Here is a 55,753-nt window from a genome sequence, read left to right on the forward strand (position 1 = left end):
CGCTGGAAACAGTTTTTCAAACTGCGGATAAAGGTTTTCCAAAAGAACTTTTACGTCTTCTTTTGATTTGAATACATTCCCAAAGCTGATTGGAATAACCGTATCGTTCTTGTCCATAATCGCTGCTACTGCGTTTTGATGCATTAATAAATTTTGGCGATTAGGATGATAAATTTTCATCGGTACTTCAGCTGCTACCATCGCCGCGTCTTTGTAGCGAATCAAAAACGTTTCAGCTTTTGTTCCTTCTACTTCTACCGATCCAAAATCTGCGTCTTTATCCGTTTGAATGGCGCTAAAAATATAAATACCTGTTTCGTTTGTTTCACTCATGTTTTCAAGCTCCTTTACTTTTCTTCAGTGTCTATATTCTTACATTCTTCTAAAATGATTTTTTCGGCTTTGCTTTTTGCATTTTTTTCATCCAAACATTTGGTAAGCGGATGATGCAAAATATCCATACATAACGTTTGAAAATCTTCGTCATTTCCATCGATAGCAATGTCTTGCTGCGTGGAAAGGGTAGCGATCATAAGCGAAGCCCGCAGGCTGAGTCCGCTGCTGTTTTCGTCTCCAGAGCGGCTTCGCACGTTTGTGACGAGCGTTACAATTGTGCGCGCTTCGTCTTCTTCTACGTCCGTTTTTTCCGTTAAAATCGCTGTCTCTCTGTCGATGTCTTTATAATCAATAAACATGGTAATTAACCTGTCAAGAAGCGCATCTTGCGTATCATATACGCCGGCATACTCAGCTGGGTTGCTTGTGAAGATGACGCGAAAATCAGGGTGCACGCGCACAAAAGGATCGGTCATTTTTACTCCATACAGCGGCAGCACGCCTTCTTCTAATATTGATAAAAAGATATTATTCGTTGCAGGCTTAGACCGAGTAAATTCGTCGTAAATCAGCGTATAGCCATTTTTTACAGCTTCAAGCAATCGCCCATCCTGCCAGTTTTCACTCACTTGTTCATCTTTTTTATAAACAGAACGAACATACTGATCAATCACTTTTTTGCTCGTGTATCCCGTAAAATCGCCAATTAAATCTTTGTTGTTGAGCTCGTGATTCCCGTGCATCAGCATTACAGGACGCTTTCTCTTTTTAGCAAGCGCTCGCGCTAAAGAGGTTTTGCCTCCGCCGGCAGGACCTGTAAAATGAATGGAATAGCCGGATTTTAAATAGCTCAGCGCTCTTGAAAGAACCTCTTTTGTCTCGTCATCTTGTATAAAAGCTCCACTGCCTTTTTTCCTTTTGTCTGTTAAGACGGTCATTTTTACGTTCCTCCTGCCATCTTATCGTTTATGCTTCAATGCCAATGGCGCTTCTATATCTGACGTCGAGTCGTTTGAATGAAATGACTTCTTTTTCTTTATTTAAAAAGCACTCGTACGTTCCGAGCATTTCATCTTTGGCGTATTTTTTCATATATTCTCGTTCTTCAATGACTTCAACAATAACTCTCCAGCCTTCATCTTCAGTAGCTTCCACCGAGGTAATTTTATGAGGAGGAGCTACGTGTTCACCGAAAAAGTCGTTCACGGCTTGCATAATTTTTTTAATTTCCATTTTTAGTAGCCTCCAATAGTTAGATCTAAAAGCTGGAACCACCCTCAAAAAAGGAAGGTTCCATACCACTTCATATTAAATACTAAAACGCGGCTGTCCTTCACTTGAATTTGAACGTTCAGGAAGACCGTTTTCTTCTACGTCGTCACGAAGAAGCCCTACTGCTTCTGCGTAGCGTAACCACGTATCAACACTGGCAATAACCACTCGCGCTTCAATCGTTAAAATTTCAATTCCTACAACAGAAACCCTTGCAAAAGCATCAATAACAATTCCTTTATCTAAAATACGGTCAATGACTTCTGCTAAACTTGAACTATTAGTACTTTTTTGAATAGACATATCTCATTTCTCCTTTCGCTCATGATCCCATTGTTTTTAAATCAGTAGATGATTTAATATCATTGGAACTTTTAATCTTAGTAGAGCTTTTAATATCCGTTGCTTTTTTAATCTGATTTACACCTTTTATTTTCCGCTTATTTTTTGACTTTTCTTTATCGTCTGAAGAAGAAACTTTTTCTTGAAAGTTTTCTCCAGCTTCTTTCACATCGCTAAGCTTATCTTTTACTGATAGTAAGACGTCTTGAAGCTTATCTTTTGCTTCTTCTCCTTTGCCGTGTACCTTTTGTGAGTTTTTCTCTTTTGTTTCCTGCAGTTTTTCTGACGCTTTATTTGCTTTTTCCTGCAGTTTCCCTTCGGTTTTTTCGACAAACTTTTCTTTTGCTTTTTCTTTAACCTTTTCTTCTACTTTTTCCTTAACAGGTTCAGGCGTGTGCTCAACTATTTTTTTTCCCGCTTTTAGTGCTGCTTTCCCCACATCTTTTTTATCCATGAAATTCCCCTTCAGGACGGATGTCTTACTTCTTCGCGTCCATGAGTTTGTTTAGCATCTCTTCAATGCGCTGCAGCTGGTCGTTCATATTTTTATTTTCTTCTTTTAACTCTTCGTACTGTGACGTTTCCATTTCTGCGCTTTTGCTGGCTTCTTCCTGCGAATCTCCCTGTTCATTTGACGTATCTTCTTTTTTCTTTTTAGGAGCCAGCAGCTTGCTTAAATTGTCTTTTTCAAGATAGCCTGTAGCTGTCTCTCTTAACGCTCCCATTGCTTGCTGCGTTAAAATATCCTGTGCGTTTCGCCTTAACTCTTGCCCTGTTGCACGTATAATTTCTGATTGTCCTAAGCGGCTGAGTACTTTTTTACTCGTTTGCGGACTTGAAAGAAGGCCAATTCCCGCTCCTACTACGCCTCCTAAAATGGCAAGATTTAAAGAGTTTTGTGTTTTTTCTTCTTGCTGCTGATTTTGTTGTTTTTCATTTTGATCAGTTGTTGTCATGTTCCATCCTCTTTTCTCTTATTATTATTTATTTAATGAATCTTCTAATGATTAAAAGACTTAAAAGCTAAGCCCTGCTCCTCGCTCCTCTGTTCGGCCAGGCAGCCCTTCTTCTTCTACTTTGTCGGTTAATAACCCGACGGCTTCTGCGTAGCGAAGCCACGTATCAACACTGGCAATAACGACTCGTGCTTCAATCGTTAAAATTTCAATTCCTACGAGTGATACTCGAGCAAAAGCATCGATGACAATTCCTTTGTCGAGAATTCGATCAATCACTTCTGCTAAACTTGAACTATCTGTACTTTTTTGAATACTCATTTTTAGCAGCTCCTTTCGAAATTTAACTAAATGAATGATGCTACTAAACAACCTGCTTAACTTTTTTAGTAAACATACTTTTGAAATATACTTTTTAACCATCTTTCAAACATGAATAATTTGCTAAAAATTAATTCCTAAAAAATAATTAGAAAATTATTCTACTTCGTATAATAGTTTACAGTTAATTTATGGATGTGTTTTACGCGAAAATCCCGTTGTTAAAGCTTTTACTGAAATTAAAATTCCAAAATAAAACAATAAATACATTATTGTTACAATAATATTACATTATAATTTAAGGCATATTATTTTCAGGATACCCTGAAATAATTTGATGTTTTTAACTATTATGGAATATTATTGTGAGTTAAGTTCACTTAAATAAAACGAGCGCATAAAAAAAGCTGTCGCACTGCGACAGCTTTCTCTTACATATCATACGTTCTATAAAATCATTCCTGTTAAAGGCGCTTTCGGGTTTCCATCATGATCGGAGTCTTCTTTATCTACTAAAACAAGCAAGCTGCCTTCTTTGACTGAATCATTATATTGTTCGGCCTGCTGTTTTGGAATTCCCATACCGACTAAAATACCAGACAGACCTCCTACGCTCGCACCAGCTGCCGCACCTGTTAATGTAGCTACAATCGGACCAGCCGCTACAATTGGGCCTATTCCCGGGATTGCAAGAGCGCCGGCACCTGCTAATATTCCGGTCAAGCTCCCTAGCGTACCTCCGGTAAGTGCTCCAGTTGCTGCCCCTTCTGCTTTTGTATTCGTTTCTTTGTGAACTTTTTTGGTCTTTTTATGTTTGCCGATGATAGATATTTCTTCTGATGTATACCCTTCTTTTTTCAAACTCTCTACAGCTTGAATTGCTTCTTGTTCCGTTTCGTATACCCCCACAACATTCTTTGCTTTTGCTTCCATACTATCTCCTCCTCATTAATGTTGTGTGTACCCGGGAGTATGGCTTTGAAACGTTTTAAAGAGTAAGTATTTCTAAATAAATAACGCCAAATCACTTGTCATTTAGTGACTTTCTTCTCTTCTTACCGAACAGCTTTGCATAACAAAACCCTAAGAAAATAGGCGTTCTTAGGGTTTTGACTTAAGCAGCTGCCGGATTCTTTTTCACAAACTTCATGAACAATAAGCGAACTAGAGGTCCCATGATGAGAAGCTGAAGCGGGTAGGCTACGATAAAGTTTTTCATCACGATCAATGCATAGCTTGAAAGAAGCGGCTCTCCGTCTAAACCTTTCGTAAGTGACATCGTAATTAATCCGTATACAGACATGGAAAGCACCATTCCAATAACCATACATGACGATAAAATCAACACGACTTTTAACTGTTTAGACTTATCAAACGGCAGTGAAAATGCTACTTTTTTTGCTACGGGACCTACTAAGAAAGTTTCGATAATCATGGCAACTACAAATGTGATAACCAAGTTCAAAATACCTTCTACGAGTGTGATATGCCCGATGACATCATTTATGAACATGTTATACATCGTCATCACAAGCACCATCCCTCCGCACATCATCATTCCAAAATACATACTTTCTTTTTTAGTTGTTGGCACATTCCTCATCCTTTTCATCTTTTTTACTTGGCTTAGTATAGCTTTTTATCTTCCTTCTTCGTAAGTGAACATTTTGTGAACATTCATCTAAAAAAATGCCCTGTGACCATAAAACAGTCACAGGGCATTTTTTTAGACTTAAGCGGCTCGTGCTCTTTTTTTGAGGAGGGCTGAGTATGGCAAATTACTCTAGTCTACATCGTTAATAAATGTTTGGAGATTTAACAAAAAACCCCCGCTTTATGGACTAAAGCGGGGGTTCACTTTATAGAGATTCCGTGTGCGACCCGGGCGGAATTGGCGTTTGGGTTCGAAATACTTTTTCCCATTTTGAGACGACGATACAGGCAATGGCGTGGCCTGGAACATTGACTCCTGTTCTGGCCATATCCATGATGCGGTCCACTCCTGCAATAATTGCGACTCCTTCAGCCGGAAGACCTACTGCGTTGGCTGTAGCTAAAAGCACAACAAGTGAACCTGACGGGACAGCCGCAATTCCTTTACTTGTCATCACCAGTATAAGCATCATAAATAATTGCTGAGTTAATGGCATATCGATGTTAAAAGCCTGTGCTAAAAAGACGCATGAAACGGATAAATATAGCGTGGAGCCATCACAGTTTAACGACAGGCCCGACGGAATAACGAACGACACCACTCGTTTAGGGCATCCGTACTTTTCCATCCGCTCCATCAGCTGTGGCAGCACCGTTTCTGTACTTGTTGTTGAAAAGGCAATAAGAAACAAGTCCCAAATCATTTTGAATACTTCAAAATAGTTGAATTTGAACAAAAACCCAACAAGCGGAAATAAAACAAATAAAATAATAAAAAGACCCAAAAAGACGGTTCCAATTAGCTTCAGCATTGGAAGCAGAAGTACAATGCCGTATTGCCCTACAGATGCGGCCATTAGCGCTAGTACACCAATAGGCGCTGTGACCATAACAATTTGCGTTAGCTTAAACATAATTTTAGCGGTGGATTCAAAAAATTTCATTGCCGGTTCGGATGCTTTACCAACTCCTGAAGCGGCAACACCGAATAAAATAGCAAAGAAAATCACAGCCAGCAAATCATTTTTTGCCATCACATCGACGATATTCGTTGGAATGATGTTTAAAATCATTTGTTTAAAGTCCACGACTTTGTCGGTGTACTGAGACAACTCACCGATATCTTTTTTAACAAGATGAGAAAGATCAAGACCTACTCCGGGCTTTAGCAAATTAACTAACAGAAGTCCCAGTGCTAACACGAGAGTAGTAATCACTTCAAACCATATAATCGTCTTTAAGCCTAGACTCCCCATTTGTTTCATACTGCCGCTTCCCGCAGCACCTATGACGATGGTTGAAAAGACAATCGGCACCACAATCATTTTAATGAGGCGGATAAACCCGTCCCCTACCGGTCTTAAAGCCATCCCGAAGTCCGGAAAGAAGTGCCCGATAACAGCTCCAATTACTAATGCAATTAAAATTTGAAACGCTAAAAACTTTTTCACATTTCTCCCTCCCTTTTGTCTTCATGAAACGGATATCCATTCCATTAATATCCAAATCCTCAGACACTTTAAGTAAGTTCGGGACATTTGACTAAATTCCTTCTAAAATAGACAAAATGGTCTATATATTTCACCTTACCCGTTAAAATGCATAAAAAAAGTCAGGATGAAAGTCTTCTTCATCCTGACTTTTTTTATTGTTATGCTTTTTTCACAAACTGAGATTTTAAGCTCATTGCTCCAAATCCATCAATTTTGCAGTCGATGTTATGATCGCCTTCTACTAAACGAATACTTTTTACTTTTGTTCCGATTTTTACAACCGATGAGCTTCCTTTTACTTTTAAGTCTTTGATGACAGTAACTGAATCTCCGTCTTTTAAAGCATTACCGTTTGCATCTTTTACAGTAAGCTGTTCTTCCGTGCCTTCTGCTTTTTCATCTTGACCCCATTCATGCGCACACTCCGGGCAGATGAACAGGTTTCCATCTTCATATGTATACTGTGATTGACAGCTTGGGCAATTAGGTACATTCATTTTCTTTTCCTCCAGCAGCAGCTCGTAGCCAATGGTACGATTACGAGATTACGTTTTTTCTCTGTTTTATACTGTCACATTTTTATACGTTTAACAAGCTTTTCTATTTCCTTGCTGCTGATGTTTTCTTTTCCAAATAAGTGAGCCGATAAACAGAACAAAACCCGCTCCAAAGACAAGAAGCTGATCTAAATAAAAGTCCCCTGTTTTTACATACCGTATAATAAATAACCCTCCAAACATGAGCATCAGCATACATGAAAACCGAATGAGGTATGAATTGATTTCCATTTTTCATTCCTCCTTTTTGTAAGACTTTTTGTTACGAAAAAAACACGAACCATATGCCGAATGTAACCGCATATAACGGTAAAATGACGGCTAGTTTTCGCTTCCACCCTCTAAAAAAAGAAGAATTACGAGGCGCAAACCAAAGCTCTAACGTGCCGTATAACAAAAGTGCTCCCGCTGCTAGTATCGCAATCACAGTCTCTCCTAACTCCATACATACTCCTCACTTTCATTCTACGCACTTGAAGCTAAGCGCAGCGTATATAGTAAGTCTCATCATTATAAAAGAGCTTATAATCGTGATGCATACGAACTTTGAATACTTTTTCAACCATACATTTATTACCATTATATCATAATAAAAGCATTTTTGAGACTTTTTATACATGTAAATTATTGTATAATGAAAAGTAGACATAGAGAAAAAAAAGGGGGGATTTTTTGAAGAGAACTCAGCTTATTTTTGTTATTACCCTGCTTATTGAAGCTGGATTAACCTATGCGTGCTCATCATTTTTGTCTATTCGTTTTATGGAGCTTATGTTTTTTAGCGGACTTTTGTTTTCAGCTTTGACTTTTTGGTTTTCAAGCAGCGGAAGCAACAGCGCTCATTCTCACTATAACACTCACTCCATGAGGTTAATGTCTGGAGCCAATATTGAACATAATTCGTTTCGTTTGCGTTGGACGGCTTATTTTCTTGCTTCTTTAAGCTTTACGGGAGTGGGCCTGATTTTTTTTATTCTGCTGCTGACGGACGTTATTCCTCCAGTAAGCTAAAAAACCTGCTCTTTACAGAGAGCAGGAACTTACGAGAACAGCTTGAGAAGCAGGCATTTTCGCCTTACTTTATTCGCAACAGCTTGAGTCACATGATCTTTTAAAGGCCGAGTCAATATTCGTTTCAGCGGATGTTTTAGCATCCGTTTGCTCACAGGAACTTTAAAAATAATGCTGAGAACTACTGTTGCAAAAACCGAGAGCAGCAAGACGACAAAAGGCTTTTTTTGAAACCATCTCGAGAAGATAAGCATCATTACATAAATAAGTGCTGACCACCCTAAATGCCAGCCGTGCCTAAAGGTAATGGCTTTGCATCTGAGTCCAATCCATTCTACAAATGAAGCTGTACATACCCATTTTGTAATATACTTTACCTGTTTAAGAAGTGTAGGCGGATAAGTAGCTAAGAACGACAAAACCATGAGAGGCGTAATAAACATAAGGTGTAAAATACGCAGTACTTTTAATGAAAGATGAGAAGATTTAAAATCCCAAAGCAACTTATCGTTACATAAAAAGTAATAAAGAATATTAAAAAAGCTCACGTATAAAACCCCAGCATAAAGCTCGTGAATTTTTTTCCACGTTTTCTTTTGGATGTTTTGAAAAATCAGCCATAGAAGGATAGAAATATGCACCTTTGTTCACCTCTCTAACGTCGTTTTTAGAACCAATGTTATTTTATTTTCATTTCGTCCTGCTTCTTTTCAATTTTTCGAATCCATCCAATCAGCATTCGGTTAAGGTACGATTTTAACGTTACGCTAATAAAGGTGTGGTACCACATCCAGCCTGTTTTCCATTCGATGAGCTTCGTTCGTTTTTCAGCCCATAATTCAATAAAAAACATGGGAATCGTAAAAAGCACAATTTTATATAAAATCTTTAACCCTTTATCGTGATATGTAGCCTGATTAATCATAACGGATATGCTAGGATACAGTAAAAAGTCGAACAACACATTAATTCTAAACTGTTTTTTCAGTAAGCGAGTTGGATATCGAAGAAGGCCATGAGAGACAATAAATTTATCAATAATCCCATTTGTTAATGCATTAAATGCATAAGCCAGCAGCCAGTCTTTGATCAGTGGTTTTCTAAATAAAAAAGGGAGCATTCCCAGCCCTATAATCAGCATTGTACGTAAAAAATTCACTTCAAATTTTTTATTACTCATAACCTTTTCGCTCCTTTCACCAAGTGTTGTTAGTATACCTTCGTGTCGATTGGCAGCTTAAGACGGTTGTTCTAATCACGTTCTCTTTACGTACATGTTTGTTTTAGTTTTCAGTTCTTTGGAAAGATTTATACATATGGTTGAGACATGAAAAAAGCCTAGCTCTACTCAGTACGGGCTTTTTTCTTGATCTATTTTGTTCTTACCATCCAGCCACAAATCCGTCCGTTCGAGATTCACTTCCTCCGCATAATACGCTGCTTTCAGGATCTCTCCAAATAATCTGTCCGCGCCCAAATGCCATAGAATCCACGGCTATTTCAATTTTATGTCCTTTTCGTTCAAGCGCTTGTGCTACATACGAAGGGAAATTTGGCTCAACAAGCACGGTTTTATCTTTTTTCCACTGCCATCTTGGCGCGTCTAAAGCGGCTTGAGGATGAAGCTGAAAGTCAATCGTATTCATGACAACTTGCATATGTCCCTGCGGCTGCATAAACCCGCCCATCACGCCAAACGGTCCTACAGGTTCATTATTTTTAGTAAGAAAGCCTGGAATAATGGTATGAAACGTTTTTTTGTTCGGGGCAAGGCAGTTATCGTGATTAGGATCCATCGAAAAATTGTGACCGCGGTTTTGCAAAGTAATTCCCGTTTCTGGCACTACAATTTCAGAACCGAAGCCCATCATCTAATTACTTTGAATAAAGGCTGGAAGCAAAGCTTATCTCAGCGTTCTAACACTTCTTTTAAGCTTTATCCAAAGCTCAACCACTTTTTCACAGAAGGAACCGGTGAAAAAAGCACGCCCGATGAATATGCTGTTTCAGCCAACATTCCTTCTTATGTCATTGATGATATTGTCAAATGGGTTCGTGAAACGCAAGAGTAAAGAAACAAGGCGCTGTTTTATCAGCGCCTTGTTCTCTTATTCATTAAACCTTCCCATTACAACCGTACTATAGTACTTGCCGTCAGACAGCAGCTTGTCATTTTTTAATACTCCTTCTATTTCAAATCCGAACTTTGTATATAAATCAATCGCTTTTTTATTGGTCTCTAACACATTTAGCGTCATTTTCTTCATGCCCGCGCTATCTGCCCATAATATAGACTGCTGTAAAAGCTCTTTGCCAATTCCGTATCCCCAACATTCTTTTGCGATGCATACGCCAAACTCTACTTTGTGGGCAAATCGTTTCAACTCATTACCTTCGCATCTTGAAAACCCGACAACTTCATTATGTACAGTTGCTACTAAAAATAAGTTTCGTTTACTTTCTGTGTCACGTTGAATGAGTTTTTTAAAATCGGATTCGTCCATATACCCTTCTCCTGGTTCACGATCTAAGTTTTCCGTTTCTCCGTCTACCTGAACTCTTAGGTGAGACAGTTCGTCTGCATCGCTAGTGTCAGCTGAACGAATCATGTACTGAAGTCCTTTTACATGGTAAATCTGCTGGTTGATGACCATCGTATTCCTCCAAGCGTCTTTCATAAATCTATCAATTGAATTTAATTTCCTTTAATATAAATAGTATACATAAAGAAAGAGAGCTGAACGAGTTGCTTTGGTTACTGCTTTTAATTCTATACGGTATTTACAAGTTCTATAAATCAAGAAGACCGCTAACGAAGTTTGGTCATTTTTATGAGAAAGCGTTTGAGCTAGAAGAAAAAAAGCGCTATGAAGATGCTCTTGATATACGCAACCAAGGGATCGAACTCCATACCCTTACCGATTTAGAACGAGCTGATTTACATTTAGCAAACGGGCGTATGCTTTTGAAACTAAAGCAGTATGAACAAGCAACGAAACACTACGACGCCTCATTTAAACTAGCCAAATATGAAAAATTCCCTTACTCAGAAGGATTTGACGAAGTCATTGAAGCTTACTTGTATGCAGGGCGTAAAGAAGATGCGCTAATCATTACTAATGACATGTTAAAACGGCAAAGCTACGATCAAAAATTTAAGAAGCTAGAGCCTTTAAAAGAAAAGCTTCTTTCACATGAAGGATCATGGTAAAATTAAACAAATGAAAGCGTATTATTCAGAGCGATTGAGGTGAGCATAATGGTCATAACGGTTATTGTAGGAGTGCTGGGTCTAATTGGTTTAATCGCAGCAGGATTTGCGACGAATTATAAAGATACGAAGTAAGATGTCGTAGAGAAGAGTGGGTGGGACAAACGTAGTTTAGTTGAAAAAAGATCCGAACCATAAACCGTTGGGATCTTTTCATTGTGCTGGCGAACGTAAATTTAATCTATGTAGTAGCTTCTAGCTGTTGGTTGGAGAAGAAGACGAAGACTCCTGCGGGAAAAGCGGAACAGGTGAGACCCCGCAGGAGCGTATGCGACGAGGAGGCTCAGCGCCCGCCCGCGGAAAGCGAAGTCTTGCACGGAAACCAACAGCGGTGTCACAAGCGACCCATACGAGCTCCTTTGTCCTTTTTTTCGTCTTTAGATTGGAGTAATTTTATGTCTAAATTTTTTTAACGAGCCAATAGCTTTTCTGTTATGCGCAAAAACATCTTTACGCCCACTTCAAGCGAGGCTTCATCTACGGCAAACTTCGGATGATGATGAGGGTATACGATGCCTTGTTCTTCATTTCGCGCTCCAATGTTAAAAAATGCTCCTTCCGTTTCCTGCAGGTAAGCTGAAAAATCTTCTCCTCCCATCTTAGGAGACAGCGTCTTTACACGGTCTTTTCCGTATTCTTCAATGGCTGTTTCTTCAATTAACCTTGTAATTTCTTCAGAGTTAATGACAGGGTGATAGCCTTTTTCATACGTAAACGTGTACTCTGCGCCGTAGGCTTCTGTTAATCCTTTTACAATTCGGTCAATTTGTGCTGGAACTTTTTCTCGCAGAGCCGCGTCAAAGCTTCGAACGGTACCGTTAAGCTCCACTTTATCAGGAAGTACGTTGTGCGTAGTTCCTCCATGGAATTGTGTAACCGATACGACTAATTTATCGATTGGATTCGTCGTTCTTGAAACAATCGTTTGAAGGTTCGTCACAATTTGCGCTCCTACAACGATGGCATCAACTGCTTCATGAGGCGCTGCGGCGTGCCCTCCTTTTCCTTTAATCGATATGTTAAACGTGTCAGGCGAAGCCATCATAGGACCTGCAAGTACGCCAATTTCTCCGACGGGAAGCCCAGAATTCAAATGCGTGCCAATTACGTAGTCCACACCTTCCATCACGCCTTCTTTCACAAGTTCCTGCGCTCCCCCGGGCAGCAGCTCTTCTGCGTGTTGAAAAATCAAGCGAATTTCTCCTTTAAATTCATTTCCTAATTGAGAAAGAACAGAAGCTACTCCTAATAAAATAGCCGTGTGACCGTCATGTCCGCATGCATGCATCACGCCTTTATGAACCGAGGCAAATGCAAACGTGTTTTCTTCTTTAATCGGCAGCGCGTCCATATCCGCTCTAATCGCAACTACTTTCCCCTGTTCTTTTCCTATTAATCTAGCCATCACGCTTGTTGGTGTAGGACGAGTAATGATAAAGCTTCCAAACGAACGAATCGTATCTTCAACAAACTGAGACGTTTGGTGCTCTTGAAACGATAATTCAGGATAGCGATGAAAATGTCTTCTCCACTCAATTACCTGCTTCTTCAAGCTTTCTGTGACGCTGTATTCACTGATTGATTTGACTGTCATAACAAACTCCTCCTTCGTTTGACTATACTCATAAGTCAAATTAGTTTTTTGAATACTTACTTTTATTCCCGCAAAACTACAGCTACATTTCCTATTTTACGTCCAGTTTCTACATATTCATGAGCTGCTGGAATTTGGTCTAAAGAGTAGCATCTATCAATCACTGATTTAATTTGCCCTTCTTCCATCAGTTTTTTAAGAAGCAATAAATCATCCGTCTGCACTTTAGCAATTCCTTGCCCTTCGACCGAAACAAAGCGTCCATTTAAGGCTAACGCTTCCTTGCACTCATTTTTTATGATTTTTCCAACAGCATCAAAGATAAGGTCATATCTTTCTTCTTTTTTAGTAAAATCTTCGTGTTGGTAGTCGATGACGCGGTCTGCTCCTAAAGACTTTACTAATTCACTATTTTTAGCACTGCACACGCCTGTCACTTCAGCTCCGTAATAGCTGGCAAGCTGTACAGCGGCAGTTCCTACGGCACCTGAAGCACCGTAGATAAGCACTTTTTTCCCAGCTTGAATGTTTCCTTTTCTAAAAAAATGCAGAGCCGTCGTGCCGCCGAAAGAAATTGAAGCGGCTTCTTCATGGGTTACATTCTCTGGCTTTACGGCTATTGTCCCCTTTTCTGGTAGGCAGATATATTCCGCATATCCTCCAAACTTCATACCTGTCATCGCAAACAGCTGATCGCCTTTTTTGAACCGCGTTACGTTCTTTCCGACTTCCTCTACCTCTCCAGCCATCTCTACGCCTAGTATTGATTGTCTAGGCTTCCGTAATCCTAAAACTATTCGCATTGGAAGCCACAGTAGCAGTGGACTATTAAAGCTTCTCACTCTGCAGTCGCCCGATGTGACCGTGGTGGCATGAATTTTTATCAGTATTTCATTTTCTTTTGGAATAGGCTTTTCCACTTCTTCAAGCTGAAGAACATCTGGTTTACCATACTTTGTACATACCATTGCTTTCATAACAGCTCTCCTTTTCTCGCTAGAGTTCAACGTATGTTTATAAACTATGCTCAGCGAGGGCTATTCTTTCACATTTTAAAAAGAACACCTATGAATCTACTAACATATATGGTAAATAAAAGGATATTACTATAAAATGAGTATAAAAACAGAAAGTGTGGTAAGTACTGTTGTTTAAACTTCTTTTAATTGAAGATGATATAACCCTGTTTAATGAACTAAAAGAGCGGTTGGAGCAATGGTCGTATGATGTTTATGGCATCCATGATTTCAGTAACGTTATGCAGGAGTTTAGTGAGTTAAAACCTGATTTAGTGATTATGGATATTCAGCTGCCGAAGTATGACGGATTTCACTGGTGCAGAATGATTCGTTCTCATTCAAAAATCCCTATCATCTTCCTATCTTCACGTGATCATCCTTCTGATATGGTAATGTCTATGCAGTTTGGAGCAGACGACTTTGTGCAAAAGCCGTTTCATTTTGATGTGCTTGTAGCAAAAATACAGGCTCTTCTTCGGCGCGTGTATAACTACAGCGTTGAACAAGTAAACCTTCTTTCGTGGCAAGGGGCAACGATTGATTACGAAAAAAATAAAGTATCAGCGGGATCTACAGCTATTGATTTAACCAAAAATGAAATCTTTATTTTAAAATGCTTAATACATAAAAAGAATACGATTGTAAGCCGAGATGAGCTGATTAATAGTTTGTGGGAAGATAAACGGTTTATCAGTGATAATACGCTGACGGTAAACGTCAATCGCCTGCGAAAAAAATTAGATGAAATTGGACTGGGAACTTTTATTGAAACAAAAGTCGGCCAGGGCTACGTAGCCATTGAAGAGGAACGCTATGATTAAACTCTTTATTCGCGAGCGTCTAAGCTGGATCCTTTTCTTTTTTATCATACATTTTTTTATGCTATTTATCGCGTATATTGATGAATCCATTCCTCTGTCTTCGATTCTTTATATCGTGTTTTTATCATCGATTATCTTTCTTATTTTCTGCGTCTTCCGCTACCAGAAAGAAACGAAATTTTACCAAGGGTTAAAAGATGAAGAAGACTTCTTTGATTCTTCTACTCTTTCTCATCCGCTGCGCCCCTTTGAAAAGATTGTTCAGCGAAATCTGATGCAACAATTAGAACAAGTGAAAAAAGATGGCGTGCAAACTCAGCTGCACGTGACGCAGGAAAAAGATGAACTGTTAGCTTGGATTCACGAAATCAAAACGCCGTTAACTGCGATGCATTTAATAATTGAACGCTTAGAAAATCGAGAAGTTAAAGCAAACTTGACGTTCGAGTGGCTACGTATTCACTTTTTACTTGATCAACAGCTGCATCAAAAGCGCATTTTCTTTATTGAAAATGATATGTATATTGAACATCTGGATTTAGAGTCCCTTATTTTCACCGAGATCAAAACGCTGCAAGCTTGGTGCATGCAAAAAAATATTGGGTTTGATGTGGACCTACAGGCAGAACGTGTACTGTGTGACGCAAAGTGGCTTTCATTTATTATGAGACAGCTGTTAACAAACGCAGTCAAGTACAGTGAAGAATCTGATGTGATGATTAGAAGCTACGAGCACCACGGTCAAGTATACATCGAGGTAAAAGATAACGGACGGGGCATTTCTCCTCAAGATATGCCGCGCATTTTTGAGAAAGGTTTCACCTCCACTACGCAGCATGAAGACAGCCGTGCCACAGGCATGGGCTTATATCTCGCTCAAAAAGCTGCGCACGCTCTTTCTATTCACATTGGCGTGCAGTCTGCTCTTAATGAAGGCACAACGTTTACACTTGCCTTTCCTAAATCAAATGATTTTGTGGATATGAAAAGCATGTGACAAAAATGTCACATGCTTTCGTTATTTGTTCGGTGAATCAAAGGAAAAGCTAAAGCCCTTTTTCTATAATAAACGTATCAGATCAAAGGAGTGAATACATATGAACATATTAGAAGCTACTAATATTCATAAAAGCTACGGAAATAAGTTTAACAGACAAGAAGTATTAAAAGGTGTAGATGTTACCATTATGAAAGGAGAATTTGTAGGAATTATGGGCGCTTCAGGCTCAGGTAAAACAACGCTTCTGAATGTCCTTTCCTCTATTGATAAGATCAACGGTGGAACCATCAAAATTGAAGGAAATGAAATTAGCAAAATGAAAGAAAAGCAGTTAGCGAACTTCCGAAAAACACATTTAGGCTTTATTTTTCAAGACTATAACTTGCTCGATACGCTGACAGTAAAAGAAAATATCCTCTTGCCTCTTTCTGTTGCAAAAACTCCTTCAGCAGTAGCTCACAAAAAATTTGACGCGCTAGCCAAACAGCTCGGCATCTATGAGCTAAAAGACAAATATCCAAGTGAAATTTCAGGAGGACAAAAGCAGCGTACTTCCGCTGCAAGAGCCTTTATTCATGAACCAAGCATGATTTTTGCTGATGAGCCCACGGGTGCTCTTGACTCAAAAGCGGCCAGCGATTTGCTAAACAAACTGACCGAGCTTAATGACAAAAGAAGCGCAAGTATTGTTATGGTAACGCATGACCCAGTGGCAGCCAGCTACTGCAGCAAAGTCATTTTTATAAAAGACGGACAAATTTATACGCAGCTGTACAAAGGCGATCAAACGCAAAAAGCCTTTTTTGACGATATTATGAAAACTCAAGGCGTGCTAGGCGGAGTTCAACATGAACATTAATCAGCTGATTTTCCGCAACTTCAAAAAGAATGTAAAAAACTATTATTTATACGTTTTTGCACTAATTTTCAGCGCAGCTTTATATTTTGCTTTTGTCACGCTGCAGTATGACCCCGCTCTTGATGCAACCAAAGGTTCCATTAAAGGAGGCGCAGCGGTTCGGGCCGCTTCTGTTTTACTTGTAGCTATTGTTTCTATCTTTCTATTATATGCAAATACGATTTTTATTAAGCGGCGCAGTAAAGAAATTGGCTTATTTCAGCTAATTGGCATGACCAAAACAAAAATTTTCCGTATTTTGACCGCTGAAAATTTTATGCTGTACTTTAGCTCGCTGATTATCGGTATTTTAATTGGATTTTCGTTTTCAAAAGTAATCATTATGGTTTTATTTAAAATTACGGACACCAAAGGCATTGCCAAGCTTCACTTCTCAGAAGAAGCTTTGATTCAAACGCTTATTGTGTTCAGCGTCATCTATTTGTTAATCATGACGATGAACTATCTTTTTATTAAAAGACAGACCATTTTGGCTTTATTCCGAGTTACTTCATCAACAGAAAGCAAAACAAAAAAAATCAGTATACTTGAAATTATTATTGGAATTCTTGGAATGATCTTTATTGCTTCCGGCTACTATATTTCTGCTAAATTGTTTGACGGATCTTTTACAAGCATGAATGCTTTGTCCATCGCAATGGTATCTATTTTAGCTTCAGTTATCATAGGTACTTACTTGTTTTATAAAGGCTCGGTTCGATTTTTATTAAATCTCATGCGAAAAAGCAAAAGAGGCTATTTGTCAATTAACGATGTACTATCTCTTTCTTCCATTATGTTTCGCATGAAATCAAATGCACTGTTGCTGACGGTTATTACAACCGTATCGGCTCTGGCTATTGGCCTATTGTGCTTGAGCTACATCTCTTATTATTCTGCTGAAAAGTCGGCTGAAGATTATGTGCCTAACGATTTTTCGATCAATAATACAAAAGACGCTGCTTCGTTTAAAGCCGCGATGGATCGAAAGAAAATAGCATATACGGAAAAAAAGATCGACGTCATCCAAGTAAAAGCAAACGTAAAAAACATCTTAGAAAATAATTTGGAAGGCCCGATGGTAGACTCGTCCGCTATGGTTGTTTCGGTTGTTAGTGAAAAATCTGTTAGTGGTGTAAATGTAGCTCAAAATGAAACTTTGTTTACCGGCTATAATGATATGCTTCAACGAGTAAATTCATTTAAAGATTCCGGAGAAATTGAGCTAAGAGGAAAGAAAAAAGTCATTCCGCAAAAGTATATAGGCTTAAATCGAAAATTTCTCTTATCTACTTATTTTACAAGTGGTATGCCTACTGTGATTGTAGCCGATTCCGTGTTTAATGAACTGGAAAAAGACGTGGATCCTTCTATTCAAAGAGAATCTTCTGTGTACACAGGGATAGATATATCACAAGAAAATGACGTACCAAAAGCAAATGAGATTTTCAAAGAAATGAAATTGGGCAATCATACTTTCAATGATTCGCGTATCGAAACGGTAAAAAGCCAAAAGCAGACTATGGGTCTAATTATGTTCATTGTCGCTTTCCTTGGACTAGCCTTTTTAATCACATCAGGGTGCATTCTTTACTTTAAGCAAATGGATGAAAGTGAAGATGAAAAACCAAACTATACGATTCTTAGAAAATTAGGTTTTACTGAAAAAGACTTATTAACTGGGATAATAATTAAGCAGCTTTTTAACTTCGGCATCCCGTTAACCGTAGGCTTGCTTCACAGCTATTTTGCCGTCCAATCCGGCTGGTTCTGGTTTGGAACAGAGCTTTGGACACCTATTATTATCGTCATGATTCTCTATACCGCCCTCTACTCTATTTTTGGTATTTTGTCCGTTCTTTACTATAAAAAAATTATTAAAGCGGCTCTTTAACGATCAAAGGCACAAGCTACAGCTTGTGCTTTTTATCTTTAAATGCCATTAATTGCTGACATTTTCTTTATTTCCCTTACTGGCTGCATGTAAAAAACCTTCTAGTCGCTTTTTGACAAACGGCCACTCGTCGTCAATTATACTGAAGATAACCGAATCTCGTACGTATCCATCAGGTAAAACCATATGTTTTCTGCTGACACCTTCCTGCGTGGCACCCAAGCGTTTAATAGCCTTTCTAGATCGATTGTTTTGCACATCCGTTTTAAATTGAACTCTATGAAACTTCAGCTCCTCAAAACAGTGTTTTAATAATAAATACTTACACTCCGTATTAACTCGCGTTCGCCACACGGATGGATGATACCACGTCCACCCTATTTCTACGCTTTTGTTGGGAAGTGATATATCTAAAAATCTTGTGCTTCCTACAATCGAATGTGACTCTATATCAAACACAGCAAAAGGCAGCTCTCTTCCCTCTTGCTTGGCTTTTAAAGCACTTTCAATCAGCTGTTTCATATCACTTAGACTATGAACTTTTACCGGGAGATGCTCCCAAATTTCTTTCGGTTTTGCAGCTTCATAGAGTCCTTGCTCATGCATTTTTTCAAGCGGTACTAGCTTTACTGCTGTTCCTACAAGCTCAACTGACTTTAGCATAACCTCGCCCCTTTTCAATACGTCTAAAGAAAATGTTAATACATGTATATGTACTGAAAAAGGGTCAGTTTCTGCTTATTGTAAGGTATCACTTTCATTATAATACTGGTTATCAGCTAAGTTTTTTTCGAGAAAATCACTTATGGTTTGGAAGGCTTCGTCCGCTGATTCTTTATTAAAGGTTTTTGAAAAAGGATTCATAAACCCATGAAATCCATAAAACTTTTTGATTTTCAAAAGCGGCTCTCTTTTTTGCTCTAATGAGTTTATTAAACAGTCTACATCAAATGTTTGCTCTTCAGCAGGAAAAATAAGAAGAGTTGGACACACAGGACGTCTATTTATATAGTCTCTAATGCGAGATCCGTAACAGCCTATCACAAAGTCACACAAATTGTTTTCACTGCATAGCCACGATATTGTGGCTCCTACACTGAAGCCTATAACTCCTACTTCTTCATATTCCTGTTTTAGTTGAATTAACATGTTAGTAATTTGTCTTGAACCCTCATCAATACCGATGTTTTGAACAAAGTTTTGATAAGCCATGTCTTCTTCTGCATAACGATAAGGAACGTCTTTAGATAATAAGTTAGGACAGATAATATCTGCCTCTAACTTAGACAATTTCTCTTTCATAAACTTCATATGATCGTTCACACCGTATATTTCATGAATCAATAAAATTGCTTTATTTGATTTTTCCATTTCTTTTATAAAACAGTCGTTTCCCTTGTCAATTCACGATGCAATACGTCTCCCATGCGCTTCATGCCTTCAACGATTTGTTCAGCAGACATATTAGAATAATTCAAGCGCAGCGCATTGTTTCTTGTTCCGTTTGGAAAGAATGGTGTTCCCGGAACGCAGGCTACGTTATTTTTTAGACATTCTGAAAAGATATGTGCTGAATCGATTCCTTTGGGCAGTTCCACCCAAATAAACAATCCGCCTTCTGGCTTACTGTAAGACAAATTCTCCGGGAAAAATTCTTCAATGCACGATAACATTTGGGTACATCGCTCTTTGTATACGGCTTTAATTTTTTGAATGTGCTCTTCGATATCATAAAGCTCCATATACTTAGCCGTTACCCGCTGAGCAAAGCTGTCCGTGTGTAAGTCAGCCACTTGCTTAAACGCTACGTACTTATCAATAAAAGCTTCGTCCGCACACACCCAGCCGATTCGAAGACCAGGTGCAAAGATTTTAGAAAATGTGCTGATATAAATAACTCTGCCTTCTGTATCAAAATGCTTAACCGGCGGCAGCGTTTCTCCTGCAAATCGAACGCCTCCGTAAGGATTGTCTTCCACAATTAGCACGTCATAGGCGTTCGCAAGCTCGATCATTCTCTGACGTCTTTCCCGCGCTAATGTGCGCCCTGTAGGGTTTTGAAAATCTGGGATTGTATAAATAAATTTAGCATGCGGATTTTCCTGAAGCTTTTTCTCTAGCTCTTCCATAATCATTCCGTCTTCGTCCATATCTACTTCTACAAACGTTGCATTGTAAGATTTGAAAACGTTGATGGCTGCTAGATACGTTGGACTTTCACAGATTACCACGTCTCCGTCATTAAGAAACAGTCTTCCGGTAAGATCGATTGCCTGCTGAGATCCGGACGTAATTAAAATGTTTAAAACCGTGGACTCGATGCCGATATGCTTCATTCGTGTAGAGATGGCTTCTCTTAAAGGAATATAGCCTTCAGTTGTACTGTATTGAAGCGAAGCGGCTCCATCTTCATTTAATACGGCACGGCACGCCTCGTTCATTGCTTCAACGGGAAATAGCTCCGGCGCGGGAAGTCCTCCTGCAAACGAAATCACTTCTGGTCGTTCCGTGACTTTTAAAATTTCGCGCGTTTCAGAGGATTTTACAAGACTAGCTCGTTGGGCAAATTTATCTTTCATTGATGATCATTCCTTTTTTAGATTTTAAACTTTTAACATTAATTATTCGAATAGTCAGAAAAATAACTGTGGACAATTACCTTTATGAAATCAGACAGTTACCGTGCAAGATGCCTTTTTAACAGACAACTAACATTCGCACCCTCTCTGACTCTCCCTTTCTCCTTTCAATATATTTTTCTCATTCACTATCTGTAATACAAATCAAAGGTCGTACGATAATTATGGCCTTGTGTTTAATGTATGTTAAAAAGGATAACATAAAAATCAAATAAATAAACAATAAATTCTACAAATTCTTAATTTTTATACAAATATATTTATCTTAGTAAACTATTTTGTAAGATTTCTTCCCTTTTCATTGATCTCCCCTATAAAACTCGTTATAATTCTTATTAACTCGATAAGATTTAAAGGTTTTAATACAGGAGTGATGAAAAGTGAAATGGTTTCATTTACTGTTTAATGAACGATGCCCAAAATGTAAGCAAGTGTTAAATACATCAAAATCCAATGCCCTTCGCTCTACTGTTGTGAAAGTATGTCCGTCTAACCACTATCAAAAAGAATTTCATCCTGCGCTTGAAACGTATGTGGAAAGTAATGGAACAATATAAAAAAAGCTATGGGAATCCATAGCTTTTTTATAGTAGCCCCCACCAAATCTTAATTGCCGTTGCTAAAATTAAACCGGCAAGAATCCACTGAAGCACTTTTGTATTCATTTTCTGACCAACTTTTGCACCGATCGGAGAAGCAATGAGGCTTGCAGCAACTAAAATAAGTGCCGGTATAAATAGGACTTGATGCGTCACCAGCTTTCCAACCGTTGAACCAATGGAAGAAATAAAGGTAACGGCTAGTGAAGTTGCGATGGTAATCCGAGTTGGGATTTTAAGCACTACGAGCATGACAGGAACTAAAATAAAGGCCCCTCCTGCTCCTAACATGCCTGCTACGGCTCCGATAAGCAGTGATAAAATAGAAGCTAACCCTTTGTTAAATTGAAGCTCGCCACTTTTAATTCCATCTAAGTTTTTCTTTGGAATAAACATCATAATAACCGCAATAAGAGCTAAAACCCCGTACACAACGTTTAATCCTTCTTCACTCATATAATGCGAGCTGTAGCTTCCGAGCATACTCCCAATTAGAATGTTGCTGCCCATATATATAATTAATGGTTTGTTTAAAAATCCGCTTTTTCGATACGCCCATACGCCGCCTATTGTCGCAAAAAACACTTGAATAGCTCCTGCACCTGAGACTTGATGAGCTGTTAATGCTCCTACTCCTACTAATGGAGGAATATATAGCAGCATCGGATAATTAATAACAGAACCGCCAATACCGACCATACCGGAAATAAACGACCCAATAAATCCAATAAGAAAAAGCGTGATGATAAATGTAAGATCCATCTATAGTCGCTCCGTTTCATATAAGGAAAGGGTATCTTTTACAAGAGATACCCTTTTCATTCATTATTCCTTACCCTTTTTTAATCCAAAATTTAAGAACGTCGCCTTCTTCTGTATGAAGAAGCTCGTGACCGCCAGATTTTGCCCAAGCTGCAAGGTCATTTTTCGCCCCTTTATCCGTTGCGTGAATTTCTAACACTTGACCTGCTTCTAGTTCATTCATTGCTTTTTTTGTTTTAACAATCGGCATTGGACATGCCAGCCCTTTTGCGTCTAGTACTTTATTTGATTCCATTTCTCTCTCTCCTTTGTTTAAGCTGAATTTTTTACTTAGCGAATCGCACAGCGGTTTGGTCCAATTTCCATTTCACGCTGTTTTTCTTCATCTGGACTTACTTTTCCCATATTAGTTTCACGGATTTCTTGATATGCATTTGGCTGCGGCGGTAAATTATCTGTTACTAAGTGTCTGAACTTTGCTTCGTCTTCAATATTTAAGCCGTGATTTTTTGCAAATAATGTACCTAACTTTTCAGCTACGCTGCCGTTGTCATTTAGCTCATCAATAATCATAAAATGAGCTGGAAGTACGATTAACTCATCTGATAATGCTTTATAGCGTGTATAAAGCGTCTCGCGCAGATCGCCTACCCAGTCTTCAGCCATACCAGCTAAATCAGGACGTCCAATTGAATCGACGAACAAAATATCACCTGAAAGCAAGTATTGATCGTCTATGATAAAAGAAGTTGATCCAATCGTATGACCCGGTGAATAAAGAGGATGAATCGTAATCATTGTGTTACCAATCACGACATCACTGCCTTCTTCTAACGCCTTGTAGTCAAACATCACTTCTTCTGCATCTTTTGGAGGCAGCCAGTAAGCTGCATTTGTTGCTTCCGCAATGACTCTTCCTCCTGAAATGTGATCTGCATGAAGGTGCGTATCAAACACATGCTTAATTGTGACTCCAAGTTCTTTGGCAAAGTTAATATACACATCCGCCATACGCGTCGCATCAATAATAGCAGCTTCACCGTTTGATACGATCATATAAGATAAGCACCCTTTACCGATGCGAACAAACTGATAAATTTCTCCGCCGTCTTTTAAATTACCGACTTTAACAGGCTCTAAATATTCACTCCATGCTTTCATACCGCCTTTTAGGTACGATACTGTAAGACCAGCTTCTGAAAGCATTTCAGCTACCATCACGGATGAACCTTCTTTGGCGCAGACAACTAATACTTCTTTATCAGAAGGGATTTTTTCTAAGATTTCTTCTACTCCGTCTAAAAGATCGAAGTATGGAACATTTAAATGATCGAAGTAATGACCTTCAATCTTCCAATCGCTAAAATCACTTTCGTTACGAACGTCCAAGATAAATAGCGGTTCTTTATTAATAATTTTAGATGTAACTTCTTTTGCAGTAAGTACATTTACTGTCATATTAAAATACCTCCTTAGGTATATGAAATATCAAAGTTTTTTAATCCATTATGATTCATTGGTTATTCTACTTTACCCGTCCAGTCACGCATACCAGGAACTACGTTAATTAAATTTTTAAATCCTTGCTTTTTCATCGTTTGCCCTGCCATTTCACTTCGTCTTCCAGAGTGGCAAATAATATAAATTTCATCTTCTTTATTTAGTTCATTCGAACGTTTTTCTACTTCACCAAGCGGAATATGAACAACGCCTGGAATATGAGCTTCATCATATTCTTCTACTTCACGAACGTCTAAAATATGAAGGTGTTCATCATTCTCTACTTTTTTCGCAAATTCTTCTAATGAAATTTCAGGAATTGGCGTTATGTTTTTTTCGGCGCCGCCTTTACGAAGAAAGTGATGAAGAACGTCACCTTCTGTCTCGGTACCTAAATACTCATGACCTGTACTTTTTGCCCACGCTTGTAAGTCAGCCGTAGAGCCTTTATCCGTTGCTTGAATTTCTAGTACTTGACCTGCTTCTAATTCATTCATTTTCTTCTTTGTTCTTACGATTGGCATTGGACATGCTAATCCTTTTGCATCTAATACGAAGTTTGCTTGCATCATTTCTTTTTCCTCCTTGGTTTAAATACTAGTAGGGGTATATTTTCCTCTAAAAAAAATTAGACCGTTTCCCCTTTCCAATCCATCATTCCGCCTGTCATATTCGTTACACTATAGCCTTGTTGCTCAAGAAAACGAGCTGCCATTCCGCTTCTGCCTCCAGAACGACAGACGACAATGTAGTTCTTTGTTTTGTCTAACTCATGCATACGGAATTCCAATAAAGGAAGCGGGATATTTAACGCGTTTGGAATTTTACCTGTTTTTACTTCCTCTACTTCACGCACATCTAAAATGTGAATTTGTTCTTGTTTTTTTACTAATTGTTCTACTTCTTGTGCTGCTATTGTCTTCACGCTACGTCTCCTCCTTCTTGATTTATCTCCACGTATTCATGCCGCCTTTAACGTTGGTGATGGATGTAAAACCTTGCTTTTTCAACAGTTTACTTGCTTTCATACTTCTCATTCCGCTTTGACAAATAACAACTACTTCTCTGTCTTTTGAAAGTTGGCCTGTTTGCGCTGGCAGTTCTGATAAAGGAATGTTTCGAAATCCTTTAATATGTTTGGTACGAAATTCATGCGGTGTTCGCACGTCGATAAACTGGTTATTTTTATTTTTTAACTTTGCTTTTAACTCCGTTGTGGCTATTTGCTGAATACCTTTTACTGGTGCAAAACGCTGATATAAAAACCACAGCAGAAAGATGATAACAAGCGCATTGATAATCATATTGACCCTCGCTTCATGAGTTATCTTTTAGATAAATAAGTTTACGTTTCCGTCTTCTGCGTCGGCTAAATACGCCGCTACGCCTGCATATTCAATATTATCTAGCAGTTCTTTTTCCTGTAACCCTAGAAGATCCATCGTCATCGTACAAGCCACTAGCTTCACATCTTGTTCTTGTGCCATTTCGATAAGCTGCGGCAGCGTTAGAGCATTATGCTTTTTCATTACGTTTTTAATCATTTTAGGTCCCATACCTGCAAAGTTCATTTTAGATAAGCCCATTTTATCCGCACCGCGCGGCATCATTTTGCCAAACATCTTTTCTAAAAATCCTTTTTTCACCGGCACCATTTCTTCTTTACGAAGCGCATTCAATCCCCAAAACGTATGGAATATCGTCACTTCATGGTCATAAGCGGCCGCTCCGTTGGCAATAATATAAGCTGCCATCGCTTTGTCATAATCACCGCTAAATAATACAATTGTTGTTCGTTTCTTTTGTTCAGTCATGTTGTTCCTCCTCTTACCCTATGGGGTATATTTGATTCTAAAAAAAATTAGCCTTTTTGAATGTAAAAGATAAATGTACTGCCTTCTTCTTTAAAATCAATAAGCTCGTGTCCTGTTGATTTTGCCCAAGCTGTTAGATCACTTTTAGCACCTTTATCTGTCGTTTGCACTTCTAATACTTGGCCTGTTGTTAAAGTATCCATTGCTTTTTTTGTTTTTACGATTGGCATTGGACAAGCTAATCCTTTTGCATCTAAGACATGATCAATTTTCATAGTATTTCTCTCTCCTTTTATATACATATACCTGTAAGGGTATATTATACTAAATAATGATATTCGTCAACCTTAAACAAGGTGACAATTATTAACGACTTTTCACTAAAAGCTGTACAGCTTCTTTCACTAAACCTTCCGTTGGCTCTCCTTGCTGAAGGCTCTCTCTGACGCACTGTTCAAGATTGCTGCTCACAATAACTCCCATTGTGCGATCAATGGCACTTCTTGCAGCAGATAATTGAGTCACGACGTCTCGGCAGTCTTTTCCTTGCTCCATCATGCTAAGCACGCCTTTTAGCTGCCCTTCAATTCGGCGCAGGCGATTTTTCACTTGTTGGTTATACTCCATAATCGAATACCCCTTTCTTTCCTTTACTTTTACACGCTGCTAACTCATAGCTGCGTACTTCAAAATCTTTTTTTCGTAAGAACCGTACGCTTAAATTTAACTCCACTCTATCTCCGGCAATCAGATGAACGCTGCCTTGTGGAATTTCTGAATAAAAGCGTTTGAGATACGCATACGGAATAACTATACTAATCGAATCGCGAACTTCATGATAATGACGAATATCTACAACCGTTCGCCCAAGTTCTTTCGCTTCAAGTTCACGCATGCACTGTATTCTTTTAACAGGATAATAACGTCTGTATGCGATAAATGAAATAGCAAGCAACAACACTGCTATATATAGCATAACAATCACCGCCTTGCTATTGAATTGATGTTGTTTACATGCTTTATAATATACCCCTATAGGTATATTGTCAAGCGATAAAATTATATTTAATTTTGCTGATTTACATGGATCCTTTCATATGAACCAATCCACTTTATACAGCTTAGGAATCATGAATGTTTTCTTTAACCTGCTTTATTGTGTGTACCCCCTACCCTATAGATCAAACATACTTTTCCGTTTTCATCCATCACCTGGGCTCATATAAATTACTAGAAAATAAGCTTACTGCATCATTCACGTCTACACACAAAAGGTCCAGTTCCCAAGGAGAACCGGACCTTTTGTGGTAAAAAGCTGATTAGCTTTGATGATAAATATTATGCCATTGATTCCACGAACTGTGTGGATGCTGCTGGTGCCACTGATTCCATGGCACATATGGATTTTGCTGATGCCACTGATTCCATGTACCGTGCGGATACTGCTGATGCCACTGATTCCAAGGTGTGTATGGATGTTGTTGATGCCATTGATTCCACGTGCCGTGCGGATACTGTTTATGCCACTGCTCCCAAGGTACATGAGGATGTTGCTGATGCCACTGATTCCACGTGCCTTGAGGATGCTGATGATGCCATTGTTCCCATGGAATATAATGTTGCTGTCCTTGATGCATATTTCGTCAACTCCTTTTCCTTTGCCACATCATATGTTCTTTTTAGAATTTAGAGCTTATCTATTTTAAAATATAGACGTTTGATTAATTATGAATTAAATTACATATTTCTTGTCTTTACTTATAGACATGAGCTCTTGTTTTATAAGTGGAAGCACACATTTATCTAGAAGTATAGAATGAATATTTCTTATGATTCACCTTATTGCTAATAATATTTCTTTAAGAGGTCTATGTGTTTTGGGATGCATTTGTCTTCCCGTGAAAAAAGCTAAAAAAACACCTTCTCGAATGAGAAGGTGTTTTGGGATTAACCTACAATATTATAACCAGCGTCTACGTGTACGATTTCTCCTGTTACGCCGCGTGAAAGATGGCTTAGTAATACAACCGTCATGTCGCCAACTTCTGCTTGCGTTACGTTACGCTTAAGAGGTGCTTTTTCTTCAACTTTGTGAAGAATTTGGTTAAAGTCAGAAATACCTTTCGCTGCAAGCGTACGAATTGGGCCTGCTGAAATCGCATTTACGCGGATATTGTCTTTCCCTAAGTCTAATGCTAAGTATTTTACTGAAGACTCAAGTGCTGCTTTCGCTACGCCCATTACGTTATAGCCTTCAACTGCGCGCTCTGCACCAAGATAGCTCATCGCTACAAGAGAACCGCCTTCTGTCATAAGAGGTTTTGCTGCTTTTGCTACCGCGATAAATGAATAAGCGCTTGTGTCTTGAGCAAATGCATATCCGCTTCTTGATGTATTAATGAACTCGCCGTTTAAATCTTCTGAGTGAGCAAACGCAACAGAGTGAATTACTCCGTGAACTGTGCCTGCTTCTTCTCCGATTTTTTTGAAAGCTGCTTCAATGCTTTCGTCGCTGTTTACGTCACATTCTGCAATTAATGTTGCTTGAATTTCATTTTTTTCTAGCAGCTTGTTCAATTTTCCTAGTGAACGTTCTTTACGGTATGTAAAAATTAAGTTTGCTCCTACTTGGTGAAGGGCTTTTGCAACACCCCAAGCAATACTTCTGTCGTTGGCAACTCCCATGATCACAATGTTCTTGTTCTTTAATTGTAATAAATCTTCCATATTATCCTCCAAAAAAAATTAGTCATCAATGATGACTAATAGGTAATTGTATAGCTTTATTATAGCACAAAGATGCGCTTAGTTCCTAAGAGTCTTATGAAATATCCGTTTTTGGCTTTATAAATAGCTTTTTACTTGTCCGAATTTTGCAGCCACGCTTGCGTTGTTTCAGCAAACTTTTTGGCTGCAGGTGAAAGATGATAACGAGTAGCTAAACCAATTGAACGGTAGCTGTCCACTTGAAACGGAATCGCACGCAGCTCTTGCGGGATCGAATCCAAAAGCATTTCAGGTAAAATACTAATTCCTAAGTGATGTGTAACCATCGATAAAATAGCACTTTCATCCATTAACTCAAAGCGAATTTCAGGCTGAATGCCATGTTCTTCAAACAGTTGCTTAATATCATGATAACCGCCGTATGTCGGCATAATAAACGGTTCTTTCTCTAAATCTTTAAAAGAAACGGTTTTCTGATGATATAGAGCACTTTGATTTGATACGACACACAGCAGTCGATCTTTTTTTAAAGAAATAATATGAAATTGACTTGAATGCGTAATGTTAATAAAGCCGCAGTCTATTTCTCCGCTCAGCAGCCACTGTTCAATTTCAAGGTAGTCGCCTTCTTTGAGCTGAATTTGAATGGCCGGATAGCTTTTTTCCATTAGCTGAATAATTTCAGGAAGCCATTTAGTCGACACGCTTTTAAAAATACCGATTTTAATGGTTCCTTTTGCAAGACCCAATAGACTGGCTGCTTCTTGATGAACTTTTTCATTTTCTTGCAGTACCTTGCGAATGGCAAGAAGCATCGTTTCCCCTTCTGTCGTTAAAGTAATACCCCCCCTATTTCGATTTACAAGCGAGAAGCCAAATTCCGATTCGAGATTTGTAATGGCATGACTAACCGCTGACTGCGTGAGCGCCAGCGCATCTGCCGCTTTTGTAAAGCTTTGCAATTCGGCTACTTTGTTTAAAATTTCGTATTTTACTAAGCTCATTTTCTCCCACTCCAACATGAATTTAATTCACGTTCATCATTATAAAGATTCATTTTATTAATGTCAAATTCCTTTGTATACTGTGGGTACATGATAAAAAATGGAGGGTTGAACGTGAGTTACCGCACACGAGCAAATATGATGATGATTGGGGTAAACGTATTTTGGGGCATGTCGTACGTGTTTATGAAAATGGGGCTGAGTTCGCTCGGATCATTTACCATTATTGCGCTTAGATGTTTGATTGCTTTTTTCATTGCCGGGCTGTTTTTCTATAAGCCTTTACGGCAAATCACGCGAAAAACGATTTTATCATCCGCTATTTTAGGCTTTTTACTGTTTTCTGTTTTTGCATTTGTCACGTTTGGCGTCAGCATGACGTCTGCTTCAAATGCCGGCTTTCTTGTCAGTTTAACGGTCATTTTTGTTCCGTTGCTCAACTGCGTGTTAGTGAAGAAGCTTCCTTCTTGGCCGATTGGGCTCGGTATTATCACTACCCTAACCGGTATAGGTGTTTTAACTTTAAAGCACTCCTTTCATATGAATACGGGTGATGTACTTTGCATTGGAACTGCACTGTGTTATGCCATTCATATTACGTTGACCGGCACGTTTACCAAAAATGAAAATCCAATTGCTCTCGGCATTTTACAGCTAGGGTTTGCTGGATTGTTTGCACTGCTTTGCAGCTTTTTATTTGAAGACCCGAGCATTCCCACTACTTTATCATCATGGATTGCGATTTTAGGTCTTGGCGTTCTTTGCAGCGCGATCGGATTCATTTGTCAAGCCATTGCGCAGCGCTACACAACTCCTACTCACACAGGACTTATTTTTGCAACAGAGCCTATTTTTGCTGCGCTGTTTGCCGTTCTTTTTTTGCATGAGCTGTTTACGCTTAAAGAACTGATTGGTTCTGTTATTGTGGTTGCGGGGATTTTAATTGCTCAGCTAGACAATTTGCTACTTAAAAAAAGAGTTCATTATCAAGAGACCTTGCCAAAGTAAAAGCCGCTAGATTCCTTGACCTAGCGGCTCACTTTATACCTTATATGTATAAAACTTTTTATCTACGTTCATCACCGGGAAATTCTCAGGCAGCTTTTCTTTCTCTATATGTTGAAACCCATTTTTCTCATAAAAGCGATGCGCAGCCCTATATTGTAATGTCGTTCCTAAGTATATTCTTTCCACTTCTTTCTCTTTTGCCCATGCGATGGCTGTATGCAATAGACGGTGAGCTGTTTTGAAACTTGCTCCTCTATATGACTTTGCTACAAACATTTTCCGCAGTGCTACTTGACGGCTGCCGATGTCTATTAAAGCTACGCTTCCTACTACTCTTTGGTTGCAAACAGCAACCCAGAAGTTTCCGTTTCCCTGTTGATAAAAGCCTTCGATTTCAAACAAATCAGGCTGATCTTTTTCCGTTATCGGAATGTGGTATTCTTGCTGCTGAATATGAAGAATTAAATCCACTACTTGCTGTTGATACCTGCTAGCATATGGCTGAATAATGATACTTTCACTCAAAACACTCCACCGCCCCGAATAAGTTTACTCCACTTTATTTTTAACTAACTTTACTATTGCACAACCTATGTTACCTACAAAACCAATCACGGCACCTGTAACAATAGATATTACACCTACAGCGATAAAATCCCCTTTAGTCGGCTGAAATAAATTCATAGAAAGCAGGCCAAACATAAAAAGCATTGGAAAAAGATAACTCAGCATCTTTTTCAACTTAGCACCTCTTTCCCCTATCTCGATAAACCCTGTAACCATTTTATCGTATATTAATTTCCTATTTATTACAATGTTTATCTTTTTTACATTTTTATCAGAAAAATCAAGAAAAAAGTGCCTGCCTCTCGTTCCTTGCTAATTGAGAGACGGGCACTTTTTTATAAAACATGACTCGTTGCTTGTAAAAAGAACTGAGACTGTTCGTAGTTATATGTCACTTTTGAAAAGTCAAACGGCTGGCCGTTCGCTAAGTGAAAGAGCGTTTCAATAAATAATTTAGGATCGCCTTCTTTTAATCCTAAGTACTTTGCTTCTTCTTCGTTCAGCTTGCCGACGTGAAGATATAGATCAGAAAACCCGATTTTCAAGCCAAGTCCTTCTTTGATGTAATGAAAAATAGACTGAGAAACAATTTCGTTATTTAAGTATGTAACGATGGATTTATTATAAAACGATTCTTCTAGACAAAGCGTCTGGCCGTTAATATACCGTACTCTTTTTACATAATAGACGTCACTATTTTCTTCTATGTTTAAATTTAACGCGGCTTCTTGCGTCGGCTTTCGTACATCTAACTCAATCACTTCCGACGTTAACTGAAAATCTTCAAGTTCACTCGTAAATCCTTGATTGGAAAGCAAGCCAATATAGCCTGTTCGCTTATGGCGACGGACAAAAATGCCGCTTCCTCTCACTTGAAAAACAACGCCTTTTTTCTCTAATAGATCTAAGGCCTTTGTTACGGTACTTTTGCTCGCCTTAAACTGTGCCATCAGCGTTTCTAATACAGGCAGCTTTTCTCCTTGCTGAAGCTTGTGTTCTTCAATATAGGTTTCAATTTCAATTGCAATTTGTTGGTATTTGATCATAGCTATACCTCTTTACTGAATTTGTCTCAAGAATAACACGATTATACCATAATCTAACTCCATGCCATAAACTTAAATTGTTTATTGACTATTATTTTATTTAGGTATTGATAAATTGTATCGATACAATTATACTGAAAGCGTATACTCAACAAGGGGGTTGAACATATGGGAGGGAAAATTAGAGATTATCACAAGCTTGCAGCAGACATTTTAGATGCGGTAGGCGGCGAAGAAAATATCGTAAGCGCTACACGCTGTGCTACGAGGCTGCGAATTGTGTTAAAGCGCTCGAAGCCAGAAGCCAAACGTAAGGTGTCTTCTATGGCTGGTGTCATTACGGTTGTTGAAAACAGCGGGCAGTTTCAAGTCGTTATTGGACAGCACGTGGGAGACGTTTATGAAGAGTTTGCTAGTTTAGTAAACTTGGATACCACAGAGGAGCAAACTGAAAACAAAGGGACAATCTTAAATCGCGTGATTGCTACGATGTCTGCTGTGTTTGCGCCGTTTGTATACATCTTGGCAGCAGCAGGAATTTTACAGGGTTCGTTAATACTTATTAATTTGTTTTCGGATAGCTTTGCAAAAACGGGCACATATCAAGTATTAAGCTTCATTTCGTGGGCACCGTTTGTTTTTTTACCTATATTTATCGCTATCACAGCATCTAAGCATTTTAAAACCAATACCTACATCGCAGTGGCTTGCTGTGCAGCATTAGTTAGTCCAACATGGGCAGAAATGGCGGCGAAAATTTCAGACGGAAGCAGCATTACGTTTTTAGGTCTTCCCTTATCCGAAACGGTCTATACTTCTTCTGTTTTACCGCCTTTATTTTTAGTATGGATTTTGTCTTACCTTGAAAGGTTCCTGAATAAGAGCATTCATGAAGTCGTTAGACCGCTGTTTGTCCCATTTTTATGTATGGTAATTATGGTTCCAGTAACAATTTTACTTATTGGTCCTGTTACTACGATGGGGGCTAATGGAATCGCTCATGGCTATAACTTTTTAGCTGAAAACGTACCTGCTTTGGCCGGAGCAATCATTGGCGGGTTCTGGCAAATTGTTGTTATCTTCGGGGTACACTGGGGAATTACGCCGATGGTACTTGCTAACTTTGACTTAAACGGCAGAGATTCGTTTCAAGCGTATCAGACAATTGCCGTGGTAGCTCAAGTTGGAGCGGTACTTGGGGTTATTTTAAAAGCAAAAAGCCAAGAAGCACGCAAAGTCAGCGTATCAGCCGGGATAACAGGATTATTTGGTATTACAGAGCCAGCTATCTACGGCGTAAACTTACGTTTTAAAAAGCCGTTTATCTTTGGATGCGTTTCAGGTGCTATTGGTGCCGTTGTAGCAAGTTTCTTTCACCCTTATTACTTTGCTTACGCAGGACTTCCCGGACCTCTGACCATTGTAAACGGGATCAGCCAAGATTACCCGATGTCAATCTGGGGAATTTTAATTGGATGTGCCATTGCAATCATTCTTCCCGTTCTGCTTATTCAAGTATTTGGCTACGGAGAAGATGCAGCAAAAGAATCTGCTGCTGCTCCTTTAAACGAAGTAGCCGTCAGCAACCCGAACGAAAATGAAGAAACGATCAGCGCACCGTTTAGCGGGAAAGTCATCCCTCTTTCTAGCGTACCCGATGAAGTATTCAGCTCAGGTGCGATGGGAGAAGGATTAGCGATTGATCCTTCGGATAATAAGCTTTATGCACCTTTTGATGGAACGGTTGTCATGGTAGCCCCAACAAAGCACGCCATCGGCCTTCGATCAGAATACGGCGTTGAGCTGCTTGTTCATATTGGATTAGATACCGTTACATTAGACGGCAAGCCGTTTACGCTGCATGTAGAAGACGGTGTAAAGTTTAAAAAAGGCGATTTACTCATTGAATTTGATAAAGAATTTATTGAAACACAGGGATTACAAACGATTACGCCGGTTATTATCACAAATTCAAACGCTTATCGAGAAGTAATTGTTGAAGATGTTGAAAATAGCGGACTGAATCAAACATTATTTACCGTGGTGAAATAAGGAGGAACTAACAATGACAAAGATGCCAAAGAATTTTTTATGGGGCGGCGCATTAGCAGCTCATCAATTTGAAGGTGGATGGAACCAAGGTGGAAAAGGACCGAGCGTAGTAGACGTTATGACTGCAGGTGCGCACGGTGTAGCGCGACAAATTACTGAAACAGTGGAAGAAGATAAATTCTATCCGAATCACGAAGCAATTGATTTTTACCACCGCTACAAAGAAGATATCGCGCTGTTTGCAGAAATGGGCTTAAAATGTTTGCGTACATCGATTGGCTGGAGCCGTATTTTCCCTAAAGGCGATGAAGCTGAGCCAAACGAAGAAGGACTAAAATTCTACGACGATGTATTTGATGAACTGTTAAAGCACGGAATTGAACCGGTTATTACACTGTCTCACTTTGAAATGCCCCTGCATTTAGCTCGAGAATACGGCGGATTTAGAAGTCGAAAAACGGTTGACTGCTTTGTGAAGTTCGCTGAAGTTTGCTTCGACCGCTATAAAGATAAAGTCACATACTGGATGACGTTCAATGAAATTAACAACAAAATGGACGTAAACAACCCGCTATTCTTATGGACGAACTCAGGCGTTTCTGTAAAGCCTGGTGAAAACGCAAAAGAAGTGATGTATCAAGCGGGACATCACGAACTGCTGGCAAGCGCTCTTGCCGTATCAAAAGGAAAAGAAATTAATCCGAATTTCCAAATCGGAGCGATGGTGTCACACGTGCCAATTTATCCGTATTCTTCAAACCCTGAAGATGTGATGTTAGCAGAAGAAACAATGAGACAGCGCTACTTCTTCCCTGACGTTCAAGTTCGCGGCTACTACCCAAGCTATGCGTTAAAAGAATTCGAACGAGAAGGCTATCATATTCCCTTTAAAGAAGGCGACGAAGAAATTTTACGAAACGGAAAAGTTGATTATTTAGGCTTCAGCTATTACATGTCCACAACGGTTAAAAGCGACGTTGAAGCTGACAATACGGGCGATATCGTAAACGGCGGATTGCCAAACGGCGTAGCAAACCCTTATATCAAATCAAGCGATTGGGGCTGGTCGATTGATCCAACGGGCTTGCGCTATACGTTAAACCGCTTCTACGACCGCTATCAAATTCCGCTCTTCATCGTAGAAAACGGATTTGGCGCCATTGATACGGTTGAAGAAGACGGATCCATTCATGACGCATCGCGAATTGAATATTTAAAATCGCACATCGAAGCGTTAGAACAAGCCGTGACGTACGATGGTGTGGATTTAATGGGCTATACGCCGTGGGGAATTATTGATATTGTTTCCTTTACAACAGGCGAAATGAAAAAACGATACGGCATGATTTATGTGGACCGTGACAACGAAGGAAACGGATCGATGAAACGCTACAAAAAAGATTCCTTTAACTGGTATAAACATGTGATTAAAACAAACGGTGAAGAACTATAAGAAATCAGAAAAGCCGGGTTGCTGCGTGAAGACACAGGAACCCGGCTTTTTTAAAACGTGTAAAAATAAATGCAAAAACGTTATCTCGGTTTATCTACTAGCTGTGTTTGCGCAATTTCCGTTTGCTTAATTCCCGCTCGTTGAATTTCATCCGCAAACGATTCATGTTTCAGCGTTTTGATTACCTTTTCGCTTCCATCTCGAAGAGTATACACTCTAAATTCATACATACTCTGCCCTCTCCTTTAAGCTATGATTGATGCGATACATTAGATGCGCTCCTATTAAAAGCAACTCATAATAGAGGTAACTTTTTTCTCTTCTTTACTTTACCCACTTTTTAGGAAACTAGACAAAGAGATTTAATCTGACGCTATAAAAGCCTTTGCGGAAAGCAAAGGCTTTTGTCGATGGAATGTTAGGATTCAAAAATGGTTCCTTTTTTAAATTTTGAACGTTTGAAAGCAAATTTCGTCAAAAGAATATAAGAGATTCCTGCGACTACCACCCCTATAATCCAGCCTAAATCAACTTCGATAAACGCAGCCCCTGCACCGATGAGCATCGCAAGCATAGCGCACGGATTGTAGCCGGAAAACGGTCCTTTTTCTTGATACAATTCTTCTACGTTTACTCTTTGTTTCCTTAAAATATAGTAATCCACTAGTAAAATAGAAACAATTGGACCTAAAAAAGCAGAGTAAATTAAAATGAACAGCCCAAGTCCTGCAGCTGACGAATCTTGAACAAGCACCCAAGGGAATGAACAGAAAGCAAGCAGTCCAGTAATGGTCACCGCCACTTTATAATTTGCTTTTGTCAGCAGCGTAATCACATACGTAGGCGGAATAATATTTGCCACCATGTTTACGGCAATAACACCAATCACAATAAAAGCTGATACAGCGACGGTAATATAGGAATTATCCACTACAACCGCAAACGCTTTGACAGGATTGGATATGCCCGTAGCAGAAGCAAGCATTGCTCCGATTGTAAGAACGAATCCGTAGGCTACTAGAATCGGTGTAAAGTATAAGAACCCACGCTTTGTGTCACTGATTCCTGGCTTCAGTTCTCTAGAGTAATCGGCTGCGCTTAGAAAAATTGCCGCATAATTTCCCATAAACATCATAATGAAAGAAAAGAACGGAAGTCCCCATGAACCTTTTGTATGTACCCACTTCTCCCCTACTACCTCACTATGAGAAGTTAAAAGAACACCAAATACGTAAACAAGGCCAAGCAATATGATGATTGAAGCAAGCATCTCTACCCATTTGACCGCGTGGAAGCTGTACAGGGAAAGCACAATTTGCAGCAGCTGAATGATAATAAAACAAAGAACAAGATTATCAAAAGACCCTTTGCTCAAAATTTTGCCAATTTCGTTTAAAGCGGTACCGCCTGTCCAGCTTTGGAAACCATACCAAATGATAGCTGGAATACCTCGTAAAAGAGAAGATATAACGGATCCTTTTATTCCAAAAGACATTCGAAGCTGCATCACATACGGTATGCCCGTCTTATAGCCGATTCGATCGTTCAAGACAAAAAAAGTAGAAATAATACCAATGGCAATAATCGCTGCCACAAACGTTTGAAAAAGATTTAATACCGCAGTACCTGCAATTACCAAGCTAGCCCCAAGCGTCATATTCCCTAAATTAACGCCGTCTCCAATCCACATAAACATATAGGACAACGGAGTTAGCTTTCGATCACTTTCCGCTTTTGGCTTTAGTGACGGATCAAGACTTCTATCTTGATAAGAATGCACCTCTTCTATAACGGAACTTGTTGCATTTGTAGACACTATACACTCAACTCCTTTTTATGATGTTTCCACTCTCACTTCTAACATTAGATGTAAGTTAACTTAACATGTACATAGTGTATACGAATTTTAACGCAAGTTCATTATTATTTATGTGAATTTTCTGATATTATTTTGTGCGATTTGACTAATTTTTGAGCTCAGCTCGCAACATACAGGAGTTGATGATAATAAAAAATCCAAGCGCTTACAATAAGCGCTTGGATGAGTCAGCTAGTATTTTTTTTTCACATTCATACTACTATTCTATTATCCATTTTTCTATTTATGAGCCACTCTTAAAGCCTTCACCGCTTGTTTAGCCGCTTCTGCAATCAGTTTATCATTATACTCCGCATCTTTTTCCGTGCGATTGGAAAGGATCGCAAGAACAATTGGATCTCCTTTCGGCGGCCAAAGGATGGCAATATCATTTCGCGTCGCGTATGAGCCTGCGCCTGTCTTATCGGCTACTTCCCAGCTTTTCGGCACGCCCGCTCGTATTAACGCATCCCCTGTTGTATTTCGTTTCATCCAATCCGTTAGAAGTGCACGCTTGTCTTCAGGAAGTGCCCCTCCAAGTACATACGTTTGAAGACTTGCAGCGAGCGCTCTTGGTGTACTTGTATCGTGGGTTTCTCCTGGATTCACTTCATTTAAATCCGGTTCAAAGCGCTCAGGCAGCGTCACATCGTCTCCTATGTTTTCTAATGCTTCTTTAAATCCGTCCGGTCCGCCCAGCTGCTGCAGAATTAAGTTCCCTGCCGTATTGTCGCTGTAGCGAAGCGATGCATCCGCGAGTCCTCGAAGAGTCATACCTGTATCAACATGTTTTTCTGTAATTGGGTTATAGTTCACAAGGTCATCACGCGTATAAAAGATTCGCTCGTTGAGATCTTCGATTGACTTCTGCTGTAAAAGTGCACCGACAGCAAGCGCTTTATGAGTAGACGCATAAGCAAAACGCTCATCCGAATGATACGTTACCGTTTTATTGGTACCGGTATCTAATGCAAAAACGCCAAGATTCGCATCATATTTGTCTTCAAGCTTAGCAAACTCTTGATCACTCTTTGTTTCTTGTCTTTGACATTTTACCGTTTCAGCATGTACCTCGCTGCTTGAAAAGCTTACAGCCGCCGCGCACGACAGAGCGAGTACAGGCATCATTTTTTTAAGCTTTGAAGTACGAAACATCTCTTTCCATGTCTTCATTACCCTTCAACACCTTTCCAAAAAGTATTTAGTATGTATTCTCTTAGGTAGAGATTACCAACAATGCTATTTTATCAATTGTTTATCCTTACAAACATGATAGCTTTATCACATTTGTATAATAAAAGTGTCTCACACTGAAGATGCGCAGTATAAAAATCGTAAGTATTTTAAAAAACAGGCGGTGTGACTGAGAATAAAATCACCGCTTTCTCCTCAAACGGATTATCCCATTTGTGCTTCAGATGCGAAGGGATTTTGACGCTGTCTCCTTTTTCTAGCACGTATACTTCCTCTTCTAAAGACACCTTAATTTTTCCTTCTAAGACATATGCCACTTCCTCCCCTTTATGCGCTAAAGGAGATTCTGATGAAGACTTCATCGGCGGTACTTCCATGATCGCCGTAGCTAGATTTCCCGTAAAGTCTGGCGATACTAGCGAATACGTTAACTCTTTTACTTTCATCGTTTTACGCTCGTTCGACCGTACGACTAAATGAGAGGTGTTTATTTCTTCAAGTAAAAAGCTGAAAGTGGGAACATCGAGGCATTTAGCTAAAATTTTAAGCGTTGAAATGGACGGATTAGCTAATCCCCGTTCAATTTGACTTAACATAGACGGCGTAATCTCCGCTAATTTGGCTAATTCTCGACTGCTTAGCCCCTTTGCTTTTCGAAATTTCTCTACTTTTTTTCCAATATCTATGTTTTCCATGATGATTCCTCCGTAAAAGATGTTTAATTATATTTAATTTTATTAAATTAAACTTAATAAACGGCGTTACTTATGTTAAATTAGATTTAATAAATAAAATACAGTTTAATACTATCACAGTAAGGAGGAAGAAAAAAATGAACGACATCTTCACTTTTTTGATTCTCACATTATTTGTTATTATGAGTCCTGGTATTGATACTGCTCTTATTACCAAACGAACGATGGCAGATGGACAAACGGGCGGCTATAAAATGGCATTAGGCTTAGCGAGCGGCTCTTTAGTTCATACACTCGCCGCCGCGTTTGGCTTATCGGCTCTTCTCCTTCAGTCAGCTCTGGCATTTGAAATCGTAAAATACGCAGGAGCCTTTTACTTAATGTACTTAGGAATCTCTGCCTTCCTTTCTAAAAAAAGCAATATACCTTCTTCTGAAAAAGAGGAGCAGTCAAAAGAAACATCCGCTTTTCGTCAAGGCCTTGTCTCAAACGTTCTTAACCCAAAAGTAGCGGTATTTTTCTTAACTTTTTTACCTCAATTTGTTCAAAATGATCAAAACGTAACTCTTCAATTACTTCTGATGGGAATAACGTATACGATCCTTGCTATCACGTGGTTTTTCGTATTTGTCTCTTTTATTAACTACTTACGAAAATGGCTCACAACACCTAGCGTTCAGCGCTTTATGGATAAAGCAACAGGCGTCGTTTTAATCGGTTTTGGATTAAAGCTCGCTTTTGAAAAACATAAATAACAAAAGTATGTTAGTTGAAGAAAGTTCCGAACGAGTTTGATTCTTGATGGAGAATTAAACTCATTTGGATTTTTTTATTGTGATAGTGAACGTAGGTCTAATCAGGTGCTTCTAGCTATTGATTGGAGGGCAAGACGAAGACTCCTGCGGGAAAAGCGGGAATGGCGAGACCCCGCAGGAGCACACGCGACGAGGAGGCTCACCGCCCGCCCGTGGAAAGCGAAGTCTTGCACGGAAATTAATGGCGGTGTCACAAGCGGTTCAGTTCCTCTATCTCGTTTGTTCATCTTTAGCTGGAATTAATTTCGCTATGTCTCAATTTCTTTTATTATTTATACACGTCAGGTTCATAGAGATAGACTTTAAGATCAAGCTTTCCATCCGAAGAAACGAGTATTCCTTCCGCTTCAAGTGAATGTTTTTGAACAACGTACATTTCTTCGTCTTTAAATCCAATTTCTCCTTTGGAATTAATGACCCGGTGCCAAGGCAGTTTATGTTTTCTACTCATCGAGTGCAACACTCGCACAACTTGCCTTGCACCTCGCGGACTCCCAGCCAGGCGGGCGATTTGTCCGTATGTCATTACTTTCCCGGATGGTATTTGTTTAATAAGTGCTACTGCTCGTTCTGTAAAACTCAAGTCGCTCCTCCTTTCGTTTCTTCTTTAGTACAACATTACCATATTAAATAAACAGTGAAGTAATCACTCGATTTTTCTTCAGCAACATTATAAGATAATAATAAGAAGTACGCTCATCATTGTTCAACATACTCCAAACAAATGCTTACTGATTATTTCCTATTCTTCAACTAACAAATCTTTGTGCGAGTGGCAGCTTATACCTCATTTATGACACTGTGATTATAAAAACGTTACAGAAACCAACACAGCAAGGTACGTAGAAGCGTTACATGATAAGATATACAGTAAAGATACTAGTACAAATTCAAATTGATGCTGACGAATAAGTAATCATTTAAAAAGTGGTGAGAAAATGACAAAATGGCTTAGTGTAAAAGAGTTATCTGAAGAAACGAGTATTCCTACTTCAACGATTAGAAGATATATAGATAAATTCCAATATTTCTTTATTCAAAAAGAGGATCATCGACCAAAACAATATGAAGCTGCAGCTGCGACCGTTTTACTGAAAATTAAGCAGCTTTATGATGAGGGCTGTCAAGCAGAAGAAATCAATGAAGCGCTGCAAAAAGAATTCTCTTTGACTACAAGCGAGGATCAAGCTGCCGTGTCTCTAGAAGAAGCCGAAGACAAAGAGGACACAGAGAACACAGCAGAAGCAGCCGACCAGCCCGAGGCCGACGACCAGCAGCCGACACCTCCCGAACAGCCGGTACAGCCTTCACCCCAACAAGAGCCTGATACAAAACAAATTCTTCAGGAAAAAGATAAGCAGCTTATTCAATCTTTGCGTAAAAGCCTGCGTGAACAGCAGGCCATTTCAGAATTAGTAGAAGCTTCAAAAGAAAGCAGCGTAGTAGGTAAAAAGAGATCAATTTTAAAACGATTATTCCAACGAAAAAAGGACTAAGTTTGTAAACGAGCCTGAGCTAGAAAATACCTTTATTCCTGGTCATGGAATTTATGTAAAACAAAGTTTCTAAACTGTTTAACAGCCGGCGATAGGTATCTTCCTTCAATCCATGCTAGTCCAATTACTCGGTGACAGTTGGCTTTAGCTAATGGGATTTTCACTATTTTACTTTGATCGATTCCGTGTAAATCTGGAAGGATAGAAATTCCTAAGCCGGCTCCTACAAGTCCTGCTACGGTGTCAGCTTCCTCTCCTTCAAACATAATGTGAGGCTTTTCCCCTGTCTCTTCAAATAACTGCTCAAACGTAAGACGAAGAGAAAAACCTTCTTTTAAATGAATAAAGGATTCCTCAGCAATTTCTTCTAGTGCAATACTTTCGCGATCAGCATACCGGTGATTTTTCGGTACGATCACAAACAGCTCTTCACTCCAAAGATGATGCCACTTAATGAACGATTTCTCTTCCATAGGCGCAATCAAACAAAGATCCAGTTCACCGAGCTCCAGCTGCTCAAGAAGAACGTGAGAAGGACTTTGCCTCAGCTGAAAATTCACCTTAGGATATAAACTGCGAAACGAAGCGATTAAATCTGGAATTAAATCTGTGCTGAGCGTATGTAAAAATCCAAGTGACACCTGCCCTTTCTCAGGATCTAGCAGCGCTTGAATTTCCTCTTGGCCTTTATCAAATTCTTTCATCATATTACCTACACGCTTCAAAAAAAGTTTACCGTATTGATTCAATCGAATGGATCGTCCTTGCCGGTCAAATAGCGGTGCTCCTACTTCCTCTTCGAAGCGAGCAATTGAACGACTGAGCGCAGGCTGCGTAATTAACAGCTCTTCTGCTGCGCGCGTCATATGCTGCGTGCGTGCTAGTGTTTGAAAATATTTAAACTGCTGCCACTCCACTTCGTACCATCTCCTTATCAAGGTACTTTATTCATTACACAGATACATAAAAAATGTAATTATAATGAATTATACATTATAATTAGAGGATGCTACTATAAAAAATGGAAACATACTAGAGGATGTTTTTAGTTCATCTTGACGATTGCTGTATACGGCACTTATAAAATTTTATAATTATCATTTTTTAGCAGAAAGAAGAATTTGTCCTGAAACGTAAGGAAAGTTATTAAAAAGCTAACTGAGATATCATAGTAAATTCACATCAAAAAGACCTTTCTATCACAATCAAAGAAAGGTCTTTTTTGAGAATGTAAAACGCATTTTTTCTTGTATGTACCTCTTAAAGTAAACTTTTTAAAGTTTAACTCGTTCTACTAACTGCAGCAGTTCATCATTAGGTCCGTGAAATAAAATCATACGGCCGCCTTCAAGCGTTGGCTGAGGCTCAGATGATAAAAATTCAATTCCTTTGCTCTTATAATGTTGAATCGCCTTATTTATATCCTCTACCGTAAAGGCAAGGTGGTTAACAATCCCGCTTTTGTTATACTCGCCTATCGGATCAATATCTCGAATGAGCTCAATTTCGATACCCGGCTGTTCTTCAAGATACAAAAAAGCCATCTCTCTTTTTTGGGTAGATCCTTGAAGGCGAACTTTAAAGCCAAACATATCCCCGTAGTAGTGAATCGTCTCATCCATATTTCTAACAATAATTGCTGTATGCTCCATTTTCTTAATCATGAATATTCTCCCTTTCCCCATGTTTAGTAAGTACAAGTAAACTATACCGCAATTTAGGCAATATGTATTTCCATATACCTTGAATCCTCATACTATGGTTAAAAAAATTCAAGCACTCTGTCAATGAGTCGGCTATGATTTGAAAAATAACAAACAAAAAAACAAACCCCATTGGTTTGTTTTGGTTACATATTTATAGTCAGTCTCTGTTTCAACAACGTTCGATAAGCCATGTTTTGTACCTTTGTACTGCAAACGATTTTACTCTCGTACTCAGGCGGTAATCATCTATCTACGATTACGCATGTAACCGTCCGTCTCTCCGTTGAATTCCTTAGAGACAGTTCCCCTACCATTGTTTGGGTTTCTCGCTCGTGGGGTTTACCGCGTTCCACCTTTGCTGTTTCCAGCAAAGCTTCGTCACTGTGGCACTTTCAGGGATACTCGACCATATCCGAAGACTTAGGTGGTTTTTCCCGCCGTCAGCTAAGCTATAAGCCGAGCTGCCCTAGCTTATTTTTTCACTAGGCACGAACACTACGGGCATCTCAGCACCGTGCGAGCATGGACTTTCCTCTACATCAAATGATGCAGCAATTACCTGAACGTTATTTCAGATCGTGTATGAGTAGTATATGCGTTTTAATAAGCCGAATCAAATGTAACTTTTGGTATGGATGCCATTTCAATTTTTACAGCAAATTAAATAAAATAACTTGTTTCTGTACAATCTTTTTAGTAGATGAATTACAAGCAAATCCAAGAAATATTCTCTTCATCCATTTCTACGGGGGATACTTTGTTTCTTTGTAGAATATTCTATAAGCTACATAAAAAGATAACAGAGGTGATAATACATGAACGCTGAGTTAAAATTTGATTTTCATACCCATCACGACCGATGCGGACATGCTCGCGGAACGATTCGAGATTATATAGAGGCATCCATTGATAAAGGCCTTGATATCATTGGAATTTCGGATCATTCTCCTTATTTTGCGAGCGAAGAAGACCAGCCGTATCCTCATATTGCGATGGGAAAAAGCGCATTTTCCGGATACGTAGCTGAGATTTTGAAACTAAAAGAAGAATATAAAGAGAAAATTGAAGTGCTGTTAGGCGTGGAGTCTGATTTTTTTCCCGAGCATGCAAAAATATACCAAAGCCACTATGAAAAATATCCGTTTGATTACATAATCGGCTCTGTCCATCAAGTTGATGAAATTAGCATCTTTCATAAAACGCGCTGGGAAGGACTTTCTCAGCAAGAAAAGCAGCGCACGAAAGAAACGTATTATCGATTGATCGAAGAATCCGCCCGAAGCAGAATGTTTCAGATTCTTGGCCATATTGATGCCATGAAAGGATTCTATCCCTCCTTTTCTTCTATCGAGACAGCTGTCATTGATCAGACGCTAAAAGTGATTTCAGCACATGACATTGCTATAGAAGTGAATACATCAGGCAAAACCAAAGACTGCGGAGGCTGGTATCCTGCAGATGATATTTTGGAAAGAGCCCTGCACTACGGAGTACATATTACATTTGGTTCCGATGCTCATGACCCAGAGCGTATTGGCGACGACTTTGAACTAGTAAAAAATCGGCTTAAAGAAATCGGCTTTACAGATTGGGTCTTTTTTAGACAGAAAAAAATGCAGCTGGCATCTTTGTAAAACGATGAACTTACGTAGGCTGTGAGCCAATGAAAATATGCCTGAAGACACGCAGATGAAGGAACATCTCGTGTTTTCAGGCATGTGTTTTTTACTGAGAAACTTTGACTTTTGTAGATGAAGATAAATCTTCTCCATTTGTCTGAATCACTTGTTTATACCAGTAAAAAGAATCTTTTTTAGATCGTTCAAGCGTACCATTTCCTTCATCGTCTTGATCTACGTAAATAAAGCCGTATCGTTTTGACATTTCGTTTGTTGATACACTGATTAAATCAATCGGTCCCCACGCGGTATAGCCCATTAAGTCTACACCATCTTTGACCGCTTCTTTCATTTGTTCAATATGCTGTCTTAAATAATCTACACGGTACGGATCATGAATTGATCCGTCTTCTTCTACTTTGTCATGAGCTCCTAACCCATTTTCAACGATAAACAGCGGTTTGCCGTAGCGGTTATGAAAATCTTGTAACGTATAGCGAAGTCCTTTCGGATCGATTTGCCATCCCCAATCGGACGTTTGAAGATGAGGATTTTTCACACTTCCTGCAATCATATTTCCTAGGACATTGTCTTCTTCGCTTTGCGTTGTGACAGAAAGAGACATATAGTAGCTAAATGAAATAAAGTCAACAGGATATTGTTTGATAATCTCATCGTCCCCTACCTCTTTTACGATGTGAATGTTGTTTTCTTTAAAGTAACGCTCCATTACCTTTGGATATTCTCCGCGCACTTGAACATCTGTAAAAAATAAGTTCAAGTCATTTTTATGCTGAGCTAGTAAAATATCGTCCGGATGATTCGTCACAGGATACGTTGTCATACGCGCAAGCATACACCCTACTTTTACATCTGGAATAATTTCATGAGCTAACTTAGTGGCAAGTGCACTCGCCACAAATTGATGATGCGCCCCTTGATACGCAATTTGTTCCGCTGACTGATTTGGAACATTTTCAACTAAAATACCGCCGCCTGTATAAGGACTATGCGTAATCACATTAATTTCATTAAACGTCAGCCAGTATTTCACCTTGTTTTTATAGCGTGTAAACACCGTTTCGGCGTAGCGTGTATAAAAGCCAATTAGCTTGCGGCTGTACCAGCCGTTGTATTTACGCGTAAGCTCCAGCGGCGTTTCATAATGCGACAGCGTCACTAGCGGCTCGATTCCGTACTTTAACATTTCATCAAATAGGTTATCGTAAAATTGCAACCCTGCTTCGTTTGGATTCATATCATCTCCATTAGGGAAAATTCTCGCCCAGTTAATCGAAATACGAAGCGTTTTAAACCCCATTTCTGCGAACAGTGCGATATCTTCTTTATAGCGATGATAAAAGTCGATAGCCGTACGTTTCGGAAAACGATCGTTTATTTTGTTGTTAAGCACATCTTCAATATAATCTGCTTTTACATCCATTGAATAACCAGTTCGCTCGTCTTTTGGGACAAATCGGATCATATCTGCCGTAGACAGCCCTTTTCCATCAACGTCATAAGCCCCTTCAATTTGATTAGCAGCTGTTGCTCCTCCCCATAAAAATCCTTTTTTAAATACAGTATCATTTGTTAACATAGTCCCCACGTCCTTTTTTCATATTTTTATTAAAAATAGCATTTATTTTACTACAGAAAGTAGCTGTTCCCCTTCAAAAATTGGACCTATTTCATTGACCGGCAGTACATCTAAATACTCTGCGGTGTTTGTGACAATAACCATCGTAACGGTTTCGAATCCAGCTTCTGCAATCGCATGTCGGTCAAATTCAACAAGCGGATGCCCTGCATTTACATGATCTTTTTCTTTCACCAGCGCCTTAAAATGCTTTCCTTTTAAAGAAACGGTATCAATTCCAATATGAATTAAAATTTCCTCTCCGTCCTCTCCTTTAATGCCAATTGCGTGTTGAGAATCAGGCAACACCATAATCGTTCCAGCAATAGGCGAGACTACGCGGTTGTCACTCGGTTTAATCGCAATTCCTTTGCCCATAATTTCTTGAGCAAATGTTGGATCTGACACTTGATGCAGCGGAACAAGTTCACCGTGCAACGGAGAGAAGACGCTTTTCGTTTTACCGCCTTTTTTCTCTTCTACTGCTAGAGAAACATTTTGCAGTGGCGCTTCTTCTTTGAAAGGATGTTCTTCAAGTTTTATTGTATTTTTTTCTGGTTCTTCTGAAGCAATATCTTTAAACCCAAGAGTAAGTACCAAGACAGCTGGTAAAATAACGGCCGCTGCCAGCAGCGCTACTGCGACAATTAAATTGCCTGCTGCTCCGCTTGGATCTGCAAACGTAGGAATCGCAAATACTCCGACTAATCCTCCTAATGTAAAAGCTTTAAATCCATACCATCCGGCAAAGCCACCGAGCAGTGCACTAGATGCCATAGCGTAATAAAAAGGCTTTTTTAACTTCATGTTTACCCCGTACATAGCGGGCTCTGTAATTCCAATAACAGCTGAAATGGCTGATGAAAACGCAACTTGTTTTAAATCTTTATTTTTGGTTTTTAACGCTACTCCAAAAGCCGCTCCTCCTTGAGCAAGGTTGCTGATATACATCATCGGCATCAAAACATTGTCAAATCCATACACTTTTAGATTTTGAATCGCGATTGGACCTATTGCATAGTGCATACCCGTCATAATAATAAGAGGCATAAGACCTGCCAGTAAAAGACCCGCAAGCGGACCGGCTGTTTCAAACATCCATGAGAACATAATGGCTAACCCGTCTCCCATATACGTTCCAAGCGGACCTATTACCCATAGCGTAATAGGTGCGGCGATTAGAAGTGCAAGCAATGGTGAGAACATGACCGTAACAGTAGCTGGCATCCATGAGCGAACAAATTTATATACATACTTTAATAGCAGCACACCTAAAATAATCGGTATTACACTAGACGTATAGTTAACGACTGGAATGGATATAAAATTGATTCCAAATAACGTGAATTCTTTTATTTTCGTAATACCTCGCGCTGCATCTACAAAGGTCGGATACAGCATGGCAGCTGCTAAAGCAAGCGCTAAGTATTCATTTGTTTTAAACTTGCGAGCTGCTGAAACTGCTAAGAAAAATGGCAGAAAGTAAAAGACTCCGTCTCCGATTGCGTTCAGCACTGCGTACGTATCGCTTTCTATGCTCAGCCATCCTAGGGTAGCAAATAAAGCGACAAAAGCTTTTAGCATACCTGCACCAATAAGCGCTGGTAAAACAGGAGTAAAGATTCCTGAAATGCTATCCATCACAAGTGAAACAACGCCTTGTTTTGTGCCGCTTTTCTCCTCAGCAGCGCTTCCGCTTCCTACCAAAGGTTCAACTTCTTCAAAAACTTCAGCCACTCTGTTTCCAATAATGACTTGAAACTGATCTCCAGAAAACTGAGCGCCCATCACTCCTTTTATTTGCTTAATTTCCTCCACCTGGACTTTATTCTTATCATGAAGATTAAAGCGAAGTCTCGTCACGCAGTGCCAAGCCTGGTTAACATTCTGTGCTCCACCGATTTTATCTACTACTTGTTTAGCCGTTTCTTTATATGAAGTCATTTATATCCCTCCTTTTTTCAATAAAAAAACCCAAACAGATCACCGCATGTTTGTAACATGCAAATGTCTGCTTGGGTAATGCCTGATCGAGTCAGTAACAATCCTCCAAAGAAGAACAATTATTCAGTTTCTACTAGATTCGTCACCCGCCAAATGTGTAGCGTTAAGTAAAGCTTTTCATCTGACGTTAAAGACCAACCATGCTGTTTACGAAGTAAATTAGCCACTTTTTCAACAGCTTTATATGCTTTTTCATACTTTGTTTTTACGACATCCAGCAGCGTAGCATCAACTTCCGGAGAAACATGTGGGTTCTGATCTAGCTGACGTAAAACAAAAAATCGTAGATGCGTGACAAAGCGAGAATAGTTCATGGATTCTTCGTCAAGTTTGAGCTGAAAATGATATTGAACAACATCGATAATTCGATTAATCACTTCAGTCATCTTCATCGTTTCTTCCACTTTTGCTTGTACATTCTGTGCGTTTACAAAATGATAGGTAAGAAACGTTTCTTCACTTTTAGGAAGCAGCACATCAAGCCGGTCATACACCAGTCGAATTGCGTTAACAGCCGCATTATACTCTTTCGGATAAAGCTTCTTGACTTCCCAGCGGCTTGGCTGCGCGTATTCAAGGCCATTATGGCTTCGTTCAATCGCAAAATTCAAGTGATCCGCAAGGGTCAAGTGAATATTGGTGCGAAAAGGCTCACCTATTTCTCTTTCTGCTTGCTTGATTAATTCGACAGAAACCTCGAGAATTTCTGGTTTGATGCTCTCTAAAATTTGAGCCAGCGGTCGACGAATATTGGACGACTCCGCCACAAACTTTCGTCGAATGACAGCCTTATCAACGGGATCACCTTTTTTCTTTTGGAAACCGACGCCTGTTCCCATGATGACCCATTCTACATTAGAGGAGTCTTTGACCAATGCTACGTTATTATTAAATACTTTAACAAATTTCATAGATGCTTCCCCCACATCAGAACAAACGTAAAAATCCCATCTTAAAAACACATGAACACATCACGTATTTTTAACACAGGTAATGCCTGATCGAATCAGTAACAATCCAGTTTTAAGTTATTACTGAAATTATATTCTATCATGAAAGCGATGTCAATATATAAGATACTGAATTTTTAATAATTTACTAGTGAAAGAGAAATAATTCTTATAGACTATCCATCTACTTCTTTCGCTGCTACTAAATCCCTAATAAAACATCCACATTTTATTTCAACTGTGCTACATTTAACTAAAAATGCTTTCTTAATGAGGGATACAATTGTGAATTTAGATTTAACAGCTTATATAACGCTTATCTGCACGTCCGGTGTTCTTAATTTATACTTATGTTTTTACGTATTTATTAAGCGTCACCACTACGCTAACATCGCGCATTTATTTATTCTTCATACGGGCTTCACCACCGTTTATTGTATTGGTGCGGCATTTAGCTTACTATCCGTTAACCTTGAGGAAATGAAATTTTGGACCGTCATTCAATACGTAGGCATGCCTTTTTCACCTCCTGCAGGACTGCTGTTTGTTATGCGGTATGTCGGCATAAAGGTGAGGAAAAAACATATTTTTGCCCTTTTTATCATTCCGTTTATTAGTTTGATCATGGTCGCAACAAATAACTGGCATCACCTTCATTACCGAGTGTTTGAAATTGACCCAGTTTTAGGTGCTCCTTACGTTCATCAAGAAATTGGACCATGGTACACGATTCACGGCATGTTCATCTTTTCGTCTATGTTCGTTGCTTTTTTGCTCGCCGTTTACCGATGGAAGGAAACAGCCAAAGCTTATCGCCTACAGTTAATTGCATTAATGGTCGGTCAATTAGTCCCTATGGTTACAGCTTTTGTCTATTTAATGGGGTTTACGCCGCAGGGAATTGATCCAGTTCCGATGGTTTTATGGGTTTCTTCTTTTTTATATTTATGGTCCATTAACTCATCGCGTATGTTTACGGTCATGCCCGTTGCGAAAGACGCGATATTTAACAGCATCAATGACGGTGTTATCGTGCTTGATGAAGCTTACAGATTAATTGAATTTAACTTAGCATCTAAGAACATGTTTCCGCAGCTAAAAAAAGCCATGTTTGGAAAACGGTTTGCTGATATTTGGTTCACGCTATCGGACAGTTCATTTCCTTTTACATTAGAAAATAAAAAAAGCAGTCAAGAGCTGCAGCTTTTTTCTGCGGATCAATCTCAGTATACGTATCAAGTTCGCACCTCTCCTTTGCAGTATGCTAACAACAGTCACGGCTTGCTGCTTATTTTCACGGATATCACGGAGGTAAAAAGACTTCAGCTAATGCTTGAAAATCAAGCTTATTACGATGAGCTGACGCAAATTTATAACCGCAGGGCATTTTTTCATCACAGCAAGCAAGCATTAGATGAAGCAAAAAAGTTCGCATCCTCTTTCACACTTCTTTTACTTGATATTGATTATTTTAAAAAAGTGAACGATACGTACGGTCATTATACTGGCGATCAGGTGCTTGTACATGTCGTAAAAGCCTGCCAGTCCGCATTACCGCAAGGAGCCCTTTTTGCTCGGTACGGCGGTGAAGAATTTGTACTCGCGCTAAAGGGCTATACTTTATCGGAAGGCGAAACGCTTGCCGACCAAATTCGCCGTCACGTCGAGACTCAGCCCCTACTGATTAATGAAGAAACCATTTCTGTTACGCTAAGTCTTGGAGTAGCACAAGCGGAAAAACAAGAAAATGAAACGTTAGATGAGCTGTTAAATAAAGCAGATATCGCCCTGTACGCTGCCAAACAACATGGACGCAACCAAGTACGTGTATATAAAGAGCTAAAAGAAATCTTAAAAAGAACCTAAACAGCGCTGTTTAGGTTCTTTTTGCTTTTGACTAACATTCTTTCATTTATCAAGTAAAAGTGTTAAAAGACTTGATTTTATCTATGTATTTGCGAGTAGATTATCCTATAAACTATACGTAGATCAAAAAAAGGAGAGATACAGATGAAGATTACACATATTCGTAACGCTACTCTAATTGTTGAATACGGAGGAAAAACGTTTTTAATTGATCCTATGTTAGCGGAAAAAGGCACTTACCCTCCTTTCCAAAATTCGATCAGACAAGATCAAAACAACCCTTTAGTGAACTTACCGATATCCGTTGAAGAGATTATTGATGATGTAGATGCGATTATTGTCACTCACCTCCATTTAGACCATTTTGACGATGCGGCTAAGCAGGCTTTGCCAAAAGACATCAAAATGTTCGTTCAAAATGAAGAAGATGCCGCAGCAGTAAAAGAAGCTGGTTTTAAAAATGTAGAAGTACTTACGCAAAACACGGTTTTTGAAGGCGTTGAATTAATCAAAACAAAAGGTGAACATGGAAGAGGAGAAATTTTAAAGCGTACCGGTTTAGTATGCGGCGTTGTGTTTAAACAAGAGAGCGAAAAAACGCTTTATGTAGCTGGAGATACGGTATGGTATTCCGCTGTTGAAGAAGAAATCAACACACATAAACCAGAGATCATTGTCGTAAACGGCGGAGATAATCAATTTTTAGAAGGCGGTTCTCTTGTGATGGGGAAAGAAGATATTTACCAAGTTTTTAAAGCGGCCCCTCATGCTACGATTCTTTCTGTCCATATGGAAGCTGTAAATCACTGGACGTTATCAAGAGAAGAGTTAAAAAGCTTTATCAAAGGAAAAGAAATGGCCTCTCACGTCTTTGTTCCAGATGATGGTGAAGTTTATACTTTTTAAGAGAAAAGCTGAGATAAAAGTATTCTAGTTGAATGTAAATCCGAACGAGGAATCAAGATTCTTGATGGAGAATCAACTTCGTTCGGATTTTTTCATCGGTATGTGAACGTAGGTTTCATGTATACGGGTACTTCTAGCTGTTGATTGGAGGGCAAGGCGAAGACTCCTGCGGGGAAAGCGGAACAGATGAGACCCCGCAGGAGCGTAAGTGACGAGGAGGCTCAGCGGCTGCCCGCGGAAAGCGAAGCCTTGCACGGAAATCAACAGCGGTCTTATAAGCGGTTCAGCTCATTTATTCCATTGGTTCATCTTTAGGTTAGATTCATGTAGTTATGTCCCAGCCTCTTTTTATAACCGTTTCATTTATCAAGTAGTAGTCGTAGTAGCAACCGCTGAAGTGCTCGCAATAACCGCTAGCATAGCTGCTTGCTGAGCTTGAATAATCGTTTCAATCGTTGTATAGATGCCTGTTTCGACCAGTCTAGAATCCTGCAGCTTTTCACTGATAACCAAATTAACCGCCAGCATAACATTGATGTCTTTCTGCCATTTAAAAAGTTTGTCTGCGTTTAGCTGTTTCACTACTTCATAGATAATTTCAATTTCAGCTTCCGGTTTTTCAAACAATGCTAATAAGCCAATGACCGGGTAATGCATCGATTTCACTTTGATACCTGCCGATTCACAGGCTTCTTTTACTGATACGCACCTTTCAATAAGGGTATCTCCATGTAAGTTTTTATCGATTGAAAGAATATGACTTAAAAATTGAAGGTCATTTCCTTTTTTAAATCCATACTGCGCCAATGTCGTATAGAAGTGTTCAATTTCATGCATCAAATCATCAACAAATTCGCTCGTTTCAGCTAATAGCACAGCAAGAGGTACATCACCGCTTGATGTAAGGAAGAGATGCTTTTTTTTCATGCCTTGATAAATTTCTACTGACCTTCGAACCATTTCTTTATGACTTCGACTTGACTCATTCGACAGCATAGCCGAAGCTGCGATATACGTAAATGCGCCTCTCGTAAATCCGCCTTCTACCAATTGATCATATACATCCAGAAATTCATGAAACGTTTCTTTTGGATTCTCATAGCGAGTATCTAGCATGGCTGCGATCGTAAATCGCTGCGATGATTTTAACGTAGAAAACATCCCTACTTGATTTTTAATATAGTCACTTAACTCCACATAATCCTGAAGCTCGAGAGATTTACCTTTCACTGCATACATAGAAGCGATAGCCATAAACTGCTTGTGATCTGCCACTTTCCATTTCAGTTCATTTTTTAAGCTGATATAAAAATCTCTATACTGATTTACTTTTTGTTGAATCGTTTCCGGGAGCATATCAACACGTCCTTTATTTGTCGTTAGCTTATATACGTAACACTTCAATAAAAGTTTCAATATTCGGAAAATGTCCTATGCATTTATTACATACAAAAAAGACCCCGGAATATTCCGAGGTCTTTTTCGTTCAGTTCTATCTATTAACCTCTTCCCGCTTGGAAAGAAGGATATTTTGTCATACCGCCATCAGCAAATAGTGTAATACCTGTTACGTAGCTTGCTTGTGACGATGCTAAGAATGCTGCAACTGATGCGATTTCTTCTGGGTTGCCGATATAGCCCATTGGAATCATGCTTTCTACGTCTGCACGCTGTTCTGGATCTGCGAATTTTTCAGCGTTGATTGGCGTATCGATTGCACCTGGCCCAATGTTATTTACGCGGATACCTTTTGGCGCATATTCAAGAGCCAATGTTTCCGTCATTAGTTTCATGCCGCCTTTACTTGCTGCATAGTGAACAAATAGTGGCCAAGGAATCATTTCGTGAACGCTGGACATGTTAATAACGTTTCCTTTAACGTCATTTTCAACAAAATATTTAATCGCTTCGCGGCTTCCTAAAAATGCGCCTGTTAAGTTTGTATCGATTACTTGATTCCAGTTTTCTAATGATAATTCATGTGAAGGAACTGGATTTTCAACACCAGCATTGTTAATCATAACGTCTAATGTGCCAAACTCTTTAACAGCTGTTTCTACAAGATTCACAACATCTTCTTCTTTTGTTACGTCGCCTCGAACAATAATTGCTTGACCGCCAGCTTGTTCAATTTCTTTTTTTACTTCTAGTGCTTCGTCTTCATTGCTGCGGTAGTTTACAACTACTTTTGACTGCTCTTGACCAAAACGAACGGCCATTGCGCGACCCAATCCTTTTGATCCGCCTGTTACAACTACTACTTTATCTTTTAAATCTGTATACATCTTGAAGTCCTCCTACTTTTCCTGCGTGATATGTCTTGCTATACTGTACTAATTATAAATACAGTTTAGGTTTTAAAAAGAGAATAAACACTTTTCTATCTCTTCTTTCTCAAACTGTCATTCATTTAAAAAGTAACAAATTCACTTTTGTTCTTTTCTGTTACTTATCGTAACCAATAGAGATAAAGTAGTCAAACTTTTTGTTTTATCATTTCTTTTTTCCTTACTCTCTTTATAATTGTTTGTTCCCTGGAGAATGAGTCTTCACACTTCCAATTAACACCACTTCAAAAGTTTAAACTTTTTCCCTTGCAATTCTTAAATCAATGTATTATATTGTTGATGTATCAATTATTGATATGTCAAACAATTGTCCACAATCAAAAATATGGAAATGATAATAAATAAGTTTAACGCCTAAAAAGAAAGGAATAATGACTATGACTACAAAAGACTTTAACGAAATTGCATTAAAACGTCGTTCAATTAAAAAATATGATCCTTCAGTAAAAATCAGCCGTGAGGAAATGGAGGAAATTCTTACAGAAGCTATGCGCGCTCCTTCTTCTGTTAATATGCAGCCGTGGCGCTTTGTTGTAATTGAAACGCCGGAAGGAAAAGAAAAGCTAGCTGAACTTGCGAAATTTAACAGTGAACAAGTTCATACATCTTCAGCGGTTATCGCCGTGTTTGGTGACATGAACAACTTTGAATATGCAGATGAAATTTTCGGCAAAGCAGTAGAGCTTGGCTATATGCCTCAGGATATTAAAGAACAGCAGCTAAATTTCTTTAAGCCGATTTATGAAAACATGCCAAAAGCAGATATGAAAGACATCGTGCTGATCGATTCAGGTCTTGTGTCTATGCAGCTTATGCTTGTGGCTCGTGCTCACGGATATGATACAAATCCAATCGGCGGATACGAAAAACACTTAATCGCAGAAGCATTCGGTCTAGATAAAGAACGTTATCTTCCAATTATGCTTATCTCAATCGGTAAAGCAGCAAGCGAAGGCCATGCTTCTTACCGTTTACCGGTCAATACGGTTACAACTTGGAAATAAGCAGCAGCTAGTTCTATTTAATAAATAAAGAGCTAAAAATGTGA

At 39.1% G+C, this 55,753-nt stretch carries 66 protein-coding genes, 1 other RNA gene and 2 pseudogenes (1 of these 69 running past the window's edge); 18 read left to right on the forward strand and 51 right to left on the reverse strand.

Translation table 11 applies throughout. The annotated features are described in order from the left end of the window. The 13 genes from MMB68_RS08570 to MMB68_RS08630 all read right to left on the reverse strand — a co-directional run. On the reverse strand, positions 1-333 hold the beginning of the coding sequence (locus MMB68_RS08570; RefSeq protein WP_277447549.1) for a GvpL/GvpF family gas vesicle protein. 435 nt of this gene lie to the left of the window's left edge; the window shows 333 of its 768 coding nt (coding positions 1-333); its start codon is at positions 331-333; the stop codon falls past the left edge of the window. A gap of 14 nt (positions 334-347) precedes the next feature. After that, on the reverse strand, positions 348-1,274 hold the full coding sequence (gvpN, locus tag MMB68_RS08575) for a gas vesicle protein GvpN (RefSeq protein ID WP_269871184.1): 927 nt from the start codon (positions 1,272-1,274) through the stop codon (positions 348-350). A gap of 28 nt (positions 1,275-1,302) precedes the next feature. Next, on the reverse strand, positions 1,303-1,569 hold the full coding sequence (gvpO, locus tag MMB68_RS08580; protein WP_013057996.1) for a gas vesicle protein GvpO: 267 nt from the start codon (positions 1,567-1,569) through the stop codon (positions 1,303-1,305). A 75-nt stretch (positions 1,570-1,644) separates the two neighbouring features. Then, positions 1,645-1,911 carry a gas vesicle structural protein GvpA gene (gene gvpA / locus MMB68_RS08585; protein WP_013057997.1) on the reverse strand — a complete coding sequence of 89 codons (267 nt, stop codon included), beginning with the start codon at positions 1,909-1,911 and terminating at the stop codon, positions 1,645-1,647. 19 nt (positions 1,912-1,930) lie between these two features. After that, positions 1,931-2,404: a gas vesicle protein GvpQ gene (gvpQ, locus tag MMB68_RS08590; RefSeq protein WP_221784075.1), complete on the reverse strand. Its 474-nt coding sequence runs from the start codon at positions 2,402-2,404 to the stop codon at positions 1,931-1,933. A gap of 25 nt (positions 2,405-2,429) precedes the next feature. Continuing rightward, a complete protein-coding gene (gene gvpT / locus MMB68_RS08595; protein ID WP_221784073.1) occupies positions 2,430-2,906 on the reverse strand; it encodes a GvpT/GvpP family gas vesicle accessory protein in 477 nt (158 codons plus the stop codon). A gap of 60 nt (positions 2,907-2,966) precedes the next feature. After that, positions 2,967-3,227, reverse strand: a complete 261-nt coding sequence (gene gvpA, locus MMB68_RS08600) for a gas vesicle structural protein GvpA (protein WP_013058000.1) — start codon at positions 3,225-3,227, stop codon at positions 2,967-2,969. A gap of 447 nt (positions 3,228-3,674) precedes the next feature. Further along, a complete protein-coding gene (locus tag MMB68_RS08605) occupies positions 3,675-4,160 on the reverse strand; it encodes a general stress protein (RefSeq protein WP_221784071.1) in 486 nt (161 codons plus the stop codon). Between the two features lie 181 nt (positions 4,161-4,341). Then, positions 4,342-4,821 (reverse strand): DUF2798 domain-containing protein, encoded by a 480-nt coding sequence (locus tag MMB68_RS08610; RefSeq protein ID WP_277548546.1) that lies wholly within the window; start codon positions 4,819-4,821, stop codon positions 4,342-4,344. 265 nt (positions 4,822-5,086) lie between these two features. Next, positions 5,087-6,331 (reverse strand): dicarboxylate/amino acid:cation symporter, encoded by a 1,245-nt coding sequence (gene gltP, locus MMB68_RS08615; protein ID WP_221784067.1) that lies wholly within the window; start codon positions 6,329-6,331, stop codon positions 5,087-5,089. Positions 6,332-6,531: 200 nt separating this feature from the next. Continuing rightward, the gene (locus MMB68_RS08620) at positions 6,532-6,870 is read right to left on the reverse strand and encodes a zinc ribbon domain-containing protein YjdM (protein ID WP_221784065.1); all 339 of its coding nucleotides are present in this window, start codon (positions 6,868-6,870) and stop codon (positions 6,532-6,534) included. Between the two features lie 90 nt (positions 6,871-6,960). Beyond that, a complete protein-coding gene (locus MMB68_RS08625) occupies positions 6,961-7,161 on the reverse strand; it encodes a hypothetical protein (RefSeq protein ID WP_014459191.1) in 201 nt (66 codons plus the stop codon). A 31-nt stretch (positions 7,162-7,192) separates the two neighbouring features. Then, the gene (locus MMB68_RS08630; protein ID WP_277447546.1) at positions 7,193-7,375 is read right to left on the reverse strand and encodes a hypothetical protein; all 183 of its coding nucleotides are present in this window, start codon (positions 7,373-7,375) and stop codon (positions 7,193-7,195) included. Positions 7,376-7,602: 227 nt separating this feature from the next. On the opposite strand from MMB68_RS08630, the gene MMB68_RS08635 reads away from it, so the two are divergent. Continuing rightward, positions 7,603-7,941: a hypothetical protein gene (locus tag MMB68_RS08635; RefSeq protein ID WP_269871189.1), complete on the forward strand. Its 339-nt coding sequence runs from the start codon at positions 7,603-7,605 to the stop codon at positions 7,939-7,941. 29 nt (positions 7,942-7,970) lie between these two features. Here the strand turns inward: MMB68_RS08635 and MMB68_RS08640 are convergent, their stop codons facing one another. The 3 genes and pseudogenes from MMB68_RS08640 to MMB68_RS08650 all read right to left on the reverse strand — a co-directional run. Further along, entirely contained in the window at positions 7,971-8,582 is a 612-nt protein-coding gene (locus MMB68_RS08640; RefSeq protein ID WP_115654402.1) for a CBO0543 family protein, read from the reverse strand. 38 nt (positions 8,583-8,620) lie between these two features. After that, positions 8,621-9,121: a CBO0543 family protein gene (locus tag MMB68_RS08645; protein ID WP_269871190.1), complete on the reverse strand. Its 501-nt coding sequence runs from the start codon at positions 9,119-9,121 to the stop codon at positions 8,621-8,623. A gap of 202 nt (positions 9,122-9,323) precedes the next feature. Then, positions 9,324-9,809, reverse strand: a pseudogene (locus MMB68_RS08650) (gamma-glutamyltransferase); the annotation flags it as partial. Positions 9,810-9,833: 24 nt separating this feature from the next. Here MMB68_RS08650 and MMB68_RS08655 point away from each other — a divergent pair. Continuing rightward, positions 9,834-10,013, forward strand: a pseudogene (locus tag MMB68_RS08655) (alpha/beta fold hydrolase); the annotation flags it as partial. A gap of 36 nt (positions 10,014-10,049) precedes the next feature. Here the strand turns inward: MMB68_RS08655 and MMB68_RS08660 are convergent. Beyond that, the gene (locus MMB68_RS08660; RefSeq protein WP_269871191.1) at positions 10,050-10,595 is read right to left on the reverse strand and encodes a GNAT family N-acetyltransferase; all 546 of its coding nucleotides are present in this window, start codon (positions 10,593-10,595) and stop codon (positions 10,050-10,052) included. Positions 10,596-10,687: 92 nt separating this feature from the next. Here MMB68_RS08660 and MMB68_RS08665 point away from each other — a divergent pair, with 92 nt between their 5' ends. Then, the gene (locus MMB68_RS08665; protein ID WP_221784054.1) at positions 10,688-11,152 is read left to right on the forward strand and encodes a hypothetical protein; all 465 of its coding nucleotides are present in this window, start codon (positions 10,688-10,690) and stop codon (positions 11,150-11,152) included. Between the two features lie 262 nt (positions 11,153-11,414). Then, positions 11,415-11,603: a hypothetical protein gene (locus tag MMB68_RS08670; RefSeq protein ID WP_221784052.1), complete on the forward strand. Its 189-nt coding sequence runs from the start codon at positions 11,415-11,417 to the stop codon at positions 11,601-11,603. Positions 11,604-11,621: 18 nt separating this feature from the next. Here the strand turns inward: MMB68_RS08670 and MMB68_RS08675 are convergent, their stop codons facing one another. Next, a complete protein-coding gene (locus tag MMB68_RS08675; protein WP_269871192.1) occupies positions 11,622-12,806 on the reverse strand; it encodes an amidohydrolase in 1,185 nt (394 codons plus the stop codon). 62 nt (positions 12,807-12,868) lie between these two features. Beyond that, positions 12,869-13,783: an NAD(P)-dependent alcohol dehydrogenase gene (locus tag MMB68_RS08680; protein WP_277548547.1), complete on the reverse strand. Its 915-nt coding sequence runs from the start codon at positions 13,781-13,783 to the stop codon at positions 12,869-12,871. 170 nt (positions 13,784-13,953) lie between these two features. Here MMB68_RS08680 and MMB68_RS08685 point away from each other — a divergent pair, with 170 nt between their 5' ends. The 4 genes from MMB68_RS08685 to MMB68_RS08700 all read left to right on the forward strand — a co-directional run bounded on the left by MMB68_RS08685 (position 13,954) and on the right by MMB68_RS08700 (position 18,438). Then, positions 13,954-14,646 carry a response regulator transcription factor gene (locus MMB68_RS08685; protein ID WP_277548548.1) on the forward strand — a complete coding sequence of 231 codons (693 nt, stop codon included), beginning with the start codon at positions 13,954-13,956 and terminating at the stop codon, positions 14,644-14,646. Next, positions 14,639-15,643 carry a sensor histidine kinase gene (locus MMB68_RS08690; protein ID WP_277548549.1) on the forward strand — a complete coding sequence of 335 codons (1,005 nt, stop codon included), beginning with the start codon at positions 14,639-14,641 and terminating at the stop codon, positions 15,641-15,643. Before MMB68_RS08685 ends, MMB68_RS08690 begins: the two co-directional genes overlap by 8 nt. Before the next feature lie 100 nt (positions 15,644-15,743). After that, on the forward strand, positions 15,744-16,505 hold the full coding sequence (locus tag MMB68_RS08695; protein WP_277548551.1) for an ABC transporter ATP-binding protein: 762 nt from the start codon (positions 15,744-15,746) through the stop codon (positions 16,503-16,505). Beyond that, positions 16,495-18,438: an FtsX-like permease family protein gene (locus MMB68_RS08700; protein ID WP_277548552.1), complete on the forward strand. Its 1,944-nt coding sequence runs from the start codon at positions 16,495-16,497 to the stop codon at positions 18,436-18,438. Before MMB68_RS08695 ends, MMB68_RS08700 begins: the two co-directional genes overlap by 11 nt. A 48-nt stretch (positions 18,439-18,486) precedes the next feature. Here the strand turns inward: MMB68_RS08700 and MMB68_RS08705 are convergent, their stop codons facing one another. The 3 genes from MMB68_RS08705 to MMB68_RS08715 form a co-directional block, all read right to left on the reverse strand. After that, positions 18,487-19,101 (reverse strand): GNAT family N-acetyltransferase, encoded by a 615-nt coding sequence (locus MMB68_RS08705; protein WP_277548554.1) that lies wholly within the window; start codon positions 19,099-19,101, stop codon positions 18,487-18,489. 75 nt (positions 19,102-19,176) lie between these two features. Beyond that, entirely contained in the window at positions 19,177-19,809 is a 633-nt protein-coding gene (locus tag MMB68_RS08710) for a dienelactone hydrolase family protein (RefSeq protein ID WP_277548556.1), read from the reverse strand. A 5-nt stretch (positions 19,810-19,814) separates the two neighbouring features. Then, positions 19,815-21,017, reverse strand: a complete 1,203-nt coding sequence (locus MMB68_RS08715) for an aminotransferase-like domain-containing protein (protein WP_269871199.1) — start codon at positions 21,015-21,017, stop codon at positions 19,815-19,817. 440 nt (positions 21,018-21,457) lie between these two features. Here MMB68_RS08715 and MMB68_RS08720 point away from each other — a divergent pair, with 440 nt between their 5' ends. Then, positions 21,458-21,634, forward strand: coding sequence for a hypothetical protein (locus MMB68_RS08720; protein ID WP_264408042.1), 177 nt, complete (start codon positions 21,458-21,460; stop codon positions 21,632-21,634). A 27-nt stretch (positions 21,635-21,661) separates the two neighbouring features. Here the strand turns inward: MMB68_RS08720 and MMB68_RS08725 are convergent, their stop codons facing one another. The 13 genes from MMB68_RS08725 to MMB68_RS08785 all read right to left on the reverse strand — a co-directional run bounded on the left by MMB68_RS08725 (position 21,662) and on the right by MMB68_RS08785 (position 29,483). Then, positions 21,662-22,438: a sulfite exporter TauE/SafE family protein gene (locus MMB68_RS08725; protein WP_269871202.1), complete on the reverse strand. Its 777-nt coding sequence runs from the start codon at positions 22,436-22,438 to the stop codon at positions 21,662-21,664. Between the two features lie 70 nt (positions 22,439-22,508). Continuing rightward, positions 22,509-22,733 (reverse strand): sulfurtransferase TusA family protein, encoded by a 225-nt coding sequence (locus MMB68_RS08730; protein WP_042992027.1) that lies wholly within the window; start codon positions 22,731-22,733, stop codon positions 22,509-22,511. Between the two features lie 35 nt (positions 22,734-22,768). Beyond that, a complete protein-coding gene (locus MMB68_RS08735; protein ID WP_269871203.1) occupies positions 22,769-23,896 on the reverse strand; it encodes an MBL fold metallo-hydrolase in 1,128 nt (375 codons plus the stop codon). Between the two features lie 62 nt (positions 23,897-23,958). Beyond that, complete coding sequence (locus MMB68_RS08740; protein WP_277548558.1) at positions 23,959-24,510, reverse strand: sulfurtransferase TusA family protein; 552 nt, start codon at positions 24,508-24,510, stop codon at positions 23,959-23,961. Positions 24,511-24,566: 56 nt separating this feature from the next. Further along, positions 24,567-24,863 (reverse strand): rhodanese-like domain-containing protein, encoded by a 297-nt coding sequence (locus MMB68_RS08745; RefSeq protein WP_269871205.1) that lies wholly within the window; start codon positions 24,861-24,863, stop codon positions 24,567-24,569. Positions 24,864-24,885: 22 nt separating this feature from the next. After that, complete coding sequence (locus MMB68_RS08750) at positions 24,886-25,242, reverse strand: rhodanese-like domain-containing protein (RefSeq protein ID WP_264408053.1); 357 nt, start codon at positions 25,240-25,242, stop codon at positions 24,886-24,888. Positions 25,243-25,269: 27 nt separating this feature from the next. Further along, positions 25,270-25,752 carry a DsrE/DsrF/DrsH-like family protein gene (locus tag MMB68_RS08755; protein WP_013058040.1) on the reverse strand — a complete coding sequence of 161 codons (483 nt, stop codon included), beginning with the start codon at positions 25,750-25,752 and terminating at the stop codon, positions 25,270-25,272. A 47-nt stretch (positions 25,753-25,799) separates the two neighbouring features. After that, positions 25,800-26,027 carry a sulfurtransferase TusA family protein gene (locus MMB68_RS08760; RefSeq protein WP_028409366.1) on the reverse strand — a complete coding sequence of 76 codons (228 nt, stop codon included), beginning with the start codon at positions 26,025-26,027 and terminating at the stop codon, positions 25,800-25,802. Between the two features lie 91 nt (positions 26,028-26,118). Further along, positions 26,119-26,379: a metal-sensitive transcriptional regulator gene (locus MMB68_RS08765; RefSeq protein WP_047932200.1), complete on the reverse strand. Its 261-nt coding sequence runs from the start codon at positions 26,377-26,379 to the stop codon at positions 26,119-26,121. Then, positions 26,369-26,728 (reverse strand): sulfurtransferase, encoded by a 360-nt coding sequence (locus MMB68_RS08770; RefSeq protein ID WP_277548561.1) that lies wholly within the window; start codon positions 26,726-26,728, stop codon positions 26,369-26,371. Before MMB68_RS08770 ends, MMB68_RS08765 begins: the two co-directional genes overlap by 11 nt. Positions 26,729-27,071: 343 nt before the next feature. Then, positions 27,072-27,389: a hypothetical protein gene (locus MMB68_RS08775; protein WP_028409369.1), complete on the reverse strand. Its 318-nt coding sequence runs from the start codon at positions 27,387-27,389 to the stop codon at positions 27,072-27,074. A gap of 310 nt (positions 27,390-27,699) precedes the next feature. Further along, complete coding sequence (gene fabI, locus MMB68_RS08780) at positions 27,700-28,479, reverse strand: enoyl-ACP reductase FabI (protein ID WP_025750965.1); 780 nt, start codon at positions 28,477-28,479, stop codon at positions 27,700-27,702. A 131-nt stretch (positions 28,480-28,610) separates the two neighbouring features. After that, on the reverse strand, positions 28,611-29,483 hold the full coding sequence (locus tag MMB68_RS08785; protein ID WP_277548563.1) for a LysR family transcriptional regulator: 873 nt from the start codon (positions 29,481-29,483) through the stop codon (positions 28,611-28,613). Between the two features lie 114 nt (positions 29,484-29,597). On the opposite strand from MMB68_RS08785, the gene MMB68_RS08790 reads away from it, so the two are divergent. Then, positions 29,598-30,491: a DMT family transporter gene (locus tag MMB68_RS08790; RefSeq protein ID WP_277548564.1), complete on the forward strand. Its 894-nt coding sequence runs from the start codon at positions 29,598-29,600 to the stop codon at positions 30,489-30,491. A gap of 33 nt (positions 30,492-30,524) precedes the next feature. Here MMB68_RS08790 and MMB68_RS08795 read toward each other — a convergent pair whose 3' ends face one another. From MMB68_RS08795 to MMB68_RS08805, 3 genes are all read right to left on the reverse strand, one after another. Further along, entirely contained in the window at positions 30,525-31,016 is a 492-nt protein-coding gene (locus MMB68_RS08795; RefSeq protein ID WP_277548566.1) for a GNAT family N-acetyltransferase, read from the reverse strand. A gap of 24 nt (positions 31,017-31,040) precedes the next feature. Further along, positions 31,041-31,223 (reverse strand): hypothetical protein, encoded by a 183-nt coding sequence (locus MMB68_RS08800; protein WP_277548783.1) that lies wholly within the window; start codon positions 31,221-31,223, stop codon positions 31,041-31,043. A 170-nt stretch (positions 31,224-31,393) separates the two neighbouring features. After that, positions 31,394-32,104, reverse strand: a complete 711-nt coding sequence (locus tag MMB68_RS08805; protein ID WP_277548568.1) for a GntR family transcriptional regulator — start codon at positions 32,102-32,104, stop codon at positions 31,394-31,396. Positions 32,105-32,272: 168 nt separating this feature from the next. On the opposite strand from MMB68_RS08805, the gene MMB68_RS08810 reads away from it, so the two are divergent. Further along, positions 32,273-34,156 (forward strand): beta-glucoside-specific PTS transporter subunit IIABC, encoded by a 1,884-nt coding sequence (locus MMB68_RS08810; RefSeq protein WP_277548570.1) that lies wholly within the window; start codon positions 32,273-32,275, stop codon positions 34,154-34,156. 13 nt (positions 34,157-34,169) lie between these two features. Then, positions 34,170-35,609: a 6-phospho-beta-glucosidase BglA gene (gene bglA, locus MMB68_RS08815; protein ID WP_277548572.1), complete on the forward strand. Its 1,440-nt coding sequence runs from the start codon at positions 34,170-34,172 to the stop codon at positions 35,607-35,609. 80 nt (positions 35,610-35,689) lie between these two features. On the opposite strand, the gene MMB68_RS08820 is transcribed toward bglA, so the two are convergent. From MMB68_RS08820 to MMB68_RS08835, 4 genes are all read right to left on the reverse strand, one after another. Further along, positions 35,690-35,839: a hypothetical protein gene (locus MMB68_RS08820; RefSeq protein WP_013058052.1), complete on the reverse strand. Its 150-nt coding sequence runs from the start codon at positions 35,837-35,839 to the stop codon at positions 35,690-35,692. A 188-nt stretch (positions 35,840-36,027) separates the two neighbouring features. Further along, complete coding sequence (locus MMB68_RS08825; RefSeq protein WP_277548574.1) at positions 36,028-37,425, reverse strand: NCS1 family transporter; 1,398 nt, start codon at positions 37,423-37,425, stop codon at positions 36,028-36,030. A 282-nt stretch (positions 37,426-37,707) separates the two neighbouring features. Continuing rightward, positions 37,708-38,640 (reverse strand): class A beta-lactamase, encoded by a 933-nt coding sequence (bla, locus tag MMB68_RS08830; protein WP_277548576.1) that lies wholly within the window; start codon positions 38,638-38,640, stop codon positions 37,708-37,710. Between the two features lie 170 nt (positions 38,641-38,810). Further along, positions 38,811-39,356, reverse strand: a complete 546-nt coding sequence (locus MMB68_RS08835) for a cupin domain-containing protein (protein WP_269871215.1) — start codon at positions 39,354-39,356, stop codon at positions 38,811-38,813. 137 nt (positions 39,357-39,493) lie between these two features. Here MMB68_RS08835 and MMB68_RS08840 point away from each other — a divergent pair, with 137 nt between their 5' ends. After that, positions 39,494-40,111, forward strand: coding sequence for a LysE family translocator (locus tag MMB68_RS08840; protein ID WP_277548578.1), 618 nt, complete (start codon positions 39,494-39,496; stop codon positions 40,109-40,111). Between the two features lie 328 nt (positions 40,112-40,439). On the opposite strand, the gene MMB68_RS08845 is transcribed toward MMB68_RS08840, so the two are convergent. Next, positions 40,440-40,754, reverse strand: a complete 315-nt coding sequence (locus MMB68_RS08845; RefSeq protein ID WP_277548580.1) for an MGMT family protein — start codon at positions 40,752-40,754, stop codon at positions 40,440-40,442. Positions 40,755-41,109: 355 nt separating this feature from the next. Between MMB68_RS08845 and MMB68_RS08850 the strand changes: the two genes are divergently transcribed. Beyond that, positions 41,110-41,667, forward strand: a complete 558-nt coding sequence (locus MMB68_RS08850; protein ID WP_098524796.1) for a MerR family transcriptional regulator — start codon at positions 41,110-41,112, stop codon at positions 41,665-41,667. Between the two features lie 32 nt (positions 41,668-41,699). Here MMB68_RS08850 and MMB68_RS08855 read toward each other — a convergent pair whose 3' ends face one another. The 3 genes from MMB68_RS08855 to rnpB form a co-directional block, all read right to left on the reverse strand. Next, positions 41,700-42,584 carry a LysR family transcriptional regulator gene (locus tag MMB68_RS08855; RefSeq protein WP_264408073.1) on the reverse strand — a complete coding sequence of 295 codons (885 nt, stop codon included), beginning with the start codon at positions 42,582-42,584 and terminating at the stop codon, positions 41,700-41,702. 357 nt (positions 42,585-42,941) lie between these two features. Then, complete coding sequence (locus MMB68_RS08860; RefSeq protein ID WP_277548583.1) at positions 42,942-43,331, reverse strand: VOC family protein; 390 nt, start codon at positions 43,329-43,331, stop codon at positions 42,942-42,944. A gap of 220 nt (positions 43,332-43,551) precedes the next feature. Further along, positions 43,552-43,940: RNase P RNA component class B (gene rnpB, locus MMB68_RS08865), an RNA gene on the reverse strand. 248 nt (positions 43,941-44,188) lie between these two features. Here rnpB and MMB68_RS08870 point away from each other — a divergent pair. After that, positions 44,189-45,007 carry a histidinol-phosphatase gene (locus MMB68_RS08870; protein WP_221783994.1) on the forward strand — a complete coding sequence of 273 codons (819 nt, stop codon included), beginning with the start codon at positions 44,189-44,191 and terminating at the stop codon, positions 45,005-45,007. A gap of 91 nt (positions 45,008-45,098) precedes the next feature. Here MMB68_RS08870 and MMB68_RS08875 read toward each other — a convergent pair whose 3' ends face one another. The 3 genes from MMB68_RS08875 to MMB68_RS08885 all read right to left on the reverse strand — a co-directional run bounded on the left by MMB68_RS08875 (position 45,099) and on the right by MMB68_RS08885 (position 49,546). Further along, entirely contained in the window at positions 45,099-46,592 is a 1,494-nt protein-coding gene (locus tag MMB68_RS08875) for a glycoside hydrolase family 1 protein (RefSeq protein ID WP_221783992.1), read from the reverse strand. Between the two features lie 42 nt (positions 46,593-46,634). Continuing rightward, positions 46,635-48,575: a beta-glucoside-specific PTS transporter subunit IIABC gene (locus tag MMB68_RS08880; protein WP_221783990.1), complete on the reverse strand. Its 1,941-nt coding sequence runs from the start codon at positions 48,573-48,575 to the stop codon at positions 46,635-46,637. A gap of 119 nt (positions 48,576-48,694) precedes the next feature. Beyond that, positions 48,695-49,546 carry a PRD domain-containing protein gene (locus tag MMB68_RS08885; protein WP_221783988.1) on the reverse strand — a complete coding sequence of 284 codons (852 nt, stop codon included), beginning with the start codon at positions 49,544-49,546 and terminating at the stop codon, positions 48,695-48,697. Positions 49,547-49,870: 324 nt separating this feature from the next. Between MMB68_RS08885 and MMB68_RS08890 the strand changes: the two genes are divergently transcribed. After that, a complete protein-coding gene (locus tag MMB68_RS08890) occupies positions 49,871-51,451 on the forward strand; it encodes a histidine kinase N-terminal 7TM domain-containing diguanylate cyclase (RefSeq protein WP_277548586.1) in 1,581 nt (526 codons plus the stop codon). 144 nt (positions 51,452-51,595) lie between these two features. After that, a complete protein-coding gene (locus MMB68_RS08895; RefSeq protein WP_277548588.1) occupies positions 51,596-52,357 on the forward strand; it encodes an MBL fold metallo-hydrolase in 762 nt (253 codons plus the stop codon). A gap of 366 nt (positions 52,358-52,723) precedes the next feature. Here MMB68_RS08895 and MMB68_RS08905 read toward each other — a convergent pair whose 3' ends face one another. Further along, a complete protein-coding gene (locus MMB68_RS08905; RefSeq protein ID WP_277548590.1) occupies positions 52,724-53,713 on the reverse strand; it encodes a DUF4003 family protein in 990 nt (329 codons plus the stop codon). Positions 53,714-53,856: 143 nt separating this feature from the next. Further along, entirely contained in the window at positions 53,857-54,642 is a 786-nt protein-coding gene (gene gdh / locus MMB68_RS08910; protein WP_277548592.1) for a glucose 1-dehydrogenase, read from the reverse strand. Between the two features lie 440 nt (positions 54,643-55,082). Here gdh and MMB68_RS08915 point away from each other — a divergent pair, with 440 nt between their 5' ends. Further along, positions 55,083-55,709 carry a nitroreductase family protein gene (locus MMB68_RS08915; RefSeq protein WP_277548593.1) on the forward strand — a complete coding sequence of 209 codons (627 nt, stop codon included), beginning with the start codon at positions 55,083-55,085 and terminating at the stop codon, positions 55,707-55,709. Positions 55,710-55,753 lie beyond the last annotated feature (44 nt).

It is taken from the genome of Priestia sp. Y58 (assembly GCF_029522095.1).
Classification (GTDB): Bacteria; Bacillota; Bacilli; order Bacillales; family Bacillaceae_H; genus Priestia; species Priestia megaterium_E.

Coding starts and splice junctions, on each gene's coding strand:
- MMB68_RS08760 (WP_028409366.1), bottom strand. CDS start 26,027: ATGAAAATTGATCATGTCTTAGATGCAAAAGGATTAGCTTGTCCAATG.
- MMB68_RS08675 (WP_269871192.1), bottom strand. CDS start 12,806: ATGACAGTCAAATCAATCAGTGAATACAGCGTCACAGAAAGCTTGAAG.
- MMB68_RS08695 (WP_277548551.1), top strand. CDS start 15,744: ATGAACATATTAGAAGCTACTAATATTCATAAAAGCTACGGAAATAAG.
- MMB68_RS08630 (WP_277447546.1), bottom strand. CDS start 7,375: ATGGAGTTAGGAGAGACTGTGATTGCGATACTAGCAGCGGGAGCACTT.
- MMB68_RS08840 (WP_277548578.1), top strand. CDS start 39,494: ATGAACGACATCTTCACTTTTTTGATTCTCACATTATTTGTTATTATG.
- MMB68_RS08805 (WP_277548568.1), bottom strand. CDS start 32,104: ATGATCAAATACCAACAAATTGCAATTGAAATTGAAACCTATATTGAA.
- gvpO (WP_013057996.1), bottom strand. CDS start 1,569: ATGGAAATTAAAAAAATTATGCAAGCCGTGAACGACTTTTTCGGTGAA.
- bglA (WP_277548572.1), top strand. CDS start 34,170: ATGACAAAGATGCCAAAGAATTTTTTATGGGGCGGCGCATTAGCAGCT.
- MMB68_RS08700 (WP_277548552.1), top strand. CDS start 16,495: ATGAACATTAATCAGCTGATTTTCCGCAACTTCAAAAAGAATGTAAAA.
- MMB68_RS08735 (WP_269871203.1), bottom strand. CDS start 23,896: ATGACAGTAAATGTACTTACTGCAAAAGAAGTTACATCTAAAATTATT.
- MMB68_RS08715 (WP_269871199.1), bottom strand. CDS start 21,017: ATGAAAGATAAATTTGCCCAACGAGCTAGTCTTGTAAAATCCTCTGAA.
- MMB68_RS08620 (WP_221784065.1), bottom strand. CDS start 6,870: ATGAATGTACCTAATTGCCCAAGCTGTCAATCACAGTATACATATGAA.
- gvpA (WP_013057997.1), bottom strand. CDS start 1,911: ATGTCTATTCAAAAAAGTACTAATAGTTCAAGTTTAGCAGAAGTCATT.
- MMB68_RS08775 (WP_028409369.1), bottom strand. CDS start 27,389: ATGCATCAAGGACAGCAACATTATATTCCATGGGAACAATGGCATCAT.
- MMB68_RS08705 (WP_277548554.1), bottom strand. CDS start 19,101: ATGCTAAAGTCAGTTGAGCTTGTAGGAACAGCAGTAAAGCTAGTACCG.
- MMB68_RS08680 (WP_277548547.1), bottom strand. CDS start 13,783: ATGAAAGCAATGGTATGTACAAAGTATGGTAAACCAGATGTTCTTCAG.
- MMB68_RS08850 (WP_098524796.1), top strand. CDS start 41,110: ATGACAAAATGGCTTAGTGTAAAAGAGTTATCTGAAGAAACGAGTATT.
- gvpN (WP_269871184.1), bottom strand. CDS start 1,274: ATGACCGTCTTAACAGACAAAAGGAAAAAAGGCAGTGGAGCTTTTATA.
- gvpQ (WP_221784075.1), bottom strand. CDS start 2,404: ATGGATAAAAAAGATGTGGGGAAAGCAGCACTAAAAGCGGGAAAAAAA.
- fabI (WP_025750965.1), bottom strand. CDS start 28,479: ATGGAAGATTTATTACAATTAAAGAACAAGAACATTGTGATCATGGGA.
- MMB68_RS08800 (WP_277548783.1), bottom strand. CDS start 31,223: ATGCTGAGTTATCTTTTTCCAATGCTTTTTATGTTTGGCCTGCTTTCT.
- MMB68_RS08895 (WP_277548588.1), top strand. CDS start 51,596: ATGAAGATTACACATATTCGTAACGCTACTCTAATTGTTGAATACGGA.
- MMB68_RS08645 (WP_269871190.1), bottom strand. CDS start 9,121: ATGAGTAATAAAAAATTTGAAGTGAATTTTTTACGTACAATGCTGATT.
- MMB68_RS08785 (WP_277548563.1), bottom strand. CDS start 29,483: ATGAGCTTAGTAAAATACGAAATTTTAAACAAAGTAGCCGAATTGCAA.
- MMB68_RS08860 (WP_277548583.1), bottom strand. CDS start 43,331: ATGATTAAGAAAATGGAGCATACAGCAATTATTGTTAGAAATATGGAT.
- MMB68_RS08605 (WP_221784071.1), bottom strand. CDS start 4,160: ATGGAAGCAAAAGCAAAGAATGTTGTGGGGGTATACGAAACGGAACAA.
- MMB68_RS08765 (WP_047932200.1), bottom strand. CDS start 26,379: ATGGAGTATAACCAACAAGTGAAAAATCGCCTGCGCCGAATTGAAGGG.
- MMB68_RS08730 (WP_042992027.1), bottom strand. CDS start 22,733: ATGGAATCAAATAAAGTACTAGACGCAAAAGGGCTGGCATGTCCAATG.
- MMB68_RS08870 (WP_221783994.1), top strand. CDS start 44,189: ATGAACGCTGAGTTAAAATTTGATTTTCATACCCATCACGACCGATGC.
- MMB68_RS08625 (WP_014459191.1), bottom strand. CDS start 7,161: ATGGAAATCAATTCATACCTCATTCGGTTTTCATGTATGCTGATGCTC.
- MMB68_RS08770 (WP_277548561.1), bottom strand. CDS start 26,728: ATGCTATATATAGCAGTGTTGTTGCTTGCTATTTCATTTATCGCATAC.
- MMB68_RS08750 (WP_264408053.1), bottom strand. CDS start 25,242: ATGATTATCAATGCGCTTGTTATCATCTTTCTGCTGTGGTTTTTATAT.
- MMB68_RS08820 (WP_013058052.1), bottom strand. CDS start 35,839: ATGTATGAATTTAGAGTGTATACTCTTCGAGATGGAAGCGAAAAGGTA.
- MMB68_RS08725 (WP_269871202.1), bottom strand. CDS start 22,438: ATGGATCTTACATTTATCATCACGCTTTTTCTTATTGGATTTATTGGG.
- bla (WP_277548576.1), bottom strand. CDS start 38,640: ATGAAGACATGGAAAGAGATGTTTCGTACTTCAAAGCTTAAAAAAATG.
- MMB68_RS08690 (WP_277548549.1), top strand. CDS start 14,639: ATGATTAAACTCTTTATTCGCGAGCGTCTAAGCTGGATCCTTTTCTTT.
- MMB68_RS08755 (WP_013058040.1), bottom strand. CDS start 25,752: ATGACTGAACAAAAGAAACGAACAACAATTGTATTATTTAGCGGTGAT.
- MMB68_RS08810 (WP_277548570.1), top strand. CDS start 32,273: ATGGGAGGGAAAATTAGAGATTATCACAAGCTTGCAGCAGACATTTTA.
- MMB68_RS08835 (WP_269871215.1), bottom strand. CDS start 39,356: ATGGAAAACATAGATATTGGAAAAAAAGTAGAGAAATTTCGAAAAGCA.
- MMB68_RS08740 (WP_277548558.1), bottom strand. CDS start 24,510: ATGATGCAAGCAAACTTCGTATTAGATGCAAAAGGATTAGCATGTCCA.
- gvpT (WP_221784073.1), bottom strand. CDS start 2,906: ATGACAACAACTGATCAAAATGAAAAACAACAAAATCAGCAGCAAGAA.
- MMB68_RS08710 (WP_277548556.1), bottom strand. CDS start 19,809: ATGGAAAAATCAAATAAAGCAATTTTATTGATTCATGAAATATACGGT.
- gdh (WP_277548592.1), bottom strand. CDS start 54,642: ATGTATACAGATTTAAAAGATAAAGTAGTAGTTGTAACAGGCGGATCA.
- MMB68_RS08885 (WP_221783988.1), bottom strand. CDS start 49,546: ATGAAATTTGTTAAAGTATTTAATAATAACGTAGCATTGGTCAAAGAC.
- MMB68_RS08880 (WP_221783990.1), bottom strand. CDS start 48,575: ATGACTTCATATAAAGAAACGGCTAAACAAGTAGTAGATAAAATCGGT.
- MMB68_RS08915 (WP_277548593.1), top strand. CDS start 55,083: ATGACTACAAAAGACTTTAACGAAATTGCATTAAAACGTCGTTCAATT.
- MMB68_RS08660 (WP_269871191.1), bottom strand. CDS start 10,595: ATGGTCATCAACCAGCAGATTTACCATGTAAAAGGACTTCAGTACATG.
- MMB68_RS08875 (WP_221783992.1), bottom strand. CDS start 46,592: ATGTTAACAAATGATACTGTATTTAAAAAAGGATTTTTATGGGGAGGA.
- gvpA (WP_013058000.1), bottom strand. CDS start 3,227: ATGAGTATTCAAAAAAGTACAGATAGTTCAAGTTTAGCAGAAGTGATT.
- MMB68_RS08905 (WP_277548590.1), bottom strand. CDS start 53,713: ATGCTCCCGGAAACGATTCAACAAAAAGTAAATCAGTATAGAGATTTT.